The sequence below is a fragment of the Prosthecobacter sp. genome (assembly GCF_029946185.1).
GTDB lineage: Bacteria > Verrucomicrobiota > Verrucomicrobiia > Verrucomicrobiales > Verrucomicrobiaceae > Prosthecobacter.
Genome location: NZ_JAQSEA010000121.1, coordinates 1 through 48,353, shown reverse-complemented (window position 1 = coordinate 48,353; position 48,353 = coordinate 1). Strand labels below are relative to the sequence as shown.

Sequence of the window (48,353 nt, the reverse complement as noted above, 5' to 3'; positions counted from 1 at the left end):
AAAACCACCGCAAACTCTCTTAACAGACTGCCATTCATTCAGACTCATGTTCATCGGCTCTGGGTATAAGATCTATTTTCTCTGCTCCCTCTGCCTCTTCGCCCCTTGGCCGCAAAACCGAAAGTTTCCACGACTTTCAAAGCTCATGAGCCAGAGTGCCTCCACACGCGCCATTCCGGAAATCAGTTTCGGAAAATGCTATAGCAGGCAAGCGGCAGACGCAGCTGATGAGCCACGTCGCCGCCAGACCATGAGATAAGTTTTCCGATCTCTGCCCTACTTCCCACTCACCCACTTCACCGCATTCGTGAGGATCTGCTGATAAGGCCTCAAATCATGCACCCGCGCATCATGCCCGAGAGCAATGCCCACGATCCTAGCCTTCTTATGCTCCGTGATCCACACACTCGGATGCGCCGCCTTGTACTTGTCGCTCGGACTCGTCTCCGCCAGCACCGTGATCTTCGCCGTCCCTGCCGGAATTTTCTCCGGCTCCGCATTCACATAATACAACTCGTCCTCCACGGTGAAGCTCGCAGGCACACCCGCCATGATCTGATGCCCCCCCTTTACCGCCTTCACCTCAAAAGGATGAATCTTGTCATGCCCCCGCGCCCCACCGCCAACGATCTGCGCATTCAACTCAGGCCATCCACCAAAGCCATACCACGTACCAGGATGTAGCATGATGACACCCCGGCCCGCAGCAGCGAAATCCATCAGCGCCTTGCGATACACCGCCGTGTCAAAAAACTTCCGGTTCACACTGATGATCGCCACATCAGCATTCGCAAGCTCAGCCGCCGCTTGATCACGATCCTCCGTGTAATGCACCGTGAAGCCCGCAGCCTTCAGCGTGGCCACATCCGTCTCGCCAAAAAACTTCGCAAAGTTGTGCGATGACCCGCCGCCGATCACCAGCACCTTCGTCTTCCCAGCCTCCCACTGCACCGGCGCCGCAGGCACCAGCGGCCCGTCGCCTTTGCCCCCTTCTTTGGGGCCGGTTTCTGGCGTAGCGCCAACGTTCACATTCGCTTTTGGTTTGGACACCGTCTCACCTTGTTTCACCGGCTCAGCACTCGCGGTGATCGCCACCGTGCAAGGCGTGACGATGCTGCCGCTGGTCTCCAGCGTGAGCTTCTTGAGCGCGCCTTTCTTCTTCAAGTTGATCGCGAAATAACGAAGCTGACCGCGACGTGTGAAATCGCCCGCATCATCACTCAGCGGCACTTCGGCCTTCCCGATGTAGTCGGCGAAGTGCTCGCCATTCTTGAGCACAATGCTTTCCTTGTCCCCATCGGCAAATTCGACGTGAACCGTCATCGCAGGCTGCCCAAGAGCTTTGTCCCCGCCGAAGGGCCAACCCCAGCCAGCAACGCCACCGAGGAAGTGCAAGCTGGCCGCAGTGGCACCCGTGTCGATCTCAATCTTCTCAGCGAAAGTCTCGGCCACGGTACCTTTGCCACCCCCTTTGAGGGCGATGATGCTCGCGCCAGTCTGCGACTTCTCAGGATCCATCACAAAAAACGGCACTCCATGCACCGTCACGTTGCCAAACTTGTGCAGCGTCACCGTTTGGTCCTTCGCATCTTCCTTCGCAAAAATGCCGGCACGGCTGTCAGCATTGTAAGCCGTGCGCAGGTCCACCACCCGGAACTTCTGCTCCCCGCCGCAGATGAAAGCCAGAATATCCCGCAGCGTCTCAGCACCCAGCGCATCCAGCCCATCCGGCATGAGGCTTCGCCGAGTGTTTTCACGAGTGGCGATGTCATCCTTCCTGATCTCAAAATCACCCACCTGGTTGCGCAGCGTGAGGCTGGCCTGATTCTCCGTGATGATCACACCCGCAAGCGTCTCGCCCTTCTTCGTCGTGATGTTCCAGGCCCAGAAACTCGGATCCACCTCCCGGTTCGGATCAACAATATGCACCAGCAGCTCCGCCGGGCCGTGCGCGCCCATCCCCGTGAGCTGCGGCCCCACATCCCGCAGCCCCAGATCTCCCAGCTTATGACAAACAGCACAGGCCAGAGCAAACATTGCCTTGCCCTTAACGGCATCCCCCGGCTTCTCCACCTCCGGTGTGAGCTGCGCGATGATGTCATTCTTCGCCTTCGCGTTCGGATTCAGCTTGTCGATCATCGCATTCGCCTGCTTCGCCACCTGCTTGTTCGGATGCGTCCGCAGCCGCGCAATATTTCCTGGCCCAATTTCCTTCGGATCAATCTTCCCATTCTGAATCGAAGCCAGCAGCTCCAGCGAAGCCTCAGGCCGTTTCAAGATCGCATCAAACGCCTGCGTTCGCAGTTCCGCTTTCAGCCCGTTCAAGTTCCCCACGAGCTCCGTGACACTCCCCTTCTCATCCATCGCCGCAATGATCGCCGCCTGGAGCGCTGCAGGCGAATCCGGACGCGCCAAAGCCCCCACCACCAGCGCACTCGCCTCGCCACCAATGCCGATGAGAGCCTTGGCTGCCGCAATGCGATCCCCCATAGCTGCAGCCTTGTCCTCCAGCTTGGCAGTCAGACTGGCAATCTGCGCCTTGACCTCAGCCGCAAGCACACCCGCCTTGTCCCACTTCACCACCAGCGGCAACGCAGCAGCAGCAAGCGCAGGCTGCGCGAGAAGCTTCTTCAACGAAACCACGAGGGCAGGTTTAAGCTCTGGAACTTCATCGAACTGCTGCGCGATGCCTTGCAGGATGATGATCTTTAAGCCGTATGCTTCTCGTTGCGGGACCGCAAGCACATTGAGCAAAGAACCAAGAAGCGCTTTGCGCGCCATCTGTGGATCATCTTTTGTGCTACGTGGATCCAGTACATGGGGAACCAATGCGGACACGAGCGAACTTACTTTGTCAGGCTCTCGATAACCCAAGCTTTGCGACACAACCAGGAACGCTGTCCTCGATACGACCGCACTCGCTATGATCGAAGACTTGGTCCAGTCATCATCTGCCGTGACGTATTGCTCGATCAACTTCACAGAGAGATCCGATTCATCTTCGCTTTTGTCCGCCGCCACTTTCATCAGTGCATCGAGATCGGGAGCTGAGGCCTGCTTTTGTTCCCGGGTCTTTTGCCTTATTTCTGCATCATCGAATATCTTCAATGCGGCAGTCCCCATCGTGCCTTTGGAATCCGAGCCATGATGATAAAAGCTTCCCGCCACCGGCTTCGCCTGCTTGTGCTGCACCTTCCAGATACGGCCAAAATAATGGTCACGATCAGGACGGACCGCCGCATTGGCCGGCCCATGGATCGGTCCGCGCGTATCATTGTGAATCACCGCCTGATTGTAAAAATCCACCACGTACAACGCACCATCAGGACCCACGCGATTTTCAATCGGCCGGAACCACAAATCCTTGCTGCGAATGAACTCCGTCTTCTCACGCCCCGCTTCACGATGCGCCTTGTAAGTCACACCGTCTTTCTCAACAAAGAAGTGACTGACAATGTTTAGCGTCGGCTCCGTGCAGAAGTAGCTATAGTTCCACTTCTCCGGCCACGCACCACCTTCATAAATCGCGCACCCCGCCGCAGCCGTGTAGCTCCCCACCTGATCGATCTGCACATACGCCTGCTCCGGCCATGACATCAGCGGATACGTCGGCTCCTTCGGCAGCATGCCGTTCGTTCCCATGACCCCAGGCAGCTTGCCCTTTGCCAGCACATACTCCGGCAGCACCACATGCAGGAAATGATTCCCACTCGTCGGCTGCGTGAAGAACACCTGACCATCCCACGTGATGTCTAGCCCCCACGTATTCCCACCGCGTGAAGCATACTGCTCAAACGCGCTGCCATCAGGCTTGAACCTCACCACCCCACTGCCATCCGTACCAAAATCCTGCTTACCATCAGCCGAAGTCACATGCCCTGAACTGTATCCATGCGTGGCATACACCCAGCCATCGAGACCCCAGCGCAGGTTGTTGATCACCGCATGCGTGTCTCCCGTCCCAAGACCCGTGTAAAGCTTCGTCCGCTTGTCAGCGGTGTCATCCCCATCCGTGTCCTCAAGAAGCCAGATGTCCGGTGCCGCACAGGCGATGACTCCATTCTTATAAAAACAGAAGCTCGTGACGAGTTCCAGCTTGTCCGCAAAGACATGCTTCTTGTCCATCACCCCATCCCCATTCGTGTCCGTGAGAATCGAAATCCGGTCGATCGGATCACGGTCATACTTTTTCGTCCACGACCCGCTGTCCTTCCACTTCTCCACATTCAGCTCCCGCCGCCCATTCGGATACTCGGGCGTCTCACAAACCCACATGCGGCCCTTCTCATCCCAGTCCACATTCATGACCTTGTTGATCAGCGGCTCGCTCGCCACCAGCGAGATGTCAAATTCCGGATGCACCTCCAGCTTTTCCGCTGCTTTCTCCGGCCGCGTGGGTCCACCTTCCACATACCGCAGATTGTCCCCCAGCTCCTCCGGCTTGCACAGCTCATCCACATTCTCCCTCTTCCCCGCCCAGGCGATGCCCCTCAGCAAAATCGCACGAAAATTCGGGCGGCTGAAATTCTCGTAATAGTGACCGGGGATGGAAACAAAAGAACGGTAGCCGTCCTTCTCATAAGTCCACATCTGCGGCTGGATATCATAGATGCTGACCTCCTTGCCTCCCTTCGTGATTTCAGCGGCGCGCTTGGCTGCCTTTTCATTCCGCACCCCGGCAGGCTTCGGTGTGTAAGCTCCTGCAAGAATGTGGCACTCCGGCAGCACATCCATGTCGTAGTAAATCTCATCATCCATTGCGAAATTCGACACATCCTTCGTGATCGGATTCTCATGATCCGTGAAGTACAAATGCATCGGCCCCTCCCGCCATTTCGTCTGCCCATGGTGCCAGGACCCGCCAATGATGCCCTTGAACCAGTCATGGTCTTTGGACACCGATGCCGCGTGGATCGTCACAATGCCACCACCGCGCTTCAAGTAGTCCATCAGATCCTTCCGCTCCTGCCCGATCTTGATGTCGCCACCGCTGTCGAGATGCAAAATAAGCACATCCGTAGCATCCAGCTGCTCCTTGGTGGGAAATGCATCCCCACCCGTCGCCTTGGCTCCACGCTCATTCAGCAACGGCACCCAGTCCCGCAGGAAAGAAGGATGATCATGCGCCCCTGGCCCATGGGACTTCGGACCCGAGCGTATGAAAACGCGCAGCGGCTCCGCAGCGACAGACGAATGCGAAATGACGCAGGACGATGCAAGCGCGAGACAGAAAAGGAAACGTTTCATGGTTGGTGCGATGGTAGGCAGAACCAACGCACCATGTGAAGCCCGTTTTCGCACGGCAAACTATCGGAAATGCACATGCCGCATCCCCCGTAAAAACAAAGGGCACGACTCGCGTCGTGCCCTTGGCGTGAAATTCAAAGCGAAGCGTCGCTTACTTCGGCTGCTCTGCGGGAGCAGGGGCCGGGGTCGGAGCTGGCGTCACAGCGGGTGCCGGAGCAGGAGTCACCGCAGGTGCAGGCTTTGCAGCAGGGGCCGGGGTCGTAGCTGGCTTGGGAGCCGCTGCGGAAGGTGCGACGGCTGGAGTTCCTGCCGGCGTCATCGGCGGAGCAGGTGTCCCAGCAGGAGCAGGCTTTGGCGCTTCGCCAACGGCAGGAGCCGCGGCTTTGGCGTTTTCCGTTTTCACCGCTTCCTGGATTTTTTCCATGATCTTGGCTTTAGCCTGTTCATCCTCAGACAAGGCGGCAGGGGCCACAGCTTCAGGCTTGGCATCTCCAAAGAGAGACGGGGCCTTGCTGCCGTTCTGGTGGCGGCTCACGAGCACTGCCAGAAGGATGGTCAGGGCAAAAAGAAAGATGGCCAGATAGACCGTGAACTTCTGCAGCACGTTGGTGGTTTGCGCTCCCCAGACCTGGCTGGCGGCGGCATCGCCGAAGGAGGCGCCGAGGCCTTCCTGACGTGGGCGCTGCATAAGCACGACGAGAATGAGCAGAAGGCAGACGATGACTTCGACTACGGTAAGAATTCCAATGAAGATGTCCATAAAAGGGGCGCGAATATGGGGGGAGTTCCCAGCTTGGCAAGGGGGAGTTCCAGTTGGGCCGCCGGATTCGCTCCCCTGTCTAGGGCCAGTCAGGGCATTTTCCCACCCTTTACAGTGCGTTTACAGACGCCGCATGCCTTCTAAACCACCCTAGCGGCATGAAGACGACTCTTTGTGCCCTTTTCCTCACCGTGCCCCTGATTGCGCAGGATTTCCGCCAGCCAGCGTGGATTTCCCCCAATACTCGCATCATTCACTCCCAGCCCGTGCAGGTGACCCAGGTCGATGCCCACATCGACATCGCGGATCAAATCGCCACGACCACCCTCGACATCGCCCTGCGCAATCCCACCGGGCGCCCGCAGGAATCCGAACTACTCGTCCCCGTACCGACCGGCGCGGTGCTGAAGTCCTTCGCCTTTGAGGGCGGCAATTCCGAGGGCACGGCCAAATTACTGCCACGTGAGGAAGCTCGACGCATCTACGACACCATCGTTGCACAGACGCGGGATCCGGCGCTGCTGGAGTTCGTCGGCAATGCCGTCGTCAAATCGAGCGTCTTCCCGGTCCCGGCCAACGGCACCCAGAAAGTGCGCGTGACCTATGAGCAACTCCTCGAAGCCGACGGCGCGCGGCTCGATTACCTGCTTCCACGCTCAGAATCAGTGGAATACGCGGTGCCATGGAAGCTCTCCATGCGCATCCATTCCACCACACGCATCGCCTCGCTCTATTCTCCAAGCCACGAGATCTCCGCCAAACAACCCAATGGCAACACCGCGAGCCTTTCCTGCGATACCAAAGACCCAGGTGCCTTCCGCGTGTCATTGCTGCGCGAAACAAAGGATGAAATGACCGCCTCGCTGCTTGCTTATCCCGACCCAAAGATCGGCGGCGGCTATTTTCTCGTGATGATCGCCCCGCCAAAGCCCAAAGCGGATGCGAAACCGATCCTGCGAGAAGTCACCCTCGTCATCGATCGCAGCGGCAGCATGGCAGGACCGAAGCTTGATCAGGTGAAGGCAGCCGCCTTGCAGGTGATCGAAGGCTTGAACGACGGCGAGGGCTTCAACCTCATCGTTTACAACGAAGCGGTCGAAATGTTCGCCGCACAGCCGGTGATCAAAACCGCTGAGACCACGAAGCAGGCCCGCGACTACATCAGCGCCCTGCGCGTGAGCGGCGGCACCAACATCCATGACTCCATCGTCGAGGCGCTGCGTCAGAAGCCGCTCGCAGGCATGCTGCCCATCGTACTCTTCCTCACCGACGGCCTGCCCACCATCGGCCAGACATCGGAGAAAGCGATCCGTGAGACCGTCGCCAAGGGGAATCCGAACCAGCGCCGTGTGTTCACTTTTGGTGTCGGTGTGGACGTGAACACGCCACTGCTCGCACGCATCGCCCGCGAAACCCGCGCCAGCGCGGAATTTGTTCTGCCCAAGGAAGATGTGGAGGTCAAAGTCAGCCGTGTGTTTGATCGTCTGCGTGGGCCGCTGCTCACCAAACCGGCGGTGCGGGTGGATGACCCGAATCGTGTGAGCGATCTCATCCCCTCTCCCCTGCCCGATGTGTTTGAGGGAGAGCAGATTCTCCTGTCCGGCACCTATCGTGGTGAGTCCCCGCTGCATTTCCAGCTCACGGGTGCTGCGGCTGAGGGAGAGCGGAAGTTCGATTTCACCTTCAATCTCGACAAGGCCAGCACCGCAAACGCCTTTGTGGCCCGCCTCTGGGCCAGCAACAAGATCGCCGTGCTTAGCGAGGCGATCCGTGACCTCGGCGCAGATGGTGCAACAGGTGGCACGACTGAGCTGGTAAATGAAATTGTGCGTCTCTCGACGCAGTTTGGCATCCTCACGGAATACACTGCCTTCCTGGCTGAAGAGGGAACTTCACTCGCCGCCGTGACTGCCAATGCCGGCAAGGCCGCCTACAACTACAGCGACAAGGCGATGAAGATGCGCAGTGGTCCTGCCGCCGTCTCTCAGGAAGACAATCTGAAGAAAGCCGCCGAATCCAAGCAGCTTAACGTCCGCAATCGCTTCCTCGATGACAAGATGCAGGCCATCGAGATCACCAGCGTGCAGCAATGCCGGGCTGGAGCCTTCTTCAACAAAGGCAATCGCTGGACCGATGCCAGCGCCGCCAAGAGCGAACGCGCCCCTGACCGCACCATTGAGATCGGCAGCGTAGAGTTTGGCCGCTTGGTCGATGAACTCGCCGCCGACAACCGCCAAGGCCTTCTGGCCCTGCGTGGCGAACTGCTGCTGCAGCATCGCGGCCAACGGGTCCTCATCCGCTGAAATTTTCCCATCAACCCATCCACAAACACATCCATGAAAACGCCATACATCCTCATCGCCACGGCCCTGTCCGCGTGCCTCGCCATCGCCAAAGATGCTCCACCACCCGCACCCGTGGCGGAAGTCGCGAAAGTCGAAACCGCCGCTGACACCCCTCTCGTGCAGATCGCCGTGCTGTTGGACACCAGCAGCAGCATGAGCGGCCTCATCGAGCAGGCAAAGACTCAGATTTGGAAGCTCGTCAATGAATTCATCACCGCGAAACAGGACGGCAAAACACCGGTCGTTCAGGTGGCGCTGTATGAATATGGCAAGTCTTCGCTACGGGCGAAAGAGAACTGGATTCGCCAGATTCAGCCGCTCACCCGAGATCTCGACAAAGTGTCCGAAAATCTCTTCGCCCTGACGACGAACGGCGGTGATGAATACTGTGGTGCGGTGATTCAGCGGGCGACGAAAGACCTTGCCTGGGATGCCAATCCCAAGGTGTACAAGGCAATCTTCATCGCTGGCAATGAACCCTTTACCCAAGGGCCGGTGGATTCCAAAAAGAGCTGCCAGAACGCCATCGCCAAGGGCATCATCGTGAACACCATCCATTGCGGTGGCGAGGCTCAGGGCATCGCGGAGAACTGGAACCAGGGAGCGCTGCTCGCCGACGGCAAATACCTCGTGATCGACCAGAATCAGGCCATTGTTCACATCGAAGCGCCGCAGGACAAGGAGATCGTGAAGCTCAACGAAGAACTGAACAAGACCTACGTCTCTTATGGCAAGGAGGCCCCAATGGCCAAGGCACGCCAGGTCGTCCAGGACGGCAACGCCGCCGCCAAGGCCGAATCCGGTGCGCAGGTTCAGCGCATCGTCAGCAAAGCCAGCGCAAATTACTTCAACACCGGCTGGGACCTCGTGGATGCCAGCAAGCAGAAGGACTTCGACATCACGAAGGTCAAGGAAGCCGACCTGCCTGAGGAGATGAAGAAGATGAGCGCCGAAGAGCGCAAGGCCTACCTTGAGAAGAAAACCGCTGAGCGTGCTGAGATCCAGAAGCAGGTGCTTGCCCTGAACAAGGAGCGTGAGGCCTACGTTGCAACGCAACGCAAAGAATCCGCCAAGACCGACACCCTCGACACCGCCATGACCAAAGCGCTGCGCTCCCAGGCCGAGAAAAAAGGCATCGCGTGGGAGAAATGACCCTTTAATCTTCTTTATGCCTTCCACCATCTTAGTCGTTGAAGACGACGCCGCGATCCGTCGCGGCGTTTTGGATGCGCTCAAGTTCGCCGGTCACACCACGCTGGAGGCGGGCGATGGTGAAAAGGGCATGAAACTGGCCCTGAGTTCGACCTTCGACCTCATGCTGCTCGATCTGGTGCTGCCGCATGCGAGCGGCTTTGACATCCTGAAAGCCCTGCGACGTGAGCGGCCCGGAACCCCGGTGATCATCCTCTCGGCACGCGGAGAAGAAAATGACCGTGTGCGCGGATTGAAACTTGGTGCAGATGACTATGTGGTGAAGCCTTTCAGCGTGCGGGAATTGCTCGCCCGTGTCGAGGCGGTGCTGCGCCGTGCGCCCGAACGCCAGCCGGTGAGTGAAACGCTCACGATCACCACGGCGACGATTGATTTCGGGAAGAGCGTGGCAAGTTTTGGCAATGGAGAGAGTGCGGAGCTTTCCGAGCGCGAGCGAGACGTGCTGCGCTATCTTGCATTGAATCGCGGCAGGCCCGTTTCGCGCGAGGAACTGCTGCAGCGCGTCTGGCACATCGAGAACCAGCAGACGGAAACACGCACGGTGGACATGCACATTGCCAATTTGCGCCACAAACTGCGAGATGATGCCGAAGCACCACGTGTGATCGTCACCGTACGCGGCAAAGGCTACCAGCTTGTCTAATTTTGAACCCCATGCGCAAACCGCTCCATATCTGGATCACCTTCGTCGCCTGCCTCGGGCTGCTGATCGCGGCGATGGCGTGGGTGAGCTGGCACACACTGGCGCTGGAGCGTGAGCGGGAAACGGCGGCACGTGAGGCCGACCAGCAGGAGCGTGTGCGGCTGGCGCTGTGGCGGCTCGATTTCCAGGCGAGTGCGCTCATGATCCGCGAAAATGCGCGACCTCCCTATGATTTTCGTCCGTTCCATTCGCCCGAAGGTCTGGTCAACAAAGCCTATGACAATGTGGCGAAGGGAGAGGTGCTGCTGCCCTCACCGTTGCTGGCAGAAATACCTGAGCATGTGCTGCTGTATTTTCAGATGGATTCACGCGGCCAGGTGCGGTCCCCGCAGGTGCCGCAAAACGATGAGCGCACCCTGGCGCTGGCGCAGTTCATCAATGCAGATGACCTCACTCGCAGTGAGCAACGCCTGAGCGGATTGCGCGAATTGCTCGCCAAGCCGATGAATGTGATCACGCCGCAGCCGCAGCGTGATTCCTCCTTATGGCGCAGCACACGTGTGGCACCACCTGCCCCTGCGCCCACCACCGTGCTTAATCGCCAACTGCTCGCTCAGATGGCCTGCGTGGCCCGCTTTGACATTGATGATTCAAAAGCCGCCGAGGGCAGTGATGCCAAACTGCCACGCAACCCGGCCTGGAATACGCAGCAGGGGCAGGTGGCGGCCCAGCAGAGGGTGCTGAGTACCACGGAGAATTTCTCGCGCAATCGCGCGGTCAACCTGCAGGCCGAGGAGGCCATGAAACAGCAGCCGCAGATCAAGATGAAGGAAAGCGCCAGCGCACTGGCATACTCCAAAGAAAAAGATGCTGAGGCCAAGCCTGAACCGGGGAAGGCTTTGAAAAAAGAATCCGCGAAACCGGCAGACCGCAGCAGTGGATCCGGCTCCGCCGTATCCTCTGCACCGGCTGCCAAGTCGATGGATGACAAGCAAATGTCGCCTCGGCAGCAAACGCTGGCGCTGGCTCCTGCACCAGCTCCCGCGCCGATGCCTTTGGACCCGATGGCGGATGGCGCAGCCCGCTCGTTGGGCAATGTGCCTGCCGCAGCGGCTCCTTCTAGCACACCTCCACCCAAAAACACTGCAACCGCGAACAGTTCGCGACCCTTTCAGGGTGTGTGGCTCGGCAGCAACCTGATGCTGACCCGCGAAGCCTTCGTGGATGGTGTGCGCATGGTGCAGGGCGTGTGGCTGGACTGGCCTGCACTGCGTGAAGCCCTGCTGCGTGAGATCACGGATCTGTTTCCTGATGCTAAGCTGGAGCCTGCGGCAAATGCCACTGCCGGCGCACGCCCGAATGACGATCCGCTGCGTTTCGCCGCACTGCCGGTACGGCTGGTACCGGGTGCCATCCAGCTCCCCTCGTTGCCATTCTGGACGCCGCTGCGCAGATCTCTGGGCATCGCGCTCGCATGCGTCCTGCTCGCGGCCGTGGCGGTGGGGATCGTGCTGTTTGGCACCGTGGCGCTGAGTGAGCGCCGCGCTGACTTCGTTTCTGCCGTGACGCATGAGCTGCGCACTCCGCTGACCACGTTTCGCCTTTACTCCGAGATGCTGGCGGATGGCATGGTGACCGATGAGGCGCAGCGGAAGAGCTATCTCGACACTTTGACCGGTGAGGCGAGCCGTCTGAGCCATCTCGTCGAAAACGTGCTCGCCTATGCCCGGCTCGAACGAGGCAGTGCGAAGGCGAGAGCTGAGAACATCACAATCGGCGAGCTGCTGGACCGCATCCTGCCGCGCTTGCAGCAACGCGCAGATGACTGCGGAATGGCGGTGCGCGTGCAAGCCACGGAAGCGGACCGCAAAACTGAGCTGCATGTGGATGCGGCAGCGGTGGAGCAGATCCTTTTCAATCTCGTGGACAATGCCTGCAAATACGCCGCTCCGCGTTCGGCAGAGCCGGTGATCCATGTGGAGGCAGACACGAGCGGCAAGTTTGCGATGTTGCGCGTTCGCGACCACGGCGGTGGCATCTCACGCAGCGAGCAGCGGCGGATTTTCCACCCCTTTCACAAGAGCGCGGATCAGGCGGCACATTCGGCACCCGGTGTCGGGCTGGGTCTCGCCCTGTGCCGCAGGCTGGCCACGGCTCTTGGGGGCGCGATCACGCTGGATGCGACGCACAAGGACGGCGCGTGTTTCATGCTGCGCCTGCCGAAGTGATCAGCTCTCTCCCGCGAGGGTGACAGCCCCCGTGAGGATGACATTGCCCGCATCATCGCAGATTTCGCCACTGACCTGCCCGAGATTGCCGAGCATGCCCTGCAGTGTGCCGCTGAGGTGTAGCGACTGACCGGGCGTGATGCTGCCGAGAATTTTGATCTGGCGCACTGCGGTGAGACGCATGTTTTTGAGCGGGGCTTCGCCGGGGCGGGTTTGAATGAGAATACCCCCGAGCTGGGCCAGCGCCTCAATCATGAGAACACCGGGCATGAGCGGGGCACCGGGGAAATGACCGCGGAGAAATTCCTCGTCCCCCTTGAGCTGCCACACTGCTTTGGCGGAGGCACCCGGATTAAGTTCAACAATTTCGTCGATGAAGCGAAACTCAGAACCGTGCGGCAGGGAGGAAAGCGCTTGAATTAGGTCGGGTGAAGATGGCATGCTGTGGACTTATTCAAGATTCACTCACAGAGCAAACACCAAGATGCGCGCCAGCGATGGCGGTCTGTCGTGTGTTCATTCAAATGTGGCATGTCGTCGTGCTGCTGCTGAGCATGATCTATTGGGCTATCGGGGGCTTGTTGTTTGTCCTGGCAGGTGCGGCGCTGGTTCCGGTCCTTCCTGTGGAAAAATCCCGTGCGCTGGGCCAATGGCTGCTGAGCGTGGCGTTCCGAGTCTTCCTCACATTCCTGCGCTTTTGCGGTGTGTATGAGTGCAAATATATCGGCTTTGAGGCGCTGGAAGGTGTCGAAGGCGGGCTGATCATTGCGCCCAACCATCCGGCGCTTTGGGATGCGGTCTTCATCCTCTCCAAAATTCATGGCCTGCGCTGTATTTTAAAGGCTTCATTGATGCACAATCCGTTTTTACGGGGTGCCGCCAAGCTGGCGGGCTTTATCCCCAACAAACCCGCGCATAAAATGCTGCAGCATTCCATCGAAGCGCTGCGCCAGGGCGACCGGCTCTTGTTTTTCCCGGAAGGAACACGCACGCGGAAACTGGAAAACTGCGTCAACACCCTCCAGGGCGGCCTTGGCGTCATCGCCACGCAGTCGAGCGCACCGGTGTGGCCGGTGTTCATCGAAACTAACAGCGACTACCTCTCCAAGGGCTGGACGCTCTGGCATCTGCCGGACAAAAAAATCCGCATGCGCATCACCCTGGGCGAGCCGCTCGCCAGCCCACCGGATGAAAGTGCGGCGGAATTCACCAAGCGCCTGCGCGAGGTGTATATGGCAGCGCTCGGCGACGGACAGAAAGCCTGATGGGAGACATGATTCGCAGCGTTATGCTCGCATGCGCCTGCTGATCTTCCTCCTGACACTCGGCACCAGCCTCCATGCTGCGCCGAATATTCTGTTCATCGTCGCTGATGACCAGCGAGCGGATACGATCCATGCGCTTGGCAACGCCGCCATCGACACGCCGAATCTCGACCGCCTCGTGACTCGGGGAACCTCTTTCTCCCGTGCTTATGCGGGCTATCCGATCTGCCATGTGAGCCGTGCGCAGATCCTCACCGGCACCCCGGCCTTCAAAGCGTTGCCAAAATATCCTGGCGGCGCGATTGATCCCACCCTCGCCACGCTCGGCGGCACGCTGCTAAAGGCTGGCTATCACACCTGCTACACGGGCAAATGGCACAACGACGGCCATCCCAAACAGCGCGGCTACACCACCACAAGCGGCCTTTATTCCAGCGGCGGCGGCAAGGGCGTGACGCAACCGGACATCGACGATCGTGGACGCCCGCTCACGGGGTATCGCGGATGGACATTCAAGGATGAAACCAATCAGGCCGAACTCGGCAAAGGCGTCGGCCTTCAGCCCGACAACAGCCGGCACATCGCCGATGGTGCCATTCATACGGTCAAGACAGCACCACAGGACAAACCGCTCTTCCTGCATGTGAACTTCGCTTTTCCCCACGATCCACGCCAGTGGCCGGCTGGCATGAAGGACAGATATGCTGCCGCAAAAATGCCGCTGCCGGCCAATTTTGCCCCGAAGCATCCCTTTGATCACGGCAACATCGACGGGCGCGATGAACGGCTGCTGCCGACGCCGCGCACCCCCGGCGATGTGCGTGAGGAACTCGCCATTTACTATGCCATGATCACGGATCTCGACGCGCAACTCGGCCGCATTCTCGCTGCGCTGCCAGCGCCTGATGACACGATCATTATCTTTACCAGCGACCAAGGGCTGGCGCTCGGCAGCCATGGGCTGATCGGCAAACAAAACGAGTATGAGCACAGCATTCGCAGCCCGCTGATCATCTGCGGCCCCGGTCTGCCGAAGAATGAACGCAGCGCTGCGTTGGTGAACCTGAGCGATCTTTTCCCCACGCTTTGCGAACTCAGCGGGACCGCGATTCCATCCAGCGTGCAGTCCAAGAGCCTCGCGCCGCTTTTGCGGCAGCAAACCGACCGTGCACATGATTTCGTCACCGGCGTTTTCACCGATACTCAGCGCATGATTTGCGATGAGCGCTGGAAGTTTGTGCTGTACCCGAAGGTGGGAAGGGAGCAGCTCTTTGATTTGCAGACCGACCCCGATGAGCTGCACGACCTCAGCGGAGATCCTGCTCACAAGACGACACGGAACGACCTGAAAGGCCGGCTGGAGAACTGGCGGCGAGAGCAGGGTGATCCGGATTTATGATTCGGCATAATCTCCGCCGTGCGCCTGAATCCTTGTCCGCTTCTGTCGTGCTCACGGACGCGCCTCCCACCGACGATGGCTTTCTTTTCCGGCATCGGGCATCCGATCCAGCCACGCAAGCCGAACAGGGCCAGATGACCGCCTTCAATGCGCTCTATACCGGTCTTCATGCAATGAGGTGCTGTCTGGTGGCGTTTGGCTGTCATCCATGAAGCCGCTCATTTTCCTCGCCGCAGCTGTTGTTTCCATTCACGCCTCTGACTGGCCGCAGTTTCGAGGTCTCACCGCCGACGGTGTCACCACGGACACTAATCTGCCGCTGACGTGGAGTGAGAAGGAGAATCTCGTCTGGCGCACGAAACTGCCGGGGCCTGGTTCATCGAGCCCGGTCATCAGCAGCGGCAAGGTCTTCCTCACCTGCTACAGCGGCTACGGCATCGATGTGAAGAATCCTGGCGACATGAAGAACCTGAAACGCCACGCCTTGTGCCTGGACAGACAGTCCGGCAAGATTCTTTGGAATCATGAGATTGCGACGGATTTGCCGAACAAGCCCTTCACCGGGAGCTACATCACCACACATGGCTACGCATCGAGCTCGGCTGTCACGGATGGCAAAAGCGTGTTCTTTTTCATGGGAAACGCTGGCTTGTTTGCCTACACCGTCGATGGCAAACCAGTCTGGAATGTCAGCGTCGGTGAAAAGGCGCACGAATGGGGTGTCGGTTCCTCGCCCATTCTTTATGGAGATCTGCTCATCGTGAATGCGGCGCACGAAAGCAACCAGCTTCTCGCGCTTGATCGCAAAACCGGAAAGACCGTGTGGAGTGTCAGCGGCTTTCCCGCGTCCTGGAACACGCCGGCCCTCGTCAAGGTCAATGGGCATGACGAACTCGTGGTGAACTCGAACGGCAAGCTCCGCGCCTTTGATCCTGCGGACGGCAAGGAACTCTGGTTCTGCAGCAGCATCAAGGCAGCCGAGCTTTGCCCCAGCATCGTCGCGCATGACGGCATCATCTTTGTCCTCGGCCATCCCGGAGGTCAATGCCAGGCCGTGCGCGCCGGTGGCTCGGGCGATGTCAGCGCCACTCACCTGCTTTGGCAGGCGCAAAAGGGCAGCAACGTCGGCTCGCCCGTTTATAAAGACGGGCATCTCTACTTCATCAACGACTCACGCGGCGTCGCCACCTGCCTCGACGCGAAGACCGGTGCCGTGGTTTATGAGCAGCCGCTCGCCTCGCGCCAGAAACGTGACCGCTGGTATTCCACCCCATTGCTCGCGGGAGACCGGCTGTACTGCGTGGGCCGCGAAACCGGCACCTACGTCCTAGCCGCGAAGCCCCGGTTCGAACTTCTCGCCACCAACGTTATCGCAGACGACACCAGCATCACCAACGCCAGCCCCGGGGTCAGCGACGGTCAGATTTTCCTGCGCTCAAATCAATACGCCTATTGCTTCGGGAGGCAGTAAAATTCAAGGTCTCCTGTTTCCTTCCTCTCATGAAATGCCTTGCCCTTCTTTCCTTGCTCCTTGCAGCGACTCTTCACGCGCAGACTCCCGCTAAAACGAAAGCGCCTGATGCGGTGGACAAGCTCGGAGCTAACCTCAAACCCTCGCGCATCCTCGTTTACAAGAAAATCGCAGGCCGTGAACTGGAGATGCACGTGTTTGGGCCTCAAGGATTCAAAGCGGGCGACCAGCGGGCCTGCTACCTGATCATCCACGGCGGTGGCTGGACGGGTGGTGCCCCGCCGCGCATGTATCCATTCGCCGCGCACTACGCGAAGCTCGGCCTTGTGGGCATCAGCATGCAGTACCGTCTGCACAGCGCGAAGACGGGCGTGAGCGTTTTTGATTGCGTGAAGGATGCGCGCTCCGCTGTGCGCTACATCCGCGCCCATGCGTCTGAGCTGGGCATCGATCCGCAGAGGATCATCGTCAGCGGCGGTTCGGCAGGTGGCCACCTCGCCGCCGCCACGGCTCTTTTTGACAACGTGAATGAAGACAGCGATGACCTCAAGGTCTCACCTGTCCCAAACGCGCTGGTGCTGCTCTTTCCCGTGATCGACACCTCCAAGGAGGGCTATGGAAACGCGAAGATCGGCGAGCGCTGGGAGGAGCTGTCCCCTGTAAATCACGTGCGCGCAGGCCTGCCACCCACGATCATCTTCCACGGCACCGGCGATACTGTCACGCCCTTTGCAGGGGCCAAGGCCTTTCATGACGCCATGCTGAAGGCGGGCAACCGCTGCGAACTCGACATCAACGAAGGCGGCGCCCATGGCTACCTCATGCGCAGCAAGCCGCTCTATGACGACACGATGCAGAAGACGGATGTGTTTCTGAAGTCGCTCGGGCTGCTGCAGTGAGGAAGTGAATCAGAGCTGCGGGCTCACTCCTCGATCCACACGGGCGTTCCCTCTGGGACGAGACCAAAGAGCTCAATCATCTCCTGATTGCGCAGGCGTACGCAGCCGTGACTGGCGGGGCGGCCGATGGATACTTCATCGTTGGTACCGTGAATGTAGATGTAGCGCTGGTAGGTGTTGGCATTGCGTGGCTCGGTGCCATGCAGCCAGAGAATGCGTGTGAGTACGAGATCGGATTTTGTTTCGATTCCGGGCGACCAGCGACCGACGGGCTGGCGCGCTTTGAAAATGGTGCCGCTCTCCGCGCCATCGCCGTGCTTTTCCATCACCACAAAGCGGCCCAGCGGTGTCTTGTTGCTACCTTCGGTGAAGCCGATACCAAATTTTGATGTACTGCAGGCCCACTCGCGTATCAGACGCATGTCATCAAACAAACGCAGTCTTTGCGTGCCGATGCTGACTTCGAGGTGTGGATGGGTGAGGTTCATGGGGATTGAATGATCGACTGCACGCGAGAACTTGGTTTCATAGCATCAGCAGGCAGGATTGCAGAAATCAAAAAATGAATTTGACGGATTAGACCGATTGGTCTATTCGTTCCATTATCATGAGTGACCGAACAACCAAAGAACGCATTTTCGACGCAGCCGAAGGGCTGATGCTCGAGAAGAGCTTTCATTCGGTTGGGCTGACGGAGATTCTTGAAGCCGTGAAGGTGCCCAAGGGCTCGTTCTACCACCACTTCAAATCCAAGGAACAGTTTGGCGTGGATATGCTGAAACACTACGTCGCCGATGCCACCGCCTACAAAACACAGATGTTGCTCTCTGCCACGCCTGAGCCAGATCCGCTGCGAAGGCTTCTCAGTTTTTGTGAAGGCACGATCTGCCGCGTGCTCGAAACCAAGGGAAAATGCCCATGTTTGGTGCTCAAACTCGCTGCTGAAGTCGCTGATATGAGCGAACCGATGCGCGAGGTGCTTGCGGCAGGAAATCGTGAAGCTATCGCCATTCTGGAGCAGGTGCTGCAGGAAGGTATTGAGAAAGAGAAGATCGCCAAGACTGTCCGCCCTGCCGAAATGGCCCCCATCATTCATGACCTCTGGAATGGAGCCATGCAGCGCTCTGCTATCTGCCGCGACGCGACGCCTCCGCGCGACGCACTGAATTTTATCCGCACACAGCTCACCCCCTGATTTTCTTTTTGGTCGCTTATAAACCGACCGGTCTATTTTTAAACCCGACACCCCTATGAAACCCATCGCGCTCACCACCGAAACCTTCGACGCCACCCTCTCCAGCACTGACCAGCCCGTCCTTGTGGACTTCTGGGCGGAGTGGTGCGGCCCCTGCAAAATGATGTCGCCCATCCTCGACCAGCTTGCCACCGAGCAGGCGGGACGAGCCACCATCGCCAAGGTGGATGTGGACGCCTTCCCTGACCTCCAGGCCCGCTTCGGCATCCGCGCCATCCCGACACTCATCGTGTTCAAAAACGGCCAGCCTGTGAACACCATCACAGGAGTGAAAAGCAAGGGCTTCCTCGAAGCCGCACTCGTCGCCTGATTTTTCAATCTCCCCAAGATCAAACACATACACACACCATGTCCATCGACCTTACCCAACGTCCCCCACGCAGCCCACGCGTCCGCCTCGGCGGTTACGTGCTCCTGCCACGCATGCTCGACAAATGCCGCGCTGAAATCGCCGGTAAAAATGGCGAGTATCACTACAACTGCCCGCTCGATCAGCGCTTTCTCAGTTTCACGGGCATCGACCACGAAGCCCTGAAAAGTGAAGTGTCCAAGGATCTCGGCGATGCAGCGGTCTTCTCTTGGATCGAAACGAGCGCCCTGCACAAACGCAGCGACTACGAGATCTCCCACTGGAGCGAATTCCGTGAAGCTGCCGTGCCTAGCGATAACGAAAGCCGCGAATACATCAGCGCGCAAATTGCCAAAGCAGGCGGGAGCGCACGTGAAGACATTGGCACGTGGTTCGACTTTCTCGATTTCGACGATCACGTCTCCTTTGGCGGCAAAGCCTGATCCAATCTCTCCCAAATCTCTAATCACACTCTCAACACCCTATTCTCATGCAAACCTCATTCCAAAACAAAGTCGTCCTCATCACAGGAGCCACCAGCGGTATCGGCAAAACCAGCGCTCTCGCCTTCGCCAAGGCCGGAGCTAAAGTCATCGTCAGTGGTCGCCGTGAGGCCGAAGGCCAGGCGGTCGTGACTGAAATCAAAGCTGCGGGTGGTGAAGCCACCTTCGTGAAAGCTGATGTGGCCGTGGAGGCTGACGTTGAGGCTCTCGTGGCTAAAACGGTGGAAACGTATGGCCGCATCGATGTCGCCTTCAACAATGCTGGCATCGAACTCACCGGGCCCATCGTGGACGTAGTCGAGGCCGACTATCGCCGCACTTTTGACATCAATGTGTGGGGCGCGATCACCTCGATGAAGCATGAGATTCCTGTGATGCTGAAGCAGGGTGGTGGTGTGATCATCAATACGAGCAGCGTCGCCGGGCATGTCGGGATGGCGGGAGCCAGCGTCTATGTCGCCAGCAAGCATGCTGTGGAAGGCCTGACCAAAGCCGCTGCGCTGGAATATGCCAAACAGGGCATCCGGGTGAACGCCGTGGCACCTGCTGCGATCGAAACCGACATGATGAACCGCTTCACCGGCGGTGGGAATGAAGAAGCGCTCGCCTACATGCGCTCACTGCATCCCGTGGGCCGCCTAGGCCGCTCCGAGGAGATCGCCAATGCAGTGCTGTTCCTCGCCAGCGACGCTGCCTCCTTCATCACCGGCACTTCGCTGAATGTGGACGGTGGCCTCCTCGCGCAGTAACATCCGTGCGTCATGACCCAGCTCGAAACCATCCGCGAAATGTACCGCGCCATGCGCGCAGGTGATGACGCCGCCTTCACCGCGCTCTGCACCGACGACCTTGTCTGGCAGCAGAGCGCGGGGTTCCCCGGCGGCTCAACTTGGCACGGTGCCGCCGCTGTGATTGAGAATGTCTTCCGTGCCAATGCCAAACGCTGGACGGGATTCGCCTTCAATGAAGAAGAAATGTTTGCCACAGAGGACCGTGTCGTTGTGCTCGGACATTACAGCGGGGCCTCACCTGCGACGGGGAAAGCTATGCGTACGGCGGTGGCGCATGTGTATGATATGAGAGAGGGCAAGATCGCGCGGTTTCGGATGTTTGCGGACACGCAGCCGATGTGGCGGGCGATGGAGGCGTAGAGGCTTTTGCCTCACTGGCGACCTGCTAGATACTCTTTGAGTCGCGGGTTTAGCTGTTCGGCCAAGATGCCGTGATACCATGGCGAGCGGATCTGCCAGATGATGACGAGGACGGTGATGGGCAATTGAAACAGCAGGGGCGAGAGCCAGTCGAGTGAGCCGAGTGCCAGATGCGCGGCGACATTGAGGACGAATGCTGAAGCCCAGAGCAGTTCCCAACGACGCCAGACGAGGAAGACATTGCAGAAGAGGAAGAAGTGGCCGAGGGCGGCGGGGACGATCCACGCGAGCGGGAAGTCGAGGGCGTGAAGCCAGCAGGACAGGCCCAACCCTGCGGCAAGAATGAGCGCATCCCCAATCGAGCAACGGAAACCGTGACGACGCGGAGTTGAAGATGAATCCGTCATGATTTTTGGAGCAACTGTTCGTAGCGCAGGCGATCCGCCTCGGCAAAGCAGCAGAAGATGATCTGTTGCAGGGATGAAGGTGTGGCGAGAAATGCGCGCACGGTTTCGACGGCGATCTGGGCGGCCTGATCTGGCGGGAAGTGGTAGATGCCGGTGGAGATGCAGGGGAAGGCGATGCTGGTGAGGTTGTGCTCTGCTGCGATTCGCAGGGAGTTGGCATAGCATGAGCGCAGCAACTCCGGCTCGCCATGGGTGCCGCCATGCCAGACGGGGCCAACGGTGTGAATGACGTGCCGGGCTTTGAGCCGATAGCCTTGGGTTATCTTGGCCTGTCCGGTTTCGCAGCCATCGAGGCCCATGCATTCACGGGTCAGTTCCTCGCCTGCCGCACGATGGATCGAGCCGTCCACACCGCCACCACCGAGGAGGGAGGAGTTGGCGGCGTTGACGATGGCATCCACGTCGAGGGTGGTGATGTCGGCCTGGATGGCTTGCAGGATGGCGTTCATGGGAATCGAAGGAAGGTCGGCGTGCCAGTTGTTATGTCTGGCGTCATTGGCATTCTAGATCGAGAGGCTCGCGAGACTTCAGACACAGTGGAGGAATACCCTCATGTCCTACTCGAAGTGTCACTATCCCACCGACGATGGCGCAGTTGGTATCACAGTCGCCATCACCTTCGAGTGTGTTGACCAAGGCTTCGTAATAGTTGTCGAGATGACGAATCGCGCACCAGATGGCAAAGGGCACTGTGTCAGGCGCCGTGACGAGAAAACCGGAGCCAAGAATTCGCGCAGCATTTTCGGCTGACATTTCCAACGGCACGAGTCGTGCCTTGCGAATGCCTTCGTGGGTTTCTCCAGTGGGTGTGTGCTCCAAAACAGCCTCCCAAGTGGCTTGGCGGGCATCATCTAGAGACGATAATCTTGTATTCCACGCCATCGCCGCCGCCAGTGATACCGCGACGCTGCCAGCTATTCCTTCCGCATGGGCATGTGTCACCACCGATGACTGATAACTCTCCGAAACGACTTTCCCGAGGTTATCTGCAAACCACGCACCTAACGGGGCGGAACGCATGGCACTGCCATTGCCCTTCGAGCCACGTCCGCTGAATGCCGCCATCGAAGTCTCTCGCCAATTCGCTCCGCGGGCGATCTCTTCCAACTGCATCCGTGCGCCTCTACCATAACCTCGACCGGTATCATCCTGATAGCGCCGTGCAAAACGATGCGCCAGAGAATCTGCCGCGATTTGACCATGGTCACTCAGCTCCTCAACGATGGCCATTGCCATCTGAGTGTCATCCGTATGCCACCACGGGCCGGGAGGCAGGCCATCGCGCTCAATGACGCGCCTGGCACTGCGAGCACAAGTCGAAAGCATCTGTCCGAAGGCATCACCGAGTGAGAGGCCGTCAAGGGACAGCAGGGCGCGCTGGAGACTGAGGTCGCGATTCGAATGAGTCGTGTGATTCATGGTTCCGAAAGGGATTTCCCAAATTGGCTGAACAACGTTCTGAGATCTTCCTGCCTTGGCAATGCAGCGAGCCAGTCTGCTGGAATCGCCTCCACTCCGTAAAACACGCCAGCGAGTCCGCCGGCCACACAGCCGGTGGTGTCAGTGTCGTCGCCGAGGTTTACGGCTTTAAGAACGCAGTCAGAAAAGCTGTTGGTGGTGAGCAGGCACCAGATCGAGGCGGTGAGTGTGTCTATGACGTAGCCGCCCGATTCAATGCGCCGTTCGGAGGTCGAGGCAAAATCGTCCCTCATTACTGCTGCGAAGTGCGGAAATTCGCCGCTGCGTTCGTAGCTTCCGGCAAAACATGCCTGCGCCTGGCGCAAAGCGTCTTCACGTGTGAGTCCTCCCAGAAGAGCGCGCGCTATGAAGCCAAAGAACACGCACGCCATCTTTGAACGTGCATGGCCATGGGTGATGGCCGAGGCCCGTTCAAGGCGTGTGATGAAGGTGTCCTCGTCTATCTGGAAACTGGCAAGTACTACAGGCAGGATGCGCATGAGCGAGCCGTTGCCGTTGTCATACGGATCACGTCCTCCGGCCTCCCCTGCCGGGGTGCCCAGGCTGATACGATCGAGTGCATTGCGTGTGGCATTGCCAATGTCGAACACAAGGCCGTGAGCGGCCCACAAGCCGGTATCAAACCAGCGCAGAAAGCGCTCGCCCATGTCTTACGGATCGAAGCCTTTCTGAGCAAGACTTTCCACAGCACAAAGCAGCAGAGAGCCGTCGTCTGACCAAGTCCCGGCGGGTTGACAATGCATGCCTCGGGCTCGCATGCCCGTCACGGGATCGTCTTTGCGACTAGACCTGGGAGCGAACTCGACGGGGACGCCAAGAGCATCGCCGACGAGTGAGCCGTAGAGACCGCCGAGGATGTGTTTAGTTGTATTCATATTTCGAAAAGGAATCCCTTCTTTTTGAGGCGCTCGTATTTCACGGGGTCGAAGCGGAAGAGCTGGGCGGGGCGGTGGGGGCCTTCGCGGTGTTGTTCTTTGAGGGGGATGAGGAGGTCGTGGCTGAGGACTTTTTTGCGGAAGTTGCGTTTGTCGATGTCGGTGCCGAGGACGCTTTCGTAGAGGCGTTGGAGCTGGGTGAGGGTGAACTTGGGGGGGAGGAGCTCGAAGCCGACGGGCTGGTAGGTGAGCTTGCTGCGCAGGAGGGTGAGGGCGGCGGTGAAGATTTCGGCGTGGTCGAAGGCGAGGGCGGGGATGTCGGACACAGGGAACCAGCGGGCTTCGGCGGCGTCTGTGGAGGCGGCGGTGGTGTGAGCGACGGGTTTCGTTAATGCGTAGTAGGCGACGCTGACGACGCGCTCGCGGGGATCGCGGTTGACGGTGCCGAAGGTGTAGAGCTGCTCGAGGAAGAGGTCTTTGAGGCCGGTTTCTTCTTCGAGCTCGCGGCGGGCGGCGGTGTCGAGGGTTTCCTCGAGGCGGACGAAGCCGCCGGGGAGGGCCCAGTGATCTTTGAAGGGCTCCAGGCCACGGCGGATGAGGAGGACCTGGAGTCCCGCTGCGCCGCTGTCGAAGCCGAAGACGACGCAGTCCACGGTGAGGGCTGCGCGAGGGTATTCGTAAGTGTGTTTCACACACGATATATAGTGTTAATATAACACTAAGTCAAAGGGGAGATTTAATGGCCGCAAAAAAACGCAAAAGGCGGAAAAAAGGCTGGGAATTTTCAGAGGGGGTGCGGAGGCGCAGTTGGATCGAGGACGATCTGGGAGGAGGAGTATGGGTAAGAGGAGGAGAAGGATTCTGAAGAGGGAGGGGCGCTGCTTGCCCCTTTACCGGGCCTTGCATCCGGTGGGCGAGGCTTTATTATCGCGGCCCCTTTGAACCAACCCATCGTTAGTAGATTACCATGAGCACCCTGAAGAATGTCGCGATCGTCGGAGCCACAGGCGCTGTGGGCGCGGAGATGATCCGCTGCCTGGAAGAGCGCAAGTTTCCCGTCGGCCAGCTTACCCTCCTTGCCTCCGCACGCAGCGCTGGCAAGAAGCTGAAGTTCAAGGGCGAAGACATCACCATTCAAGAGCTGACCCCGGATTCCTTCAAGGGGATCGACATCGCGCTGTTCAGCGCGGGTGGCGGTATCTCGCGTGATTTTGCGCCGCATGCGGTGAAAGCCGGTGCGGTGGTGGTGGACAATTCCTCCTTCTTCCGTCAGGACCCGAGCGTGCCGCTGGTGGTGCCGGAGATCAATGCTGCGGACGTGAAGTCTCACAAGGGCATCATCGCCAATCCGAACTGCACGACTGCGATCTCGCTGATGGCGCTGTATCCGCTGCATCAGGCGTTTGGTGTGAAGCGGATCTTTGCCTCCAGCTACCAGGCTGTGTCTGGCACGGGAGCGCAGGCGATTGAAGAACTGGCCAACCAGTCCCGCGAATGGGCCAGCGAGAACCGCGCCTGGGATGCCGCGAAGCTGGACAGCAAGCCGCACGTTTATCCGCACCAGATCGCTTTCAATGCCATCCCGCATGTGGATTCCTTCCTCGATTCTGGCTACACCAAGGAGGAGATGAAGATGGAGAACGAGGGCCGCAAGATCATGCACCACGACAAGTTCCGTGCGTCTGTGACCTGTGTGCGCATCCCGGTCTTCCGTGCGCACAGCATCTCGATCAGCGCTGAGTTTGAAAAGCCCATCACGGTGGAAGCGGCGCGTGAAGTGCTCAGCAAGGCTCCGGGTCTGGATGTTCTCGACGATCCTGCGAACAAGCAGTATCCGCTGGCTCTCGACATCGCGGGCCGTGACAACTGTGCCGTCGGCCGCATCCGCATGGATTGCGCGCTGGATAACGGCCTGTGCTTCTGGGTCGTCGGCGACCAGCTCCTCAAAGGTGCGGCGCTGAATGCGGTGCAGATTGCAGAGTGCTTGGTGTAATTGTACAGGACGAGGTCATTGAAACTCGCGCCATCGGCTTGGGCTTATTGATCCATTATTTTTTAGTGTAGGGTTATCCTTCTAGCTGTTGGAAACACCTGTAATGACCGGGGCGGGCTGAAAAGTCCGCCCTGACTTTTTTATGGTTTTTATAAATTTTAGATGACCGGATAAATCGCGAGGCTAAATTATCCGCCCGCGCATGCAGCAACGTCGCTCCACGATCCTGTTCACCATCCTAGTGGTTCTGCCACTGGCTCTGCTGGCGTGGCTGGGAACTTATCTCATTCGGGATGCGGAAAAGCGCACGGAATCCTCCATGCAGGCCATTCTGGCTGAGCGCCTTAGCTCGGCAGATCAACATCTTCTACATGACATGAGGCAGCTTACCGACCGACTCGATGTCTGGGGTGCGCAGAGCATCGGCTCAGCCCGTCTGATGTCCCAGCGGCTGGCCAAGCACCCCTGGATCGCTCAGACTTGGTCATTGAGTGGAGAAGGAGAAACAGTGCCACTTGAGGCATTTGAGGGTTCGGCGGGTTATCAGCCGGGGCCGATTTTTAGCGCTCCCGACCGCATCCAAGCGATTCTGGAAGCTACTAGAAACCCGGACAGCATGCCGCAATTTGTCTCCGTCCTGGAAGATGGTGGCCCGCCGTTTCAGCGTATCTATGTTCCAGGCAAGCTTTCAGCCATTCAACAGCGCTCCTCCCAGTGGATGACCTACATCAAGATGTTTGGCTTCCACATTGACGACCGGCCGGTGCAGTCTGAGCCCCCCATGTCCTGGAGCGGCTGGCATGTGGGTGATTCCGTTTTCATTTACTGGCATCGTTTTGCCGACGGCAGTCTGAGCTGCGCCTTGATGAACCCGCAGATGCTGATGAACTCCCTGTTTCAGCGCCTGCCGCAGCCCGGACTGGCCATTCCTCCCGGGCGCATGATGCTGACTACGGTCAAAGGCATTCCTCTGCACGAATGGGGCAAGAAGCTGCCTGGTTCTGAAAGCCCTCCTGCTGCCCACCGGGCCTGTTCGGAGCCGCTCTCACAATGGGAGATGGCCTACACTCCCGCGAATGAGGAATTTCCGAAGCCTTACCTTTTTCCGATCTTGCTCGGTGTCAGTTCCGGCATTGTGCTCGTGTTTGTGGTCGGGTGGCTCTATTTCCATGAGAGCGCCAGTGAGATCCGTGTGGCGCAGCAGCGCGTGACTTTCGTCAATCAGATCTCACATGAACTGAAGACGCCGCTGACCAATATACGCCTCTACGCCGAAATGGCCGCGCATCGCGCTGAGTCGCAGGGGGACACCATTGCCAAACGCCAGCTGGGTGTGGTGGAGGCTGAAACCTGCCGCTTGGACCGCCTGATCCAAAACGTCCTCAACTACGCGCGCCAACAGCGTGACAAGCTGACCATACAGCCCAAGCCGACAGCGCTGGATCAAAATGTGTCACGCATTGCCGAGTTCTGGAAGCCGCTGCTTGAGAATAAAGGCTTTGAAATAGACACCTCCCTGAACGGGCCAGAGACCGTCATGGCCGACCCGGACGCTATCGAGCAGATCCTCGGCAATCTCATTTCCAACGTCGATAAATACGCCAATCCGGGCAAGTGGATCTCCATTCGTACGGAGCATGACGAGCGCAACGCGCGCATCATTGTGGAGGATCGAGGCCCCGGCATTCCTTCCGGCAAGCGCCGCACGGTTTTCGAGCCTTTTGAACGCCTCCGCTCCGACCTTGCCGAAGGTGTCAGTGGGACTGGCATTGGATTGACCATTTCGCGCGAACTGGCACAGTTGCATGGCGGTTCACTCACGGTCTGTGCTAATTACCGCGAAGGCGCACGCTTCATTCTCACCCTCCCCAACCAGTCATGACCAAAATACTCATCGCCGAAGACGACGACCACACTCGCGATGCGCTGCGCGAAGTGCTCACCATGGAAGGCTACGTAGTCATCCCCGCCAGCGACGGCCTGCAGGCGGTGGATTTTTTCCGCGCTGAAAGTCCCGACTTCGTCTGCCTGGATGTCATGATGCCCGGCCTGAACGGCTATGAGGTCTGCAAACAGATCCGCCGTCAGGATGAAAAGGTGCCCATCCTCTTTCTCACGGCGAAGGCCGAGGAGATCGACACTGTCCTGGGACTTGAACTCGGTGCGGATGATTACATGACCAAGCCGTTTGGTGTGAAGGAGATCATCGCCCGCATCCGCGCCATCTTGCGCCGCACGGCTTCGCGTGGCGGCGGCAGGACGGACGATGATTTCACCATGGACGATCTGCGGATCGTGCCCACGGAACTGCGCGCCTATCGTGAGAAGCTGGAATTGGCCCTGAGTCCACGCGATGTGAAAGTGCTGCGGCTTCTGTATGAACGGCGGGGCAAGGTCATCGACCGCAACACCCTAGCCGACGAAGTCTGGGGCGTGGATTACTTCCCGGAAAGCCGCGCGCTGGACCAGCACATCTCGCAACTGCGCAAACGCATCGAGAAAGACCCGGCCCAGCCGCGCATCATCCGCACCGTTCATGGCGCAGGCTATCGTTTTGAATGACGCCCCATTCTGTCTGCGTAGAATGACGCTTCCATTGATTTGCTGCGCTCGCCCTATGGGCACCTTTCGGTAGTCTGTCTCGCGATCGCCCGGCTTGTCATTTCGCTTTTCATCATTCTTCATACTTTCCCATGCTCACCTTCGACGCCCACCTCGACCTCAGTCTCAACGCCCTCGGCGGCTTCAACCGCGACCTGCGCCTTTCCGCGCATGAGATTCGCCGTCGTGAGTCGGGCATGACCGGCAAAGGCCGTGCCCGCGGCACCACCGCCTTTCCCGACATGCGGCGTGGCAGGGTGGGCATCTGCGTCGCCACGCAGCTCGCGGGTTGCATGCCGGGTCCATCGCCCATCGCCGGGTGGATGTCAGCGGAGCAGGCGTGGGCGGAAACACAGGGCCAGCTGGCATGGTATCGTGCCATGGAGGAAGTCGGCGAGATGCGCCAGATCACCAATCTGCGCGAGCTCGACGAAATGTTGGCTCTTTGGAACAACACCTCGATTCCCGATGACGAAAAAGCCATCGGCTATATCCTCAGCCTTGAGGGTGCCGACTCCATCCGTACCGTAGGACATCTCGAAAGAGCCTGGGAACAGGGGCTGCGTGCGATGGGGCCGGCGCACTATGGCGTATGTCGTTACGCTCTGGGTCACGATCAAGTCGGAGGCCTGCCCGCCGCTGGCAAAGTGTTGATCAAGGAAATGGACCGGCTGGGGATGATCCTCGACGTCACGCATCTCAGTGATGAATGCTTCTGGCAGGCGCTCGACATTCATCAGGGGACCGTCTGGGCCAGCCACAGCAACTGCCGCGCTCTCGTCCCAGATCCACGTCAGTTTTCCGATGATCAGCTCACAGCCCTCATCGCACGCGGCGGTGTTGTGGGTGCTGCTCTCGATGCATGGATGATGGTTCCGGAATGGGTGCGTGGCAAGACGACCCCGAAGGAAGCGGGCCTCAAGCTCGAAGTCATCTGCGACCACATCGACCACGTCTGCCAGCTCGCGGGCAACGCTTTGCACAGCGGCATCGGTACGGACCTCGATGGCGGCTACGGCACGGAGCAGACGCCGGAGGATCTGGACACCATTGCTGACCTTTCACGCATCCCTGCCATGCTCAAAAAACGAGGCTATAAAGATGAAGATATCGCCAACATCATGCATGGCAATTATCTCCGCCTGCTGCGTGAAGCCTGGGCGGAGTGATGGCGCGCGGCGGCCTCAGTTGCAGCGGAGTTGTTTTACCCCCGGCTCCAGTTCCTCCACGGTGAACTTCACCGGCAGGAATTGCTCGATTAGTGCCATGTTCGTTCGGGAGTGATCGGTGATCGACAGTGTGTGAAACACGCCACCTCCTGCCAGGGCCATTGGCAGCAGCAGTTGATCCGCGAGGTGTGCGCCCACGGGTGCAGGCGAGGCGAGGTAGGAACGCAGGCCTTTCGCCGCGCCGGTCGCCACGCTTTCTGCGGACTTCCCCATCTGCGCGATGCCACTGCTGATTTCACACACGTTGGCAAAACGCGCCCCCAGCAGAATCGTATTGCCCGGGCCGGAGCTGTCATTTGCATAGCGGAGTTCGATTTGGTTCACCGGCCACTCCAAGATTTGGGAGGCCACGCTGATTTCACGCTCCGCGATGTCTCGATGCAGATGCGCATGGAGAACACGCCCAAACGTCTCCACAGCTTCGCCGCGCTCGATGAGTTTCAGCTTCTTCCATTTCTTGATGGGATCAATTTTCGCTGTGATCACGCCGCCGCCTGCTTGCATGAATCCATGACGCTCTAGGGACGCCGTGGCCTGCACGCCCATGCGTTGAATCACCGGCAGATAGCATTGCTCGATGAACTCGAACGGAGGTGCCATGGGATTGTGTGTGCCGCCTTCGATGCGGACCTTGCTCGCGCCATTGGCGTGCAGCAAAGCAGGGAGCAGGGTCTGCAACACGAGAGTGGTGCTGCCGCCTGAACCGATGGCGAAGGAGTAATCTCCGCCCATGATTTTGCCGGGGCTGAAGACGAGTTCCACCGAGCCGAGTTCAGCACCATCGACGCTTGCGCCGCAAACTTCTGCCGCTGCCTTCACGCAGGTGAGATGCTGACGCATCAGGCCCGGCTTCGGGCGCTTGCCTCGGATGTTGGTCATGCGAAACGTCTGTCCGGTGATAAGCGCCAAGGAGAGTGATGAGCGCAGGAGTTGCCCACCACCGGAGTCGCCGGAAATTTGGAGTGTGGGGGAAGATTTCATGTTTGTTTGACGTTCGAAATTGAACTAAGATAAAAAAATGAAAATGATGCAGACCGACGCTCAGCGCCTCAGCCATGAAGATCGGCTGCGCATCAGACGAATCGTCGAAACACAGGTTCCGATGAACGATGAAGATTGGAAGCGGCAGGTCTCAGCCCACGCGAAGGCAGGTCGCGACACCAAGTCTGCCCTGCCGCTCTGGAGGCGATGGACGAACCTCTTCCATTGAAGCAAGTCCCATTGCCGCCAGGATTTGGCTCGGCTCGGGGATCTGAGCATGAAGTTTGGTTCGTGCAGGGTGAAAGCCATGTGATCAAAGCCACCCATGCAGGTGAATTTGGTCGTGTTTTTGGCCCGAAACAGTTCGCCAGCCTCCCCGAATATTTAGCGCGCGTTGCTCTCACCAATGAGGTCTTCGGTTTGGATTGGGAGATTCTCGGTGTCCATGGCGAAGGGCGGCGCCTGCGGGTGGTAAGCCGCCAGCCGGTCATTCGAGGTCGAGCCGCCACGCTGGCAGAGATTCGAGAGTTCATGGTGTGTCGTGGGTTTGTGTTGCATCGCACTCGCTTTGGCGACGCTTGGTATCGGAAGGACGACAACTTGCTCGTGTCGGATGCTGAGCCGAACAATGTACTGGCGACAGACAATGGCTTGGTGCCGATTGATGTGCTGGTGTGCAAGCCATCGAATGAACTGCAATCTCAGTCAGGCATTGTAAGATGATCACCAAGTATTTCGCTGCGCCGACAAGTATTCGCTCACCGCGCTTGCCACTCCCCCAAGAAAGCGCGTCGAGATCTCCATCGCCTCCACAAGTGTGGACAGATTGATATGGCTGAGTTCAGTCAAATTACCCTGAAGTTTCTTATCAAAAGGATACCGAAAGGCAAGACTGCCTGGATCTGCCCCATGAAACCAAGCTACAACTTCCCGTAGTATTAGTGCCGCTTCGGGGAATGGCAGTTCAGGCCACACAGCATTCATAATGGCTTCAATTTCAGTCCAGAGTGATTGGATTTCATGGCTTCGACACAACTCCTCTACCCTTGCTTTTTCTCCAAGTAGCCGACGTCCATCCCAAACAATTTGCTTGAAGCTCAATTCGAGCGAGTGGCGATACAAGAAGCAGATTGGATGTATAGCGAGGTCTTTATAAAACCCTTCTTCACCAATGTGCTTCGACAGCATTTCCGCAGCTTCGCCATAGGAGTACGCCAGGATGTTAAAGTTACGTTGGGGAGTAATGCTGGCAATCGCATCCCCAGGTCTGATTTTAGTGATATGATTCTTGAAGTCGGTTGCGTTCATGATGACCGGTTTTGTGTTTTAATTATTCAATCATCCGCCTCCGCTGCGTCTTTGATGACAAAGCGGGCTTTGAGTTTGCAGACCTGCTGGGCGAGACCGGCGGCTTCGACGCTGCGGAGGACTTCTTTGAAATCCTTGTAGGCGTTGGGGGCTTCGTCGATTGGGTATTGGCGGGCATTGTAGAGGATGTCGTGGGTTTCGAAGTCGGCATCGACACTCTTTTGATCGAGCGTACGAGCCGCGGCTTTGCGACCCATGCAGCGGCCGGCACCGTGGTTCACGCTGTAGCAGCTTTTCACGGCATCGGGTTTCGCGACCATGATCACGGAGCCATCGCGCGGATTTCCGGGCAGGAGGATGGGGTGACCGGTGTTGGCGAAAGGGGTGTCTTTGAGGGCGTGGTGCCCACCGGGGAAGGCACGAGTGGCGCCCTTTCGGTGGACCCAGGCGAGCTGGTTATCGACCACTTCCTGACGAGCGATGTTGTGGCTGATGAAGTACACGAGCTCACCCGTCGTCCCTGGCAGCACTTCTTGGAAGGCTTCCAGCACGAGGGCATTGATGAGCATGTGGTTCACGGTGGCGAAGTTCGCCCCGAGCGCCATGTCATCGAGATACGCGTCCGCCTCGGGAGTTCCGAGCGGTGCATAGACGAGCTGTTTGTCATCGGCAGGAAAGGACAGTCCCCAGGTGCGGAAGAAACCTTCCAGCGCCTTGAACTGACGCTGCGCCAGGATGTTTCCGAACCCGCGTGATCCGCAGTGGCTCAAGAAGGCGACGTGATTGTCGCGCAGACCGAAAACTTCGGCGGTGGAACGCATGGCGGCGTCATCGGCAAGCTGCACGATCTCGCACTCACCGAAGTGGTTGCCACCGCCGTAGGAGCCGAGTTGCATCATCTTGTTTTCAAATCCGGCGAAGCCGTTGAACGAGCGCATTTTTTCCAGACGCTCGTGCAGCGTGGAGACGTTGCCATCGTGGCCGAGGTGCGCGCTGTCTTCGCAGCGAAGCGCCCACTCCGGCGGGATGCCGAGTGCTTCGCACACACTCTTGCTTGCGCCTTCGGTGCACACCTGCACACCGAGATCGACGGACACGCGGCGCGATTTTTTCGCCTCGCGCTGGCCACGGCCTGCGCCGGTGGGAGTACGTGTTAAAATGGCGTCGATGAGCTGGCGGCGGATCGCTTTGTCCATGATCGCGTCGGCAGGGATGTTCATCTGCAGCAGCGACATGGAGCACTTGATGTCCACGCCGACCGGGCCTGGATAGATGTGGGTTGGCGAAACCATCACGCAGCCGACCGGTGCGCCGTAACCGGAGTGCGCGTCGGGATTGAGCACGAGATCTGTCACGCCCGGAGCCGAGCGCGAGTTGAGCGCCTGCTCGATGCAGGAGGCGTCAAAGCCAGAACGGATGGCCTCGGTACCGATCACGGTGATCGGTTTACCGGCGTTGTTGCGGGCAGGCAGGATGGCTTCAGCTTCGGCGGTGATGTGGAATGGTGAGGTGGACATAAAAAGGTATCGATGGTTGGAAGCACCTGCTTGCGCATGCAACAGGGGCAGGAGGTTTTGATTACGACTTCATTGCAGCATGCAGCTTCTCGCTATCGGTCAGCCCCAGCACCAGCGTGTTGCCGACACTGGTTCCGATTTCCTGAATCGTTTGCAGGTAACGGAGCGAGAGGAGTTCGGGGTTGTCGCGCATGAGTTTGGCGGCGTTGGCGAGGCTGCGGAGGGCGGCGGTTTCGGAGCGGGCTTTTTCGAGCACGGCGCTGGATTCCTGGCGCTGCTGAAGCACGGCCATGTAGCTGCGCTTCAGTTCGGCGGGGAGCATGACATCGCGGATATCGATACGGTCCACTTTGAGACCGAGTGCAGCGGCGCGATCTGCGATGAGCGGCAGGAGCCTGGCCCCGTGTCCACTTTTCAGCTGGAGAAAGGCCTCGGCATTTTCAGCGGCGACGATTTGGCGCAGGGCGAGCTGGATTTCGACATAGAGCACCGCCAAAGGATCAGCGGAGGCGCGGTGCATGGTCAGCGCATCCGCCACGCGATACACGGCGACGACGCTGAGTTTCACCGCAACCTGATCGGCGGTGAGGAGTTCCTGGCCTTGGATGAGGATCATCTGTTCGCGGGTATCCACGCGCTTCACCTCATGCCCAGCGGTCCAGAAGCGATGCTTGCCCGAAGTAAGCACGCCGAGGTGGGAGCCGTTGCGAAAATGCAGGGCGATTTCGTGATCATGAATCACGAAGCTGAAACTAGGAGCGGGTTGAAAGATGGTGATGAAAGAGGTCATCGAGATTGGGATGGATGTGTGTTGGTTTTGAAAAATGATTCCCGCCCGGATGGCTGGCGGCTGATGACGGGAACTGCCTGGCTGCCCGCTCGCGGCGGCCTTCGCCGCGAGTGCCTGACAGCTCGCAAAGTCACCGAGCCGTTGTGTCCGCCCACCGCTTTCACGGCAGGCGTTCACCCCGGCCATCCGGGAAGAAAAAATGGGGGATCGAACCCCAGGATGTTAGTCCTTTACCAGAGGATCGCCCTCCTCACCGATGCGCAGCTCCCATTGGCACATCGCCGCTGGTCACCGCATGGAGTTGGAGAACGGGATATACTAATGCTAGTGGCGTGCCAATACCTGGCACGGGAGGGGCTGATGAGGCTGGAAGCCTTGTAGAATCAGGGAAAGAAAAAATTTAGTGTGTTTTATCGATGTTCGCCACACTTGATATTTTTGCTTTATTTTATCCTTTTGGATAGTTATTTATCCGTAATGCCAGCCAGCAACCCAACCACAGTCTTTGGATTCCTCGGATCGAACTTGGATCGTGCGGCGGGGCCGGAACGATGGTCCAAATGGCGGCCTACGGTGGCGATGTGTCAGCAGGAGGATTTGCTGATTGCGCGGCTGGAACTGCTGGCGGAGCCGAAGTTTGCGGATCTGGCGCGGCAGGTGAAAGCGGACATCAAGAAGGTGTCGCCTGAAACAGAGGTGGTGGTGCATGAGTTTGCGCTGAAGGATCCGTGGGATTTGCAGGAGGTGTATGAACGGCTCTATGATTTCGTGCGTGGCTACAGCTTTGATCCGGAGAGGGCGGACTACTTGATCCATCTCACGACGGGAACGCATGTGGCGCAGATCTGCTGGTTCCTGCTGAATGAGGCGAACTTCATCCCGGCACGGCTGCTGCAAACTTCGCCCTCACGCGAAGGCGGACGCGATGCGAAGGCGTCGGGGCGCTATGAGATCATTGATCTTGATCTGTCGAAGTATGACCGGCTCTCCACGCGCTTTGCGCAGGAGCAGGAGCGCACGCTGGATTTCCTGAAGAGCGGCATCGCCACGAAAAGCAAGGGCTTCAACAAGCTGATCGAGCAGATCGAACTTGTGGCGGTCAATTCGAAGGCTCCCATTCTCATCATGGGGCCGACGGGTGCGGGCAAATCCATGCTGGGCAGCCGCATCTACGATCTGCGGCGGTCACGCGCTGGCCTCAGCGGCAAATTCGTTGAAGTGAACTGCGCCACACTGCGTGGAGATCAGGCGATGTCGGCGTTGTTTGGTCATAAGCGCGGATCATTCACGGGGGCGCAGTCGGACAGGCCGGGACTGCTGAAGGAGGCGGACAAGGGGCTGATTTTTCTGGATGAGATCGGCGAGCTGGGACTGGATGAGCAGGCGATGCTGCTGCGGGCGCTCGAAGACAAGACCTTCCTGCCGCTGGGCGCTGACAAGGCTGTGCAGAGTGACTTTCAACTCATCGCGGGAACGAATCGTGATCTGCGGGTGCAGGTGGCTCATGGGAAATTTCGCGATGATTTGCTCGCGCGCATCAACCTATGGACTTTCACGCTGCCGAGTCTCGCCGAGCGCCGCGAAGACATTGCTGCGAACCTTGATTTCGAGTTGGATCGTTATGCTAAGTCGCATCGGCGGCAGGTGCGCATGAACAAGGAGGCGCGCGAGGCCTTCCTCAAATTTGCGCGCAGTCCCGAAGCGAAATGGAGCGCCAATTTCCGCGACCTGAATGCGGCGGTGACGCGCATGGCGACGCTGGCCCCGAAGGGGAGAATCACGGTGGGGTGCGTGGAGACGGAGGCTGCACGTTTGCGCGAAGGATGGCGGGATGCTGGTGCTTCAGCATCAGGCGGAGAATGCGCGGTGCTGACGGAGGCACAGAGAGCGGAGATTGATCCGTTTGATCTGGCTCAGCTCGACTTTGTTTTGCAGGTCTGTCGAGAAAGCAAGACGCTCTCGGATGCCGGACGCAAGCTGTTCGCGGTTTCGCGGGCCAAGCGTTCGAAGATGAACGATGCGGATCGGCTGAAGAAGTATCTGGCGCGCTTTAAACTGAGCTGGGATCAGTTGAGGACGTGATGACGCGGCTTACCGCAGTTCCTGCGGCTCACGCGATTTCAAGACTTCGTACTTGGTGAGTTCCCGCCACTGGCCTTTTTGCAGGTTGCCGAGGACGAGCATGCCGATTTTGACGCGGACGAGGCGGAGGACTTCGATGTTGAAGGCTTCGAGCAGGCGGCGGATGTGGCGGTTGCGGCCTTCATCGAGGACGACTTCCAGCCAGATGTTCTTTTCGCCGGCACGGAGGATTTTGATGACTTTGGCGGAGAGGTGGTCACCTAGCTCCTCGTCAACGACTCCCAGTCTGATCTGCGCGAGGCGCTTCTCGTCGAGGGTGCCGCTGATTTGAACGTGATAGGTTTTGTCGAGATGGGTGTCGGGATTGGTGATGGTGTCGGCCCAAGCGTTGTCATTGGTGAAAAGCAGCATGCCTTCACTGGCTTTGTCCAGCCGGCCCACAGGGGAGAGGTGCGGGAGCTTGGAATTCTCGAAGCAGGAGAACACGGTCTCGCGGCCGAGTTCGTCCGAGGCGCTGGTGACGAGGCCGCGCGGCTTGTTGAGCATGACGTAGAGACGCGGTGCCTGATTGATGCTGACGTCATCCATGATGATGACGTCCTTTTTGAGCACCACGGGGAACTCCGGATTCTTCCGCACGACGAGGTTTACCTTCACCTTGCCCATACGGATCAGTTCGGTGGCACGGCTGCGTGAGCAGAAGCCGAGCTTTGACATGGCGCGGGCGAGGCCGGTACGGGTGGGGGGTGGCTGGGGAGGCATTAATGCATGTATTAGCGCATCTGCGGCTGCTTTGCCGGTGGAATTTGTTAGTGAATAAGCATGGACAGTAGGAAGAGGGTAAAGACTGCTTCAGTTCCTTCGTATCTTGAACCGAACTTCTATGATTTCACGATGCGCAATCGCGCTGCTCTTTTCTCTATTGGCGTGCCTCACGCTGGCCTCCCCTACTTGCGGAGCAACGATTGATGCCATCACCTTCGCCGCCGAGCCTGGGAAACTGTTTCTACCGGTGAATGAAGCCCTCGATGAGTTGAAATGGCCTGTAGGGCGAGATGAAATGGGCAGGGTCTTGCTGCTGAATGAACTGGGATTACGAGCAGGCTCACTGCGCACGCTGACGGACGGCACTGAACTGGTCAGCCTGGATCTCCTGGCTGAGGCCGGAGCACAGGTGTCGCCAATGGATGAAGAAGGTCGTGTGAAAGTAGGAGGTTTGTTTCGTGGATTCACGTTGAAGGCCGGGGCACAGCGAGTGGTGGTCAGCCTCAAGAATCAGCAGCTTCAGGGATGGCAGGGAGATCGTTTGGTGCTTCAAACCCACATCAGTTCCGGCCGCGATGGGCGCACGCCAGCGGGTGAATTCCGCGCCGGGCCATTCCGCACGCGCATGCATCATTCCAGCCTCTATCACAATGCACCGATGCCATGGAGCGTGCAGATCAATGGCAACGTCTTCATTCATGGGTTCACCAGTGTTCCCGATTACCCTGCCTCCCATGGCTGCATTCGAGTGCCACTGACAGACGGTAATCCGGCGAAGTTCTTCTACGAATGGGTGCTCAACGGTTCTCCGGTGAGTGTAACAAAAGATTAACCTCGCGACCTCGGTTTCAAATCGCGCTCGATATCCTCGCGGTCGACACGATTGCGCGCTTTGATTTTGTGATCGCGTTTGTTGCGGCGTTCGACGGTCATCTGGCGTTTTTTGCGCTGTTTGCGCAGCTTGGATATTTCATCCTCCAGCTTGAGATAGCCTTCGTAGCGCTCGGCATCGAGGGTTCCAGCCTCCACGGCAGTGCGGATGGCGCAGCCGGCATCGGTGCCGTGCTTGCAGTCGTGGTATTTGCACTGCCCGGCGAGTTTCTCGATGTCGGCAAAGCGTTCGCGTAGCGTGGTCTCATTCGTCCACATCTGCACCTCTTTGATGCCGGGATTGTCGATGAGGATGCCACCTTTATCGAGCACGAGCAGTTCGCGCGCGGTGGTGGTGTGGCGGCCTTTGCCGGTGACTTCGTTCACTTCATCCACCCACTGCCAGTCCTCACCGAGCAGCAGATTGACGAACGCGGACTTGCCGACGCCACTGGAACCAATCACGGCCACGCTCTGACCGCGCTTGAGGTAGTCTTTCAGTACTTTGAGCCCCTTGCGTTTCTTGACGCTGGTCACATGCACGTCGGCATCCGCATTCAGTGCACGGATCGCCTCGGCGGCCTCTTGATTTTGCTTGTCGGGATAAAGGTCGGACTTGTTGACCAAGACGACCGCCTTCGCACCGCTGCGGGCGATGAGGGTGAAGTAGCGCTCCATGCGGCGCAGACTGTAGTCCGGCCCGGCATCGGTAACGACGATGACTGCGTTTACGTTTGCGGCGATGACTTGTTCCTCTGCGCTGAAACCGGAGGCTTTGCGTGAGAAGCAGGTCTGGCGCGGCAGGCGGGCACGAATGATGTTGTCACCGTTTTCGCCGCCAACTTCCAGCGCCACCCAATCCCCCACGGCAGGAAGTTCGGCATCGGTTTCAGCATCGTGATAAACTTTGCCGCCCAGAATGACCTCAAATTCATCGAAGCCGTTCGTGCCGTCTTCAAGCAGCGCGCCGTAGCTGATCTTGTTGTCGCGGATCAGGCGCGCGGGTTTCCAGCCCTGCTCGCGAAACGGCTCGAAGTGTTTCGCGAAGAACTCGTTCCAACCCAGATCGATGAGACTTAGCGACGCCATTGGTACATCCAGCGTTCAGAAATGACTTTCTTCTCGTCTTTCAACTCCATCATCATTTCCAAGAGGTTGGAAGTCTCAGGGATGTCGAGCTTGAAGAAGGCTCGCCAGCCGCCGGTCTCGCTGTTGCGCATCACGCGCTTGTCCAGGATTTTGGCTTCCCCACTGCTAAGAACCACATCGATTTCAGGTGTCCAGTCCTTGGGTTTGGCCGCACCGTTATCCACACCTTTGGCAAAATCGACGACGTAAAGGTGATCATCTGCGTCCATCACAAAGCCACGCCGGGTGCTGATGACTCTGCACAAAGCGCCGGGCAGGTGTTGATCGAGCCAGTGCAGCTTGTATTCGACTTTGAGCGGCTCAGCAGGCGTTGCGGGCAGAATATCCGGTTTCCACATCGCCACGATGTTGTCCCAGGTTTCTTCGCCGCTGGACAGTTCGACGAGCGTCACCGCGCCTTTGCCAAATCCGCTCACCGGCTCCACCCACACCGCGGGACGGCGATGGTAGTTGGCTTCGAGGTCCTGGAAGTTGTTGAAGTCACGGTCCCGTTCCGCGAGGCCGAAGCCCTTGAGCTTGTCCGTTTCAAAAATGCTCAAGCGCAAGTCCCGACTCACATCAAGCGGACGCCAGATGGACGGCCCGTCTTTGATTTCGACCTGCAAACCGTCCGAGTCATGCACCTCGGGCCGGAAATCATAGGGTTTCGGATGCGAGTTCTCGCCAAACCAGAACATGCTCGAAAACGGTGCGATGCCCAGCATCTTCACCGGCTTGCGCAGATGCAGCGTGGCCTTGATCCTCATCTCTGTGCTGATTCCGGGGGTGGATTCAATCTCATACGCGCCGGTGATGCTCGGCCCATTGAGCAGCGCGAGCAATTTGAAGGACTTTTCTCCTGCTTTTGGCTGCTTAAACCAGAAATGCGTGAAGTCAGGAAACTCTTCCGGTGCACCGCCGATGGTGTTCACCGCCACCCCGCGTGCAGAGATGCCGTAGCCGAGCTGAGTGGTCACCGCACGGTAGTAGCTGGCTCCCATGAACACCATGAACTCGAAGGGGCGCTTGATCAGGGAGTCCGGCGCCAGCACGCGGAAGCCGGCGTACCCCACAGGATTTTTTGCATTCGCCGGGATTTTGAGGTCGCCGTATTCGAAATGACTGCGGTCAAAGGGGACATCGACAGTCTGGGGTTCCTTGATGTTGTAAAAGACGACGGGCTTTTTGAACATCCAGCCGGGATGGAAGAACTCGACATGAAACGCATCGCCCTGGTCGGCAAACAACGCCTTGTCGCCTAGGAAGCGGATCTGCCGATGACCATCGTATTTCAACCCCTCGAAGAACGGATCCAGATTCTGCGTCGGTGCCTGATAGGGCTGCAGTGCCAGTTGTGCAGCCACTTTTTCGAGATCGGCAAAGCCCTTGACCGATTCCAAGGCGATCTGGGCCAAGCTCGGCGATGCGGAAAGAACCAGAGCGGCAAACGGGAGGATGAATTTCATGCGGGAGGGGTGTGCTAGGATGCAGCACGCAGGGTGCCAGTCAACCGGTGTAGCAGGAAGCTCTTGCCAAAGGCGCGGTCAGGCGTTGCATCTTCTCCGCATGCCCCCTGCCCCCACCGCGAAGCCGCTGACAGTCATTCTGTTCAATTCCGCCTACATGCTCACAGCCGTCATTGGGGCCATTGTCCAAGGCAACAGCGAGTTCATTTTCTACATTGTGGTCATGCTCCTACTGATCGGGGTCATGAGCGCGGTCCATCGAAGCGTGGGGCTCACGACACCGCTGCTGTGGGCCTTTTCGTTGTGGGGATTCGCCCACATGGCTGGCGGCCTGTGCCCCCTTCCCTCCGGCTGGCCTTACAATGGTGACCAGGCGGTGCTCTACAGTGCCTGGATCATGCCGCATTGGCTGAAATATGACCAAATCGTCCATGCTTACGGCTTTGCTGTCACCACCTGGCTCTGCTGGCACCTTTTGAGCAAGGCCCTGCGTCAGCCTGATGGCAGCGCTGTGCGCCCAACTTTCGGCATGCTCACCCTATGTGCGGCTGGCGGCATGGGTTTCGGTGCGTTGAATGAAGTCATCGAGTTCATCGCCGTGTTGACGATACCCAATACCAACGTGGGCGGCTACGAGAACACCGGCTGGGATCTCGTTGCCAATTTCGTGGGGGCGACCCTCGCGGCGGTGATCATCCGCTGCCGCAGCGGAATCACCCGCTGATCTTCAGCTCGCGAAACAAGTGCCGAGACCCCAGAACCTGTCTTTGGACAGCTCAGTGGTGGACGTTTCTTCGAGCAGCGTCTGAGGTTCTGCGCTCTGGATGTCACCCCAGAGAACTCCGAGCAGCACCAAGAGGGAACAGATGCATTTCATGAGAAGCAGCCGTTTATGGCTTTGCCTCACCGCTGATCTTGAGATTGCGCACTTTCACGGACTTCCCCGCTGCCAGCCAGCTGCGAGACTTCGGCGTCGCGAGAAAAGCATGCTGGGCGCGCAGTTCCTGGCCGTCGAGATTGGCGGCCATCTGATCGCCCTGCCATTCGACGCGCAGCTTGTGCCACTCGTTGGGTTTCACTGTCATCGGCAGTTTGGCAATGGTGTGAGAGGGCTTCACCGAATCTTCTGCGATGCTCAGACCCGCAGCGCCAACGACAACCCGGCCCACATGCTTGTCGGAATCACAACCGACGAGGAAGCTGCCCGGGCCTTCGATCAAAAACTCCACTTCAATTGTGGCGCTTGCCAGGCCTACTTTGTGATGCAGCACGGGGATGTGCTTCTGCTCCGGCAGATCCAGCACGCTCAGCACCCCGTCCTGCGGAGTCCACTTCCCTTTGGCAATGCTGAAGCTGGCGTCCAGCGGTGCCTTGAAATCAGGCGTGGCAACGACCGGTAAAACATGATCGTGCAACAGTGGTTTGGCTTCCCCCGATAAAGCCGCTGAGACGAGGGAGAGTGCGAAAGTAGCGGCGAGAAAACGACGGAGATTCATGGGGCGGCCTTTGAAGGAGAAGATTTTAATAAGATCACAATAGAGCTTCTCAGGAGCAAACGTCGTTGACCACATTTTCTAGCGGCTCATTGCGCACGGCGGCGAGTGCAATGCGGGCGGAGGTGCTGCGCATTTCGATCTTGCTCTCCACGCTGCAAAACGCCGCGTGGCAGGTGACGATGAGATTTGGCGTGGCGGCTTCTTCGGCGGTGCGCAGGGGTTCATCTTCGATGACATCGAGTCCGGCGCCAGCAATTCGGCCTTCGCGCAGTGCAGCGAGGATGGCGGCCTTCTTGATGACGCTGCCACGCGCTGTGTTCACGACAAAGGCGGAAGGCTTGAGCAGTGCCAGTTCCCGCTCGGCGATGAGGTGATGCGTTTCCTGATTCAACGGGCAATGCAGCGAGAGGACGTCGGTTTGCGCGAGGAGTTCGTCGAGCGTGCGGATGCGGGCGATGCCGACGGCCTTGTCGGCGCCATTGGGAAGATAGGGATCATAGAAAATCACACGAAAGCCGAGTGCCTTCGCACGCAGCGCGGTTGCGGTGCCAATGCGGCCAAGGCCAACAATGCCGAAGGTGAGGGTGCTGATACGGCGGAGTTTTGGGGTGATACAGATGTGCCAGCCGAGTTGCTTTGCTTCGGCATCCAGCGGCATGATTTGACGGCACAACGCCATGGCGAGCGCGATGGCGTGGTCGGCGACTTCTTCGGTGCCGTAGTCGGGTACATTGCACACGGCGATACCGCGCTCGCGTGCGGCAACGACATCCACGCTGTCAAAGCCTACGCCATTGCGAATGATGGCGCGGCAGTGCTGAAGCTTCGCGATGCCGTTGGCCGTGAGTGGCATGTTGTGCCAGATAATGATGGCGTCTGCGGTGGTGACTTCATCCGTCAAATCGGCGTCGGTTTCGCAGAGTGTGCGCGTGATGCGTGCGACGGCGCCGATAATCTGGCGCTCGATGGCGGACTCGGGATCACCCTGCGGAGAGGTGGTCCAGTCGATGATGGCGATGTGGGGTTGGGACATGTAAAAATGAGGACTGGGCTATGCGAGAATATCTTTGATGACGTGCCCGTGCACGTCGGTGAGACGGCGCTGGATGCCGTTGTGGTAGAAGCTGAGTTTTTCGTGATCGATACCGAGCTGGTGCAACGCGGTGGCGTGGAGATCGTAGCAGTAGGCGGGATTTTCTGCGGCTTTGGAACCGAGATCGTCAGTGCTACCATACGCCGTTCCGCCCTGAACCCCGCCACCGGCCATCCAGGCAGTGAAGGCACCGGGATTGTGATCGCGCCCTTTGCCTTGTGCGGCAGGCTGGCGACCAAACTCGCTGGTGCAGATGACGAGTGTGCTGTCGAGCATGCCGCGTGATTTCAAATCGCGCAGCAGGGCCGCAGCGCCAGTGTCGAGCACCTGGCCCCAGTAGCCGTGGTCACGCACGAGGTCTTCGTGGCGGTCCCAGTTCGGGCGGATTTTTTTTGCGGTGGTGTTTTCTGCGCCGCAGTAGATCTGCACGAAGCGCACGCCACGCTCGACCAGCCTGCGCGCAAGAAGGCACTGCCGGCCAAATGGGCCGATGTCCTCGTGATCGAGCTGGTAGAGCTGTTTGGTGACATCGGTTTCGCCACGCAGGTCGGTAACTTCCGGTGCGCTGAGTTGCAGGCGAGCGGCGAGTTCATAGGCCGCGATGCGGGCTTCGAGCTCCGTGTTGCCCGCACGCTCGGCGGCATGTGCGCGGTTGAGGTTTTGTAAAAACTCACGGCTGGTCTGTTCGGTATCGCCTCGCAGTTGAGCGAAGCTTTTGGGCGGAAACAGATCGGCGATGGGCGGCTTTTCGGCATCAGTCTGCAAGGTCGTTCCTTGATGCACGGCGGGAAGAAAGCCCGCGCCCCAATTGATCACTCCCCCGGGTGGCAGGCCGCGCTGATCAGGGAGCACGACGAAGGCGGGCAGGTTCTCGCTCTCGCTGCCGAGACCGTACGTGACCCAGGCCCCCATGCTGGGAAAACCGGGCAGGATGAAGCCGGTGTTGGCCATGAACATCGCCGGTCCATGCAGCGCGCTCTTGCTCTGCATCGAGTGAATGAAGGCCATGTCATCGACACAAGTCGCGAGCTGAGGGAAGAGATCGCTGATCCAGCGTCCGCACTGGCCGTGCTGACGAAACGGCCAGTAGCTGCCCTGGCAGTTGCCCGGTTTTGACGCGAAGAACTGCATCTTGCCATCGGGGTCGAAGGGTTTGCCACTGCGCTTGGCCAGTTCCGGCTTGTAGTCCCACGAGTCCACATGGCTGAGTCCGCCGGGGCAGAAAATCTGGATCACTGAACGTGCCTTGGCCGGCAAAGGCGGACGTCTCGCTGCGAGCGGATTCGTCGCGGCCCGAGCGTCTTCTTCCAACATGGAGGCGAGTGCGATGCCGCCGAAGCCGCTGCCGATTTTTTGGAGAAAGTCGCGGCGTGTGGGACTGGAGAAATGATTGCTCATGGTGGTGTGATTCAGCGAATCCAAATGCCTTTGCCGGTGCCTCCTTTGGGCGTGGTCTTGGGGTAGTCGGGGTTGGGCTTCAGTTCGATGACGTGAACGACTTGCTTGATGGGCAAATCGGCTGATGTCTCGTGAATGCGAACGCCCGAGACGCTCAGGTTGCGCATGGTGCAGTCGAGGTCGGGAGAGAAGATTTCGGTCCAGGTAGCCGGGGCGTCCGACTTGTGTTTGTAGGTCTGCGATTTCGGGCCGAGTTCGATGAGGTGGAAATCTGCGGCGAGCGGGAAGTTAAGCTTCACGTCGCGCACGGCCAGGCCGTCGATGTTGGCATGCACCTGAATGCTGCCGGGGCGGCTCAAGGTGAGGTTTTCGAAGACGATTCTGCGCAGCGTGCCGATGCCAACGCTGGCGTCGTTGTCACGCCCTACTTCGAGGTTGGGCTGGTCGTAGAGCTTGAAGTCTTGGATGTCGGTGATGTCACGCACCGTGATGTCATGGATGGGACAGTCGAGCGTGGAGCCGTCGCTGAAGCGTTTCACACCGGGGAGCATACGGATGGAATTTGCCGACGGGACGCCATCGGGCGAGCCATGCACATCTTCGATGACGATGTGATGGATGGCCCCAAAGCTAGGCGCGTAGTTTTTCCATTCCCAAGCGTTCAGAGCGACGGTGTCATCATGCGAAACACCGCTCACGCGACGGATAAGCCCTTGGCTGGCCGGGGCATTCACGTGCACTCCGTCGCGACCGTGACGATCCAGCGTGACGCCATCGATGGTAAATTCCTTCACGTTGGCCAAGTGCACTGCGAAGGCCCGGCTCTGACGCACGGTGACGTTGCGCACGGTCACCTTGCGGACGTTGTGAAGAAGGATGACGCCGTGGGTGCCGGGCACGGAATTCTTTTTCGACGATGCGCCACGCAGGTTGCCGTTGTTGTCCTTCACGCCATTGGCCAAGGTCGTCCAAATGCCGCCTTCGATGGTGATGTCGGTGTCGGGCTTGATGTTTTCGGGTACCGGTTGGTCCGCGTATCCGATGATGTGCTCGTTGCGCACCATGCAGGTGTTGCAGCCGGGTTTCAGGCGGATCTCGGCGTCTGGATCCGCCGTGAGTTTCTGGCCGGACTTCAGGATGATAGGCCCATCGAGGTAGTAGGGCTGATTGCGCTTCGGCAAATGGGCAGCATTGTCTTTGTCGAGGGCGGTCTGGATGGCGTCGTTCCAAATTTCCCCGTGGACTTCGCGAGGCCCCGTATCGGGCCAGGATTCAATCCAGGTGGAAGCATGCGCCAACTCGGAATCCACATCAGCGGCAGACAGCGGCGCAAGCAGCCCGAATAGAAATGGAATGATTTTTTTCTTCATTGGGGAAGGGCTGAGTGAATCAGTCGAGGTAAACAAACTCATTCGCATTGATGAGCATGCGGCAGAGGGCGAAGAGACCCTGCTCGGCGACGAGGTGGGTGGAGACGGCGAGTTCTTCGTCTGTGGGGGAACGTTGGAAACAGAGTGCGAAGGCGCGGCGGATGGCAGCGGAGCGTGAGTCTGTTTTGTTTTCAATGAGGGTGGCGAGGCTCCTGGCCTGCTGCAGCATGAACTCATTGTTGCTCAGTGTGAGGGCCTGCAGTGCGGTGGTGGTTTGTGCACGGGCCGGGGTAAAATTAGCGGGATCAGGACAGTCGAGCGTGGACATGAACTGATGCGGCGTGGTGCGCACCACAAAGCGGTAGATGCTGCGACGCAGGAGTTCGGGCTTGTCGGGCGTGATGTAGTCGTAGATGGGCGCATAGGCCTCGGTGTAGTTGAAATCGCGATAGCCGGGGCCGCCCATTGCGGGATTCAAAGTGCCTGCGACACTCAGCACGGCGTCATGCACGGACTCGGCATCCAGGCGGCGCGGATTCTGCCGCCAGAGCAGGCGATTTTGGGCATCCAGACGCCGAGCGGTTTCATTGTGGGAAATGGACTGCTGCCGATACGCGGCGCTCATGACGATGAGCTTGTGCATGTGCTTCACCGACCAGTTGCTACGCAAAAATTCATCGGCCAGCCAGTCGAGGAGTTCAGGATGTGAAGGTTTGTCGCCGCCGAGGCCGAAGTCGCTGGGGGTGGTGGTGATGCCCTGACCGAAGTGATGGTGCCAGAGACGGTTTACAAGCACCCGACTCGTGAGTGGGCTGGCGGGATGAGTGATCCACTCCGCAAGCATACGGCGGCGCTGACCTTCAGGCATGGCGTTCGTGCCGAAATCGATGCTGGCGTGCGGGGCCCAGGCAAATGCACCGGGCTGCACTTCCTGCTGCGGGTCTTCGGGATTGCCACGGCGCTGTACTTGAACCACTGGCGGCTGGGCTTCACTAACGACGGCGTAGACTTTGGCGGGATCAGGCAGGGCTTTGAGCGAGGCGTCCAGATTGACGGCTTGTGCCCGCAAATGTTTCAATTTCTCCTGATCGGCGGCGGTGAGCCTACTGTGCTCCACCTCTGGTACCAGCCGCGCATCCCCCAGAAACAGCAGATCGCTGCTGATGCCATCGCCGCCGTCGGTGGCGATGAGGGTGAGGGTTTTTGCCGTCGCAGGAATGGCGATGTCGAGATGGGTGAATTCATCCTTGCGCATTTTAAGCTTCTGAAATTTGCGCTCAGTATCCACATACACAGTGAAGTCTGCGCGTGAGGCTGCGCCACCTGCATCGGCACCGAAGCCGAGAGCGGCGGTGAAATGCATGAGGCCGAGGCCACTGCTCTCTCGAATCTTTGCGAGATCAAAGGTGATGCCGCTGTTGGCGTGCAACCCGAGGATGGAGTGGTCCTTTTCCGCGTAATCTACGCCGCCGATCTTGGTGCTACGCTGTGCGTTCAGAGGGCCGTTGCGGATCGCATCCCAGGTGTGGCCGCTGGTGGCTGGCAGTCCTTTGACTTCTTGTTTGGCGGCCACTGGCACGGGATTGCGGCCATCTGGCACGAAGACCCACAACACCCGACGCTCAGCGTCCTTCACTTCAGCGGGCCATTCGATGCGTTGCAGGCGGTTCGTCTGAATATCGCGATGGTAGCCTAGTTTGCTGGTCGTCAGATTGCCCGTGCGCAAATCAATGCCTCGTCCTTTGACACCACCGCCCACCATGTCGGCAAGATCGAGGCCTTCACCGGCAAGTTTTGCGATCTGGGCACGCGCCGCCGCCAATTCCTGTGTGAAACGTATCTTTTCACTGGCGATGCGCTTTGCTGCTGCGCCGTCCACCTCGCGGTCTCCGCGCTTCGCTCCGGCAAAGACGGCCCACAAGCGGTAATATTCCTCCTGCTTGATGGGATCGAGTTTGTGATCGTGGCAGCGTGCGCAGTTCACCGTGATGGCCATCGTCGAGGTGATAACCTGCGTGACCATGTCATCTAGATCTCCCGCGCGGGCGGCGCGTCTGAGCATGTCACTCTTGGTTTCCACCTGCCCAACAAAGTCCCACGGCCCGGCGGCGAGAAAGCCGGTGGCAATGACGGCGTGCGGATCATTCGGCGCGATCACATCACCCGCGATCTGTTCGCGGATGAATTGATCGTAAGGCTTGTCGGTGTTGAGCGATTCGATGACGTAGTCTCGATAGCGCCACGCATTCGGGCGCAATTGATCACGCTCAAATCCGTGCGTGTCGGCGTAATGAGCGATGTCGAGCCAGTGCCTCGCCCACCGCTCGCCGTAATGAGTGGAGTGCAGCAGTTCATCCACCAAGCGTTCGTACGCCTTCGGATCCGCATCCTTCATAAACTGCTCCACCCGCTCTGGGGTCGGTGGCAGGCCGACGAGATCGAAGCTCAAACGGCGAATCAAGGTGCGCCGGTCCGACGCAGGGGACATCACGAGATTTTTCTCCGCAAGCTTCGCGTTGATCAGCGAGTCAATGGAGGCGTCTTTAGTCGCTCGCACGGGCTGCACGGCCCAATGCTGGAGGCGCTTGTCCACGACGGCCGCTTTGTCAGCGGCGTTTTCGGGCCATACAGCTCCCGCCTTGATCCACGTCTGCACCAACGCGATCTGCTCCGACGAAAGGGGCTCGCCTTTTGGCGGCATGCGTTCGTCGGCATCGG

General features: G+C 58.8%; 41 protein-coding genes and 1 pseudogene. 21 read left to right on the top strand and 21 right to left on the bottom strand.

From position 1 onward, the window contains the following. Window positions 1–276: 276 nt before the first annotated feature. Window positions 277–5,247, bottom strand: a complete 4,971-nt coding sequence (locus PSV43_RS09900; protein ID WP_300196283.1) for a PVC-type heme-binding CxxCH protein — start codon at window positions 5,245–5,247, stop codon at window positions 277–279. A gap of 151 nt (window positions 5,248–5,398) precedes the next feature. Continuing rightward, window positions 5,399–6,007, bottom strand: coding sequence for a preprotein translocase subunit SecG (secG, locus tag PSV43_RS09895; protein ID WP_300196281.1), 609 nt, complete (start codon window positions 6,005–6,007; stop codon window positions 5,399–5,401). Between the two features lie 158 nt (window positions 6,008–6,165). Between secG and PSV43_RS09890 the strand changes: the two genes are divergently transcribed. The 4 genes from PSV43_RS09890 to PSV43_RS09875 are packed head-to-tail and all read left to right on the top strand — an operon-like array spanning window position 6,166 to window position 12,435. After that, window positions 6,166–8,310, top strand: a complete 2,145-nt coding sequence (locus PSV43_RS09890) for a VIT and VWA domain-containing protein (protein ID WP_300196279.1) — start codon at window positions 6,166–6,168, stop codon at window positions 8,308–8,310. A 33-nt stretch (window positions 8,311–8,343) separates the two neighbouring features. After that, window positions 8,344–9,504, top strand: a complete 1,161-nt coding sequence (locus PSV43_RS09885; RefSeq protein WP_300196277.1) for a VWA domain-containing protein — start codon at window positions 8,344–8,346, stop codon at window positions 9,502–9,504. A 16-nt stretch (window positions 9,505–9,520) separates the two neighbouring features. Further along, window positions 9,521–10,207, top strand: a complete 687-nt coding sequence (locus PSV43_RS09880) for a response regulator transcription factor (RefSeq protein ID WP_300196276.1) — start codon at window positions 9,521–9,523, stop codon at window positions 10,205–10,207. An 11-nt stretch (window positions 10,208–10,218) separates the two neighbouring features. After that, entirely contained in the window at window positions 10,219–12,435 is a 2,217-nt protein-coding gene (locus PSV43_RS09875) for a HAMP domain-containing sensor histidine kinase (RefSeq protein WP_300196274.1), read from the top strand. On the opposite strand, the gene PSV43_RS09870 is transcribed toward PSV43_RS09875, so the two are convergent. Then, on the bottom strand, window positions 12,436–12,876 hold the full coding sequence (locus PSV43_RS09870; RefSeq protein WP_300196272.1) for a 3-hydroxyacyl-ACP dehydratase FabZ family protein: 441 nt from the start codon (window positions 12,874–12,876) through the stop codon (window positions 12,436–12,438). 56 nt (window positions 12,877–12,932) lie between these two features. On the opposite strand from PSV43_RS09870, the gene PSV43_RS09865 reads away from it, so the two are divergent. The 4 genes from PSV43_RS09865 (at window position 12,933) to PSV43_RS09850 (ending at window position 17,469) form a co-directional block, all read left to right on the top strand. Beyond that, window positions 12,933–13,700 carry a lysophospholipid acyltransferase family protein gene (locus PSV43_RS09865; protein WP_300196270.1) on the top strand — a complete coding sequence of 256 codons (768 nt, stop codon included), beginning with the start codon at window positions 12,933–12,935 and terminating at the stop codon, window positions 13,698–13,700. A gap of 31 nt (window positions 13,701–13,731) precedes the next feature. After that, window positions 13,732–15,099, top strand: a complete 1,368-nt coding sequence (locus PSV43_RS09860; protein WP_300196269.1) for a sulfatase-like hydrolase/transferase — start codon at window positions 13,732–13,734, stop codon at window positions 15,097–15,099. 208 nt (window positions 15,100–15,307) lie between these two features. Beyond that, on the top strand, window positions 15,308–16,570 hold the full coding sequence (locus PSV43_RS09855; RefSeq protein ID WP_300196267.1) for a PQQ-binding-like beta-propeller repeat protein: 1,263 nt from the start codon (window positions 15,308–15,310) through the stop codon (window positions 16,568–16,570). A 29-nt stretch (window positions 16,571–16,599) separates the two neighbouring features. Next, window positions 16,600–17,469, top strand: a complete 870-nt coding sequence (locus tag PSV43_RS09850; RefSeq protein ID WP_300196265.1) for an alpha/beta hydrolase — start codon at window positions 16,600–16,602, stop codon at window positions 17,467–17,469. A gap of 23 nt (window positions 17,470–17,492) precedes the next feature. Here PSV43_RS09850 and PSV43_RS09845 read toward each other — a convergent pair whose 3' ends face one another. Next, entirely contained in the window at window positions 17,493–17,957 is a 465-nt protein-coding gene (locus PSV43_RS09845; protein WP_300196263.1) for a L,D-transpeptidase, read from the bottom strand. Window positions 17,958–18,076: 119 nt separating this feature from the next. On the opposite strand from PSV43_RS09845, the gene PSV43_RS09840 reads away from it, so the two are divergent. From PSV43_RS09840 to PSV43_RS09820, 5 genes are read left to right on the top strand one after another with little or no spacing between them, the layout of a single operon-like run. Next, the gene (locus PSV43_RS09840) at window positions 18,077–18,664 is read left to right on the top strand and encodes a TetR/AcrR family transcriptional regulator (RefSeq protein WP_300196261.1); all 588 of its coding nucleotides are present in this window, start codon (window positions 18,077–18,079) and stop codon (window positions 18,662–18,664) included. 55 nt (window positions 18,665–18,719) lie between these two features. After that, on the top strand, window positions 18,720–19,034 hold the full coding sequence (gene trxA / locus PSV43_RS09835; protein ID WP_300196260.1) for a thioredoxin: 315 nt from the start codon (window positions 18,720–18,722) through the stop codon (window positions 19,032–19,034). A 38-nt stretch (window positions 19,035–19,072) separates the two neighbouring features. Next, window positions 19,073–19,516, top strand: coding sequence for a DUF5069 domain-containing protein (locus PSV43_RS09830; RefSeq protein WP_300196259.1), 444 nt, complete (start codon window positions 19,073–19,075; stop codon window positions 19,514–19,516). A 47-nt stretch (window positions 19,517–19,563) separates the two neighbouring features. Next, window positions 19,564–20,325 (top strand): SDR family oxidoreductase, encoded by a 762-nt coding sequence (locus tag PSV43_RS09825; RefSeq protein WP_300196257.1) that lies wholly within the window; start codon window positions 19,564–19,566, stop codon window positions 20,323–20,325. A 12-nt stretch (window positions 20,326–20,337) separates the two neighbouring features. Continuing rightward, a complete protein-coding gene (locus PSV43_RS09820; RefSeq protein WP_300196255.1) occupies window positions 20,338–20,727 on the top strand; it encodes a nuclear transport factor 2 family protein in 390 nt (129 codons plus the stop codon). Between the two features lie 11 nt (window positions 20,728–20,738). On the opposite strand, the gene PSV43_RS09815 is transcribed toward PSV43_RS09820, so the two are convergent. From PSV43_RS09815 to PSV43_RS09795, 5 genes and pseudogenes are all read right to left on the bottom strand, one after another. Beyond that, window positions 20,739–21,134: a hypothetical protein gene (locus tag PSV43_RS09815; protein WP_300196253.1), complete on the bottom strand. Its 396-nt coding sequence runs from the start codon at window positions 21,132–21,134 to the stop codon at window positions 20,739–20,741. Beyond that, a complete protein-coding gene (locus tag PSV43_RS09810; protein ID WP_300196251.1) occupies window positions 21,131–21,643 on the bottom strand; it encodes an O-acetyl-ADP-ribose deacetylase in 513 nt (170 codons plus the stop codon). Before PSV43_RS09810 ends, PSV43_RS09815 begins: the two co-directional genes overlap by 4 nt. A gap of 43 nt (window positions 21,644–21,686) precedes the next feature. Further along, window positions 21,687–22,613, bottom strand: a complete 927-nt coding sequence (locus PSV43_RS09805) for an ADP-ribosylglycohydrolase family protein (RefSeq protein WP_300196249.1) — start codon at window positions 22,611–22,613, stop codon at window positions 21,687–21,689. Then, window positions 22,610–23,548, bottom strand: a pseudogene (locus tag PSV43_RS09800) (ADP-ribosylglycohydrolase family protein). Before PSV43_RS09800 ends, PSV43_RS09805 begins: the two are co-directional and overlap by 4 nt. Next, window positions 23,545–24,240: an NUDIX domain-containing protein gene (locus PSV43_RS09795; protein ID WP_300196247.1), complete on the bottom strand. Its 696-nt coding sequence runs from the start codon at window positions 24,238–24,240 to the stop codon at window positions 23,545–23,547. The pseudogene PSV43_RS09800 and the gene PSV43_RS09795 overlap by 4 nt, the downstream one beginning before the upstream one ends. Before the next feature lie 275 nt (window positions 24,241–24,515). Between PSV43_RS09795 and PSV43_RS09790 the strand changes: the two genes are divergently transcribed. From PSV43_RS09790 to PSV43_RS09775, 4 genes are all read left to right on the top strand, one after another. Then, window positions 24,516–25,541: an aspartate-semialdehyde dehydrogenase gene (locus PSV43_RS09790; protein WP_300196244.1), complete on the top strand. Its 1,026-nt coding sequence runs from the start codon at window positions 24,516–24,518 to the stop codon at window positions 25,539–25,541. A gap of 202 nt (window positions 25,542–25,743) precedes the next feature. Then, a complete protein-coding gene (locus PSV43_RS09785) occupies window positions 25,744–27,423 on the top strand; it encodes a HAMP domain-containing sensor histidine kinase (protein WP_300196242.1) in 1,680 nt (559 codons plus the stop codon). Next, on the top strand, window positions 27,420–28,103 hold the full coding sequence (locus tag PSV43_RS09780; RefSeq protein ID WP_300196240.1) for a response regulator transcription factor: 684 nt from the start codon (window positions 27,420–27,422) through the stop codon (window positions 28,101–28,103). The genes PSV43_RS09785 and PSV43_RS09780 overlap by 4 nt, the downstream gene beginning before the upstream one ends. A gap of 131 nt (window positions 28,104–28,234) precedes the next feature. Beyond that, window positions 28,235–29,311 carry a membrane dipeptidase gene (locus PSV43_RS09775; RefSeq protein ID WP_300196238.1) on the top strand — a complete coding sequence of 359 codons (1,077 nt, stop codon included), beginning with the start codon at window positions 28,235–28,237 and terminating at the stop codon, window positions 29,309–29,311. Between the two features lie 15 nt (window positions 29,312–29,326). On the opposite strand, the gene rtcA is transcribed toward PSV43_RS09775, so the two are convergent. Further along, window positions 29,327–30,352, bottom strand: coding sequence for an RNA 3'-terminal phosphate cyclase (gene rtcA / locus PSV43_RS09770; RefSeq protein ID WP_300196236.1), 1,026 nt, complete (start codon window positions 30,350–30,352; stop codon window positions 29,327–29,329). A gap of 207 nt (window positions 30,353–30,559) precedes the next feature. On the opposite strand from rtcA, the gene PSV43_RS09765 reads away from it, so the two are divergent. Next, window positions 30,560–31,075, top strand: coding sequence for a hypothetical protein (locus PSV43_RS09765; protein ID WP_300196234.1), 516 nt, complete (start codon window positions 30,560–30,562; stop codon window positions 31,073–31,075). Here PSV43_RS09765 and PSV43_RS09760 read toward each other — a convergent pair whose 3' ends face one another. The 3 genes from PSV43_RS09760 to PSV43_RS09750 form a co-directional block, all read right to left on the bottom strand. Further along, entirely contained in the window at window positions 31,076–31,660 is a 585-nt protein-coding gene (locus PSV43_RS09760) for a hypothetical protein (RefSeq protein WP_300196232.1), read from the bottom strand. Between the two features lie 26 nt (window positions 31,661–31,686). Beyond that, complete coding sequence (locus PSV43_RS09755) at window positions 31,687–33,177, bottom strand: RtcB family protein (RefSeq protein ID WP_300196230.1); 1,491 nt, start codon at window positions 33,175–33,177, stop codon at window positions 31,687–31,689. Between the two features lie 61 nt (window positions 33,178–33,238). Further along, window positions 33,239–33,967, bottom strand: coding sequence for a slipin family protein (locus PSV43_RS09750; protein ID WP_300196228.1), 729 nt, complete (start codon window positions 33,965–33,967; stop codon window positions 33,239–33,241). Between the two features lie 477 nt (window positions 33,968–34,444). Between PSV43_RS09750 and rtcR the strand changes: the two genes are divergently transcribed. After that, window positions 34,445–36,049, top strand: coding sequence for an RNA repair transcriptional activator RtcR (gene rtcR, locus PSV43_RS09745; protein WP_300196226.1), 1,605 nt, complete (start codon window positions 34,445–34,447; stop codon window positions 36,047–36,049). A 9-nt stretch (window positions 36,050–36,058) separates the two neighbouring features. Here rtcR and PSV43_RS09740 read toward each other — a convergent pair whose 3' ends face one another. After that, the gene (locus tag PSV43_RS09740; RefSeq protein ID WP_300196224.1) at window positions 36,059–36,811 is read right to left on the bottom strand and encodes a pseudouridine synthase; all 753 of its coding nucleotides are present in this window, start codon (window positions 36,809–36,811) and stop codon (window positions 36,059–36,061) included. Between the two features lie 121 nt (window positions 36,812–36,932). Here PSV43_RS09740 and PSV43_RS09735 point away from each other — a divergent pair, with 121 nt between their 5' ends. After that, window positions 36,933–37,646, top strand: coding sequence for a L,D-transpeptidase (locus tag PSV43_RS09735; RefSeq protein ID WP_300196222.1), 714 nt, complete (start codon window positions 36,933–36,935; stop codon window positions 37,644–37,646). Here PSV43_RS09735 and rsgA read toward each other — a convergent pair. Together rsgA and PSV43_RS09725 are read right to left on the bottom strand one after the other, a co-directional pair. After that, window positions 37,643–38,773 (bottom strand): ribosome small subunit-dependent GTPase A, encoded by a 1,131-nt coding sequence (gene rsgA, locus PSV43_RS09730; protein ID WP_300196220.1) that lies wholly within the window; start codon window positions 38,771–38,773, stop codon window positions 37,643–37,645. The two genes, PSV43_RS09735 and rsgA, sit on opposite strands and share 4 nt — an antisense overlap. Continuing rightward, window positions 38,761–40,278 carry a glucan biosynthesis protein gene (locus PSV43_RS09725; protein ID WP_300196218.1) on the bottom strand — a complete coding sequence of 506 codons (1,518 nt, stop codon included), beginning with the start codon at window positions 40,276–40,278 and terminating at the stop codon, window positions 38,761–38,763. Before PSV43_RS09725 ends, rsgA begins: the two co-directional genes overlap by 13 nt. A gap of 100 nt (window positions 40,279–40,378) precedes the next feature. On the opposite strand from PSV43_RS09725, the gene PSV43_RS09720 reads away from it, so the two are divergent. Continuing rightward, window positions 40,379–41,002 carry a hypothetical protein gene (locus tag PSV43_RS09720; RefSeq protein ID WP_300196216.1) on the top strand — a complete coding sequence of 208 codons (624 nt, stop codon included), beginning with the start codon at window positions 40,379–40,381 and terminating at the stop codon, window positions 41,000–41,002. A gap of 166 nt (window positions 41,003–41,168) precedes the next feature. On the opposite strand, the gene PSV43_RS09715 is transcribed toward PSV43_RS09720, so the two are convergent. The 5 genes from PSV43_RS09715 to PSV43_RS09695 all read right to left on the bottom strand — a co-directional run. Beyond that, window positions 41,169–41,774, bottom strand: coding sequence for a hypothetical protein (locus tag PSV43_RS09715; protein WP_300196214.1), 606 nt, complete (start codon window positions 41,772–41,774; stop codon window positions 41,169–41,171). Between the two features lie 49 nt (window positions 41,775–41,823). Then, entirely contained in the window at window positions 41,824–42,807 is a 984-nt protein-coding gene (locus PSV43_RS09710; RefSeq protein ID WP_300196212.1) for a C-terminal binding protein, read from the bottom strand. A gap of 18 nt (window positions 42,808–42,825) precedes the next feature. Further along, a complete protein-coding gene (locus PSV43_RS09705) occupies window positions 42,826–44,265 on the bottom strand; it encodes a DUF1501 domain-containing protein (RefSeq protein WP_300196210.1) in 1,440 nt (479 codons plus the stop codon). A gap of 11 nt (window positions 44,266–44,276) precedes the next feature. Next, a complete protein-coding gene (locus PSV43_RS09700) occupies window positions 44,277–45,635 on the bottom strand; it encodes a hypothetical protein (protein ID WP_300196208.1) in 1,359 nt (452 codons plus the stop codon). Between the two features lie 19 nt (window positions 45,636–45,654). Next, window positions 45,655–48,353: DUF1553 domain-containing protein (locus PSV43_RS09695; RefSeq protein WP_300196206.1), on the bottom strand; the 2,699-nt coding region annotated here is incomplete at its 5' end.

Excerpts from the sequence above, each read along its gene's own strand:
- PSV43_RS09705 (WP_300196210.1), bottom strand. The coding sequence starts at position 44,265 with ATGAGCAATCATTTCTCCAGTCCCACACGCCGCGACTTTCTCCAAAAA.
- PSV43_RS09740 (WP_300196224.1), bottom strand. The coding sequence starts at position 36,811 with ATGCCTCCCCAGCCACCCCCCACCCGTACCGGCCTCGCCCGCGCCATG.
- rtcR (WP_300196226.1), top strand. The coding sequence starts at position 34,445 with ATGCCAGCCAGCAACCCAACCACAGTCTTTGGATTCCTCGGATCGAAC.
- PSV43_RS09735 (WP_300196222.1), top strand. The coding sequence starts at position 36,933 with ATGATTTCACGATGCGCAATCGCGCTGCTCTTTTCTCTATTGGCGTGC.
- PSV43_RS09900 (WP_300196283.1), bottom strand. The coding sequence starts at position 5,247 with ATGAAACGTTTCCTTTTCTGTCTCGCGCTTGCATCGTCCTGCGTCATT.
- PSV43_RS09755 (WP_300196230.1), bottom strand. The coding sequence starts at position 33,177 with ATGTCCACCTCACCATTCCACATCACCGCCGAAGCTGAAGCCATCCTG.
- PSV43_RS09870 (WP_300196272.1), bottom strand. The coding sequence starts at position 12,876 with ATGCCATCTTCACCCGACCTAATTCAAGCGCTTTCCTCCCTGCCGCAC.
- PSV43_RS09830 (WP_300196259.1), top strand. The coding sequence starts at position 19,073 with ATGTCCATCGACCTTACCCAACGTCCCCCACGCAGCCCACGCGTCCGC.
- PSV43_RS09750 (WP_300196228.1), bottom strand. The coding sequence starts at position 33,967 with ATGACCTCTTTCATCACCATCTTTCAACCCGCTCCTAGTTTCAGCTTC.
- PSV43_RS09825 (WP_300196257.1), top strand. The coding sequence starts at position 19,564 with ATGCAAACCTCATTCCAAAACAAAGTCGTCCTCATCACAGGAGCCACC.
- PSV43_RS09775 (WP_300196238.1), top strand. The coding sequence starts at position 28,235 with ATGCTCACCTTCGACGCCCACCTCGACCTCAGTCTCAACGCCCTCGGC.
- trxA (WP_300196260.1), top strand. The coding sequence starts at position 18,720 with ATGAAACCCATCGCGCTCACCACCGAAACCTTCGACGCCACCCTCTCC.
- rtcA (WP_300196236.1), bottom strand. The coding sequence starts at position 30,352 with ATGAAATCTTCCCCCACACTCCAAATTTCCGGCGACTCCGGTGGTGGG.
- PSV43_RS09885 (WP_300196277.1), top strand. The coding sequence starts at position 8,344 with ATGAAAACGCCATACATCCTCATCGCCACGGCCCTGTCCGCGTGCCTC.
- PSV43_RS09820 (WP_300196255.1), top strand. The coding sequence starts at position 20,338 with ATGACCCAGCTCGAAACCATCCGCGAAATGTACCGCGCCATGCGCGCA.
- secG (WP_300196281.1), bottom strand. The coding sequence starts at position 6,007 with ATGGACATCTTCATTGGAATTCTTACCGTAGTCGAAGTCATCGTCTGC.
- PSV43_RS09855 (WP_300196267.1), top strand. The coding sequence starts at position 15,308 with ATGAAGCCGCTCATTTTCCTCGCCGCAGCTGTTGTTTCCATTCACGCC.
- PSV43_RS09805 (WP_300196249.1), bottom strand. The coding sequence starts at position 22,613 with ATGAATCACACGACTCATTCGAATCGCGACCTCAGTCTCCAGCGCGCC.
- PSV43_RS09840 (WP_300196261.1), top strand. The coding sequence starts at position 18,077 with ATGAGTGACCGAACAACCAAAGAACGCATTTTCGACGCAGCCGAAGGG.
- PSV43_RS09720 (WP_300196216.1), top strand. The coding sequence starts at position 40,379 with ATGCCCCCTGCCCCCACCGCGAAGCCGCTGACAGTCATTCTGTTCAAT.
- PSV43_RS09880 (WP_300196276.1), top strand. The coding sequence starts at position 9,521 with ATGCCTTCCACCATCTTAGTCGTTGAAGACGACGCCGCGATCCGTCGC.
- PSV43_RS09890 (WP_300196279.1), top strand. The coding sequence starts at position 6,166 with ATGAAGACGACTCTTTGTGCCCTTTTCCTCACCGTGCCCCTGATTGCG.
- PSV43_RS09765 (WP_300196234.1), top strand. The coding sequence starts at position 30,560 with ATGGACGAACCTCTTCCATTGAAGCAAGTCCCATTGCCGCCAGGATTT.
- PSV43_RS09850 (WP_300196265.1), top strand. The coding sequence starts at position 16,600 with ATGAAATGCCTTGCCCTTCTTTCCTTGCTCCTTGCAGCGACTCTTCAC.
- PSV43_RS09860 (WP_300196269.1), top strand. The coding sequence starts at position 13,732 with ATGCGCCTGCTGATCTTCCTCCTGACACTCGGCACCAGCCTCCATGCT.
- PSV43_RS09845 (WP_300196263.1), bottom strand. The coding sequence starts at position 17,957 with ATGAACCTCACCCATCCACACCTCGAAGTCAGCATCGGCACGCAAAGA.
- PSV43_RS09710 (WP_300196212.1), bottom strand. The coding sequence starts at position 42,807 with ATGTCCCAACCCCACATCGCCATCATCGACTGGACCACCTCTCCGCAG.
- PSV43_RS09810 (WP_300196251.1), bottom strand. The coding sequence starts at position 21,643 with ATGAACGCCATCCTGCAAGCCATCCAGGCCGACATCACCACCCTCGAC.
- PSV43_RS09715 (WP_300196214.1), bottom strand. The coding sequence starts at position 41,774 with ATGAATCTCCGTCGTTTTCTCGCCGCTACTTTCGCACTCTCCCTCGTC.
- PSV43_RS09760 (WP_300196232.1), bottom strand. The coding sequence starts at position 31,660 with ATGAACGCAACCGACTTCAAGAATCATATCACTAAAATCAGACCTGGG.
- PSV43_RS09865 (WP_300196270.1), top strand. The coding sequence starts at position 12,933 with ATGGCGGTCTGTCGTGTGTTCATTCAAATGTGGCATGTCGTCGTGCTG.
- PSV43_RS09790 (WP_300196244.1), top strand. The coding sequence starts at position 24,516 with ATGAGCACCCTGAAGAATGTCGCGATCGTCGGAGCCACAGGCGCTGTG.
- PSV43_RS09875 (WP_300196274.1), top strand. The coding sequence starts at position 10,219 with ATGCGCAAACCGCTCCATATCTGGATCACCTTCGTCGCCTGCCTCGGG.
- PSV43_RS09785 (WP_300196242.1), top strand. The coding sequence starts at position 25,744 with ATGCAGCAACGTCGCTCCACGATCCTGTTCACCATCCTAGTGGTTCTG.
- PSV43_RS09815 (WP_300196253.1), bottom strand. The coding sequence starts at position 21,134 with ATGACGGATTCATCTTCAACTCCGCGTCGTCACGGTTTCCGTTGCTCG.
- PSV43_RS09700 (WP_300196208.1), bottom strand. The coding sequence starts at position 45,635 with ATGAAGAAAAAAATCATTCCATTTCTATTCGGGCTGCTTGCGCCGCTG.
- PSV43_RS09780 (WP_300196240.1), top strand. The coding sequence starts at position 27,420 with ATGACCAAAATACTCATCGCCGAAGACGACGACCACACTCGCGATGCG.
- PSV43_RS09725 (WP_300196218.1), bottom strand. The coding sequence starts at position 40,278 with ATGAAATTCATCCTCCCGTTTGCCGCTCTGGTTCTTTCCGCATCGCCG.
- rsgA (WP_300196220.1), bottom strand. The coding sequence starts at position 38,773 with ATGGCGTCGCTAAGTCTCATCGATCTGGGTTGGAACGAGTTCTTCGCG.